This window comes from Pseudomonas sp. HY7a-MNA-CIBAN-0227 (assembly GCF_040310325.1).
In the GTDB taxonomy this organism is placed as follows: domain Bacteria; phylum Pseudomonadota; class Gammaproteobacteria; order Pseudomonadales; family Pseudomonadaceae; genus Aquipseudomonas.
Map to the genome: position 1 here is coordinate 1 of NZ_JBEOPT010000002.1, position 52,515 is coordinate 52,515.

Here is a 52,515-nt window from a genome sequence, read left to right on the forward strand (position 1 = left end):
CGATGGCGGCGGCAGCGCCGGCACCGTCGAGGCGGTCCATGTTGGCTTCGGTGGCGTGGCCGGCGTTGGCGCCTTTGATGACTACGTCGTGGGTGTCTTCTTTATCGACTTCATCCCAACTCAGCATTGAAAATACTCCTTCCTGGTCCGTTCTGACGGCGTGGGTGACTGCTGTTCACCGCGTTCAAAAATGTTCTACTTGCAGGCTTCAAGGCATTGAAATACTGCACGCAGTGTGGTCTGTCTTTGACGGCGACGCACACTATGTAGTGGTGATTAGTTGGTGTTGGCACACTATATGGTGTTTGCCTAGGGTGGTCAACGCGTAGAAAGTACGGTCTTGAGCGGCTGGCAAACCCTTTGTTGGGTATAAAGCCGGGTGTCGATCGAGATCATCAAGATGGAACGGGCGTTTTAGCCCGCTTGTTGCCACTGGCCAACCGTCTCGGCACTGATGCTTACACCGCCGCAGACGATGATCACCACGTCCTGTGCCTCGGCAATCGCCGGGTGATCCAGATAAGCCACCGCCAGCGACACCCCACACGCGGGCTCCACCAACTGGCGCAGGTCATCGGCGTAACGAGCAACGCCCATCATCGCCTCGGAATCGCTCAGCACCACGCATTGATGGGGGAAACCCTGGATATGCTCGACCGGCCACCCCGCAACCTGCGTGGCGGCGAGGGACTTGGCGATGGTGTCGATTTTCGCCAGTCGCACAGGATGCCCGGCGTCCACGGCGGCGGCAAACGACGCGGCGCCCTGGGTCTCGCAAGCGATGACCTTGCAGTCATAACGCTCGTGGCGTTCTAGCCCCACCAACACACCTGCCAGCAACCCGCCGCCGCCCACGGAAGTGACAATGGCATCAACCTGGGGGCAATCCTCAAGAATCTCGTCGACCATGCTGCTATGGCCTTCCCACAGCAGCGGGTGATCGAAGGCCGGCACATACAGCGCATCCGGCGCTTCGGCCAGTTGCAGCGCCAGCTGATTGGACTCATCCCAAAGATCACCGTGCACCACCACTTCAGCGCCGGCCCGCTGGATACGTGCGCGGGTCGCCTGCGGTGTCGTCGTTGGCACCACGATTCGCGCGTGTAAACCCAACCCTCGTGCCGCCACCGCCGTCGCCAACCCGGCATTGCCGCCGGACGGGCAGACCACTGTCGTCTTGCCCTGGCTGGCGGCGTAGGCACAGAGGGTGTTCATCCCCCGCAACTTGAACGAGCCGCAGGGTTGCAGGTTTTCCAGCTTGAGCCAGATCCGCCGGCTGGGTGTGGAGAGGCCTGGGTGCAGAATCAATGGGGTACGAATCGGCAGCATTGCGCAATTTCCTTATTGGTAGGCCGACTATCATAAGGTCGGCCGCCCGCAGCGTACATCAGGTCGCGTGCTGAACCAGCGGCCTGGGCCGCGTTACATGGCTGATGCCCATGATGATCAGCGGTGTAAACAGCGCAATGTAGGCGTTGTCTATACCCCACGGATTCCCTGCGAGAAACCAACCCACCGTCGCCAACAGGGAGGCGATGATGCTAAGAAATGCGCCTGTTGCCGTACCGAATTTAGGCGCATAAAACACCATCAGTACCAGCACCGCCAGGGATGCACGCAGGGCCTTGCCGAGGAACGCGATCATCAGCACCTTGTCCGACGTCAGTGCCAGAGCAATCGGCAGCAGGCCGACGGCAATGGTCGCCAGGCGCACGAAACGCAGGGATTTGGCGTCGTTTTTTCCGGATTGAACCACGGTTCATAGAAGTCCCGCAGCAACAGGGTGGCCGAACCCATGCTCACCGCCGAGATAGTGCCAAACAGCGAACCGGCCAGGCCGGCGACCACCAGTCCGGCGGTCAACTGATCCATGCTGGCGATTAGGCTGGGGAACGCTTGCAGGGAATCCACGTGAGGGAACAGTACCGCGCTGCACATGCCGATCAAGGCGGCTCCGATGCCGAACGGCACCATCAGCACTGCCACATAGAAACAGGCACGCTGGGCCTTGCCGGCATGGCTGACGGTATTCACCGCCTGGATCACGTACTGGGTGGAGAAGATTGAACCGATACCGGCAATCATCCAGGCAATGATCTGGCCCCAGCCGATGGTGGTCCAGTCGAACATGCTGGCGGGCAATTGCGCTTGCAGTTGGCCAATGCCGCCGACCTGTTTAAGGCCGAACCACAACGCCAGGCCCACGCCTAGGTATTTCAGGGCGGCATGGACGAAGTTGGTGTAAATCACCGAACGCATGCCGCCGATGCTCACGTACATCACCGAGACCACGCCGACTATGACAATAGCCAGGGTTCGGTCCACCTGCATCACGCTGGCCAGCACCGCGCCGCCGCTGGCGTAGATCGATACCGCGACGATCTCCAAGGCGAAGATGGTGATAATCGACGTGGCAAAGCGGGTGCGCTGACCATAGTTGCGCGCCAGCACACCGGAAATGGTGTTGTCGCCCAAGTCCTTGTACTTGCGCGCCAGCAGCCAGGCAAACAGCACAAAGCCCAGGGCCAGGGCGAATAGGTTCCAGGCCGCCGAGATGCCCACCTTGAAGCCGGTCTGAGCCGTACCGATGCTCACCGCGGTGCCGATAAATTCCGATAGCATCAAAAAGCCAATCAAAAACGCCGGGAAATGCCCGCCGCCGGTGGTGTAGTTGTTGGCACTGCGCGAATGACGACGAACGCCGTAGCTGATCAGCGCCAGGCTGAGCATGTAGACGCCGGTGATGGACAGGACGATCCAAGAAGAAGTGTGCATCTTTATACTCTTTAGGTATTTTTGTAATTGGCGCTAGTTTCCTCTCTAGGTTTTGCTTTCGTCTAATATCAACCAAGTATGGTTTGATACTTGGTTGGTATTTAATGAATTGGCGGCCGGAGGCCGTGCTCAAATCTGCTCGCATTTGGCCCGTATCGCCCACTGGCTGATGGGGAAGCTGTTCCACACGCCGTTCCAGTTGCCTTCCTGGGAGCCGCACAGGGTCACGTTCTGGAACTCGCAGGGGAACTGGTCGAAGTCTTCGCCGTGGCCGAAGCGGCCGAGTTTCAGGGCGAACTTGCGGTCGAAGAATTTTTGCTCGTACCAGAACTGCGACAGCCGCCAGGCATTGCCGCCGCCGAACACTTCCATGGTCGAGGTCAGGCCGGTGGCGTCGGGGTGATGCACGCGGTCGTTGGTGATGTCCTTGCCATGGCGTTCGCCGATGCCAATGCGAAAGGTCGCGTCCTGCCAGCCGAGGAGTTTTTGCAGGTCCATGGTCACGCCGAGGATCAGTTGATCGCTCCAGCGCGCGGTCATGTGGGAGTCGTAGCCGCCGCCCAGGTTGGAGCCGACTTCGCCGACGTACTTGAGGGTGAAGTCGTAGCCTTTTTCCGCCAGTTTCGGGCGCAGGCCGTTCCAGTCGCCGAGCATGGCGGGTGAGTTGGAATCGAGAAAGCCGGCGCTCACGGCGCTGGTGGAAAAGGCGCCGCATAACAGGGCCTGAGGGAGGGTGTTGCGCATGGAGTGCTCCTTGGTTTTGTTTTTTATTAGGGGTGTTGCTCAAATTCGGGACGCACGAATCCCTTGTAGGAGCCGGGCTTGCTCGCGATTGCGGCGTGTCAGCCAATACATCTGGCGACTGTCATACCGTCATCGCGGGCAAGTGCTGCTTCCACACTGGATCGAGTTGTTCAGGGGGGAGGGGGCGGCCATCCCCTGGCCGTGGATCCTGCAACCGGAAACCAGCCCGGCGCGCATCGGCTTCGACCAGGTCTTACAGCATCTGGCCTTGCCGCTACCGGCGGACATCATCGAATGCAGTTCGGTGTACTCGATGCAGCAGCTGATTCAACTTACCGACGCAATCATGGTCCTCTCGGAAAGTGCCCTGCGTGACTACCTGAAAATGGGCCTGGTGGTGGCGCTGCCGGTGGAACTGGAGGTGCAGCTTGAGCCATTTGGGCTACTGCTGCGCAAGGGGGAGCCGGTGAGTCGGGAGTTGGGGCTGTTTATTGATTTGCTCAGGCAAAAGGCGGCGCTGCTCGATACCCGCCTTTTGTAGGCGCGAGGGGTTTGGCAAAAAGAGCTTGGTGCGTCGCAGGGATATTAATTAGAATGAATCTCATTTGAGATCAACTCGCGCCGCGCAGGTTTGTTTGCCATGAATGATGCCGTAATGCCAATGCCCGTCGCAGAGCCCAGCCTTCACAGTTTGTACCGCGACCACCGCAGTTGGCTGGAAAGCTGGTTGCGGCGCCGGCTGGGCAATGCCTGGGATGCGGCCGACCTCAGTCAGGACACGTTCCTGCGGGTGCTGGCCAGCGCCCAGCCGATTGCGCAACTTCAGGAGCCTCGGGCCTATCTGGTCACGGTGGGCAAGCGCCTGCTGGTCAATTTCCATCAGCGCCGCAGCCTGGAACAGGCCTACTTGAATGCCCTGGCGCGCTTGCCGGAAGACTGTGTGCCGTCGCCCGAACAGCGCTGGCTGCTGCTGGAAACCCTGCACGCCCTGGATGAGTTGCTCGACGGCTTACCCCCGGCTGTGCGTCGGGCGTTTCTCTGGAGCCAACTAGAAGGCCTGGGTTATCGCGAGATTGCCGAGCGGCTCAAGGTCTCGGAACGCACGGTCAAGCGCTATATGGCCCAGGCGTATGAGCATTGCCTGTTGGTGGAACTGTGAGTCGCAGCGGGCCGTCGCCCGAAGCGCGCCAGGTCGCCCGGGCTGCCGCGCAGTGGCTGGCGTTGCTGGAGTCGGGCAGCGCCACCGAGCGTGATCATGCCGGGCTGCAACAATGGCGAGACAACCACACCCGCCATGAACAGGCCTGGCAAAAGGCGCAGTTGCTGCGCCAACGCTTTGCCCAATTACCCCAGGCGCTGGCCATGGCCAGCCTGGATCGACTGCAACCGGGCCGGCGCGCGGTGCTCAAGCGTGCCTTGGGCGTGGCGGCACTGGTGCCGGCGGTGTGGTTGCTCAGCCGGCAATTGCCCATCGACGTCTGGCGTGCCGACCTGTACACCGCCACGGGCGAGCGCAAACAAGTTCCGCTGGCCGACGGCAGCAGTCTGCAACTCAATACCGCCAGCGCAGTGGACGTGGACCTGGCCCAGCGCCGCCTGACACTGGTGGATGGCGAGTTGGCGCTGACGGTACCGGGCAAAGCGCCGTTGACCGTGCAGACTCGCTACGGCCAGGTCATCGTCAGTCAGGCCGAGGTCTGTGTGCGGCAGTTGCCTGATGGATGCCAGGTGTCGGTGCTCAAGGGCGCGGTTCAGGTGCGCGATGGTCGCGGGCAAGTCGCAACCTTGCAAGGCGGCCAACAAGCGCGACTGCAAAGCACCGGCCTTGGCCCGATGAGTCCGTTCGACGCCCTGCAACTGGGCTGGCGCGACGGAGTGCTGACTGCGCAGAACCAGCCGTTGGGCGACTTCCTGCGCGAACTCGAACGTTATCGACCCGGCGTGCTGCGCTGGGCCCCGAGCCTGGAAACCCTGCGAGTCACCGGCAGCTTTCGCCTGGAAGACACCGATCGCATTCTTAGCCTGCTGGCCTCGACCCTGGCTCTGGAGGTTCATTCGCGCACGCGTTATTGGGTCACATTGACGCCCCGCAAAAAACTGGCCTGAGGTGTTTGTTGTGGCGAGCGGGCTTGCCACAACCGTGTTCGGCTTAATTAATTGAAAAGACCGTGTCCCCTTTTTTCGCGTCGCTTGTCATCCAAGGCAAGTGAACGAAAACAGAGAGCCTTTTAAATGCCCGTCGTCCCGCCATCGCTGTTGCGCCTGAGTCTTGTGCTGAGCCTGAGTGCCAGCCCGTTGTTTGTTCCTGTGAGCTGGGCCGAGGACGCGGCCCGGCGCAGTTATGAGGTGCCGGCCGGCAGCCTGGGCACGGCGCTGACCCGCTTCGCCGGGCTGGCTGGGGTCAACCTGTCGGTGGACCCGGCCCTGGTGAGCGGTCGCAACAGCGCCGGGATCTCCGGTGAATTTGCCGTTGAGGAAGGCTTCGCCCGCTTGCTCCAGGGTTCCGGCCTGCAATTGCAGGCGGTGGGTGATCGCTCCTACACCTTGATCCCTGCGCCGCAAAGCGGCAGCTACCAACTGCCCGCTACTTCAATTCTTGGTATCGCTGCCACGCCAGTGGCTGAAACCTATGCCGGTGACCAAGTCACCCGCAAAGGTGCCCAAGGTATGTTGGGGGAGGCTGACTTTTTGGACACGCCTTTCAACCTCACTTCCTACACCGCCAAAGCTGTGAAAAACCTGCAGGCGCGCACCCTTGGCGAGATGGTTGCCAGCGACCCGTCGGTGCGCATCACTAACCCGGCGGGCGGGCGCTTTGAGCAGTTTTCGGTACGCGGTTTTAGCCTGTTCAACAGTGATGTGTCCTACGGTGGCCTGTACGGCGTGCTGCCGACCTACGCCATCGACATGGAAATGGTCGAGCGCGTCGACATCCTCAAAGGCCCCGGTGCCTTGCTCGGCGGCATCGCCCCGCGGGGCAGCGTTGGCGGCAATATCAATATTGAACCTAAGCGCGCGACCGACGCACCGATCACCGAATTTACCGGTAGCTATGCCTCGGCCGGGCAGTTCGGCGGCGCAGTGGATATCGGCCGGCGCTTCGGTGAAGAGCAGCAATTTGGCGTGCGTTTCAACGGCGTGAAGCAATCCGGTGATACCGAGTGGGATCACCAGAGCGTGGATCGGGAAATGGCCGTGATCGGCCTGGACTTTCGCAAGGAGCGGGTGCGCTTGTCCCTCGACCTGGGCCGCCAGGAACGCACCGCCGACGCACCGCAGGAGCGGGTCGAAATCGCCAAGGGCAGCGTGATGCCCAAGGCCGAGGACATCCGCCGCAACTTCGCCCAGTCCTGGACCTGGTCCCACACCAAGGACACCTTTGGCGCGGTACGCGGTGAGTTTGACGTGAATGATTCGCTGATGGTCTACGCCTCGGCGGGGGCGCGTAAAGGCAACTACGACTTCCTGCGCCATGGGGTGCAGAGTACCCAGAGCAACGGCGATTTTACCGTCGTGCCGCGCAGTTTTCGCCGCGATGAAGACGTCAAGACCGTCACCGTCGGCGCCCGCAGCTGGTTCAATACGGGGGCTGTGGGACACACCATCAACGTCAGCCTGAACCGCTTCAACATGGACTTCGACAATGCCGGCGAGCGCTATACCCCCGGCAAGAGCAACCTCTACAACCCGGTTGTATTGCCCAAGCCCGGCAAGGCCGTGCGCTGGGACACCAGCACCCACACCGAAGACCGTTTCACCAGCCTGGCCCTGGCCGATACCCTCAGCTTTCTCGATGACCGTGTACTGCTGACGCTGGGCGCACGCTTGCAAAAGGTCGAGGTGACGTCCTGGAGCAACGGGGTGAAGGACCAACCGGAATATGACGAGCAAGCGCTGTCGCCAGCCCTCGGGCTGGTGGTGAAAATCACTGATCAGTTCTCGCTTTACAGCAATTACATGGAAGGTTTGAGCCAGGGCGAAACGGCACCGTCAAGCGGGGTGAACAACGAAAACGCGATCTTCGCGCCCACTAAAAGCAAACAGGTGGAAGTCGGCGCCAAGTACGATATGGGCAGCTTCGGGATGACCGCCAGCGTGTTCCGCATCAATCAACCGGCGTACGGTATCGACGAGCAAAACAACTTCAAGCCTAACGGCGAGTTGCGCAACCAAGGCGTTGAGTTGACGGTGTTTGGCGAACCCATTGAGCATGTCCGATTACTGGGTGGTGTGATGCTGCTGGACAGCGAGCAAACCAAAACCGCCAAGGGCCTGACCGACGGCAAGCGCGGCACCGGCTCCCCGGTGGCCAACGTCAACCTTGGCGCCGAATGGGACATCCAACACCTGCAAGGCCTGACCCTGACTGCACGCGCCATCCACACCGGCTCGCAATACCTGGACGCGGCCAACCAGCAAAAAATCCACAGCTGGGAACGCTACGACCTTGGAGCGCGCTACACCTTCAAAGTCGACGACAAACCGATCACCGTGCGCGCCACGGTCGAGAACGTATTGAACACTACTTACTGGGCCTCGGCCGCCACCTCATCCGACAGCGCCCCTGGCTTGACCCTGTCAACGCCGCGTACCTGGCTGGTGTCGGCAACGGTAGGGTTCTGATCGCTGCTACGAGACGTGCGCATTCTTTAGATCACATGCGCCCGCTGCAACTCGGTCAGGGACAACACCTTGAGCCGAGCCAGCAGCGGGTCCCGCCGATCCCTCGGATGAGCCAACTCCACCGCCAACTCCTGGCGAATGCTGCTGGGCCGGTTGTCCATCACCAGCACCCGATCACTCAGGTACAGCGCCTCGTCCACATCGTGAGTCACCAGCAGCAGGGCGATGGCGTGGTGTTTGGCCAGTTGCAATAACAGGTCCTGCAATTTCATGCGGGTGAAGGCATCCACCGCGCTGAACGGCTCGTCCAGCAACAGCACCTGCGGGCGTGAATACAGGCCGCGGGCGATGGCAACCCGCTGGGCCATGCCGCCGGACAACGCCTTGGGCAAGGCTTGCGCAAAGCCATTAAGGCCCACCTCATCGATTAACTGAGCAACCCAGGCCTTGTCGTAATGACCGTCATCGCTAAAGCCAATGTTTTGTTCCACCGTCAGCCACGGCATCAACCGTGGCTCCTGGAATACAAACGCCACTTCGCCGCCGCTGCTACGCAGTTCGCCCTGGAAGTCCTTTTCCAGGCCGGCGACTATCCGCAGTAAGGTGCTTTTGCCACAGCCGCTGGGGCCCAGCAGGCTCACGGTTTCCCGAGGCTGCAAGGTCAGGTGGACGTTGGTCAGCACAGTGGTGGCGCCGAAGGTTTTACGCTCGACGCGAATATCCAATAACGCTTCACTCATGGCTTAATCCCCTGGGCCTTGGCCGTTGAAGGTGTCGCGCCAGGCCAGGCAGCGTTTTTCCAGGGCGGCCAGCAGGCCGTCACTGATCTTGCCCAGCAACGCCAGGACTATGATCGCCGCCAGCACAATATCTGGCCGTGACGTTTCCCGCCCATCACTGAGCAGGTAACCCAAGCCCTTGGTTGCCGCGATCAATTCAGCCGCCACCAGAAACATCCAGGCCAGGCTCAGGCCGCTGCGCAAGCCAGTGAACAGGCCGGGCAGGGCGGCCGGCAACAGCACTTGCCGCACCAGGCGTCGGCGGCTGAAGCCATACATCTGCCCGACTTCCACCAGCTTGCGGTCGATATCGCGAATCGCCGCGACGCCGTTCAGGTACACCGGGAAGAACGCGCCGATGGCGATCAGTACGATCTTCGAGGTCTCGTCGATGCCCAGCCACAGTAACAACAGCGGCACCCAGGCCAGGCTCGGAATCGAGCGCAGGCCGGCGAAAGTAGGCTCCAGATAGGCTTCGGCTTCGCGGCTCAAACCGACCCAGGCGGCAAACACCAGGGCCAGACTGGCGCCGATGGCGAACCCCAGCAATACCCGAAGCAGGCTGGCACTGATGTGTTTCCACAAGGCGCCTTCGGCCAGGTCCGTCAGGGTCACGGCGATTTCACTGGGCGCCGGCATCTGGTAAGACGGCAGCCAGCCAATGCGCACGATCACCTCCAGCAACGCGATGATCAGCACCGGCAACGCCAGGCCCTTGAGCCGCCGTGGCCAGGCGCTGCGGTTGAGTGGTTGCGCTGTGGCCAGGGCCAGGCCGACAGGCAGGGATTTGCTTTTGCTGGTCATCACGCCACCTTTATGGACGAGGCAGGGCCTGGCCGAATGAGGTGTCGATCAACTGGTCGATGACCTGATCGACATTCACCCCACGGCGCACCAGTTCCTCGGACACCAGGATCGGCGCGGCGGCCTTGGATGAAACGACGTCCTGGGCGGTGAGCAGCGGGCTGCTCAAGTCTGTGCGCGACAGTTGCAGCTTGGCTACTTCCAGGGGGAGGCCGGATTCGGTCGCCAGCAGTTTCGCCAGCTCCTCGGGGTTTTTTACCGCCCATTCCCGGGCCTTTTCATAGGCGCCGAGCACGGTGGCGATGGTGTGTGGATGCTCCGTGGCATAACGCTCGGTGACGCTGACCACGCCATAGCTGTTGAAATTCTTGTTGCGATATAGCAGGCGTGAGCCGGCCTGGATCTCGCTGGCAGCCATGTGCGGATCAAGGCCTGCCCAGGCGTCGACATCGCCTTTTTCTAGAGCGGTGCGGCCGTCCGGGTGTTGCAGGTGTACCAGTTCCACGTCGTCCTTGGTCAGGCCGGCCTGTTGCAAGCTGCGCAGGGTAAACAGATACGGGTCGGTGCCTTTGGTGGCAGCGATTTTCTTGCCCTTGAGGTCGGTGACGGTCTTGTACGGCGAATCCTTGCGCACCACCAACGCGGTCCATTCGGCGCGGCTGTAGACGTACACCGATTTGATCGGGCTGCCATTGGCTCGGCTCAACACCGCTGAAAGACTGGCCGAAGAGGCAAAGTCGACGCCGCCGCTGTTGAGGTATTCCAGGGAGCGGTTGCTGCCCTGGCTCAATACCCAGCCGACCTTGGTTTGTGGCAAGGCTTTTTCAAGCCAGCCGAAATGCTTGAGCACCAGGCTCACGGGCGAGTAATAGGCGTAGTCCAGATGGACTTCGGCGGGTGCGCTTTCGGCGGCCTGAGCCACAGGTTGCAGACTAAGGGCAAGGGCGCAGGCGCCCAAGAGGACTTTGGCGAAGGATTTCATGGAACAGCTCCGGGCAAGGCGGGAAAGAGAAGGCTTTCTTATATTCAGAAAATATCAGTCGGCATGTTTCATCATGCGTTTGAGGAATATGCAGTCTCTGTGCCATCTGGCGCGGGGCGAGAGTTAAGGCGTTTCTGGCGGATAACGGCGGGAAAATGCTGTGAAGTGACAGGGCACTTTGTTGATTAGCTGTTGGTTGGGCAACAGTAGTGTTTTTATTGCATATGTTTTTATGGAATAAATAAAGAGTTATATATTCCTTTTGTTGTTCTTTCGAATGGCGCATTTTGAGGGCCTGCGCATTCGTGCGGATTGACCCAACAGCTAAAGGAAAGCCGACATGACCATCAAAGCGATCAACGTGCGCAACCAGTTCAAAGGTGTGATCAAGGAAATCCTGATTGGCGAAGTGGTGTCCGAGATTGACGTGCAAACCGCATCCGGCGTCGTGACGTCAGTGATCACCACCCGTTCGGTACGTGACCTGGAATTGAAGGTGGGCAGCGAGGTGATTGCTTTCGTCAAATCGACAGAAGTTTCCATCGCCAAGCTGTGAAGCTGATGATCGTTCCCTCGCCCGGGAACGATTAGCACATATCAACCAATGGCCTCAGCGCAGACGCAAACTGCGCTCCATGCGCTGGAGACCTTCTTCGAGCAACGCCCTTGGGCAGCCGAAGTTCAAACGCACAAATTGTTGGCTGTCATCGCCGAACTCCAGACCGGCGCTGAGACCGACTTTCGCCTGTTCCAGGAAAAATCGCTGCGGATCTTCCTGGCCCAATGCGCTGCAATCGAGCCACGCCAGGTAAGTACCTTGTGGTGCATGCATCAGCACGCCCGGCAAACGGGTACGCACAGCATCTACCAGGTAATCGCGATTGCCTTGCAGGTAGTTGACCAGCGCCTCCAGCCATTCGCCGCACTGGCTGTAAGCTGCCCATGTCGCTTCCAGGCCCAGGGGGCTGACGCTGTCGACCATGCCGCAGCGCGCGCGGTTGAAGCGCTCGCGTATCACCGGGTCCTGAACCACGGCAAAGCAGGTTTTCAAGCCAGCGATGTTGTAGGCCTTGCTGGCCGACATCAGCGTGATGGTGCGCTGGGCAATCTCTGGGCTCAGGCTCGCCGTGGGGATGTGCCGACGCCCGTCGAAGCACAGGTCTGCATGGATTTCATCGGAAATGATCAGCGCGCCTTGCTCCAGGCAGGCAGTGGCCACCGCCAGCAACTCTTCGCGGGGGAACACTTTGCCCAGCGGGTTATGCGGGTTGCTCAGCAGCAGGGCGCCGGCACCGGTCAGCGCTTGGCGCAAGGCGGGCAGCGGGGTGAGGTATTCGCCTGCTTCGCTCAGTTCAAACGGTACTTCGATCTTTGGCAGGTTCCAGTTGCCCGGTGCGTTGCGCAGCGGGCAATAGTTGGGGGTCTGCAACACCACCGGTTGCCCCGGTTGGACGAAAGCATGCAGCGCCATGTTGAACCCTGGCTCTACACCGGGCAGGAACAGCAGTTCATCGGGCTGCACGCGCCACGCATACTTGTTCCACAAATCGGCGACGATTGCCTCGCGAACTTGCGGGCGGGCGACGCTATAGCCGAGCATCTGTTGGTCCAGGCGCTGGTGCAGCGCCTCCAGAATGGCCTCTGGCGCGGCGATGTCCATGTCGGCAATCCACATCGGCAGAACGTCTTGCGGGTAGCGACTCCACTTGGTGCTGCCGGTGCCGAGGCGGGAGTGGATCGTGTCGAAATCAAAGCTCATGGGGGGCTCGTGTCTGTGGGGCTGGCGTGCAATGGCGCTGATTCTAACGCCATAAAACCTACACGCCAGAGCTGATTGCCCGTTTGCCCCCATTTGATTTGACGCGCGTCATCGCCAGGGTACGTGAGGCGTGTTTAGCGATTCACTATTTTCGCCGGCAGGGCGATCACCAGGAAGCTGCTGATAATCAGGCAGCCTGCGAAAAACCACAGGGGCCCGGCGCTGCTGCCTGTGACGTCGATCGCAACCCCCATCAACGAGTTGCTCACCAGCCCTGCTATGTTTGCCAGCGAGCAGGCCAGGGCAAAACCGGTGGCCGCTGCGGTGCCTTTAAGAAAGGTCGCCGGCAGGCTGAAGAACACCGGCACGGCGCCGATGATCGCCGCCGAGGCAATGGCAAACAGGGCCACGGTGGCGACCACGTTATGGGTGAAAAAGGTGCTGCTGGCCATGGCCACGGCGCCCACCAAAAACGGCACTATGATGTGCCAGCGGCGTTCGCGGTGTTTATCGGAGCTGGCGCCGATCAGCAGCATGCCCAACAGCGCGGCGACGCTTGGCAGGGCCGTGAGGATGCCAATGTGGAAGGTGTCGGTAACCCCGGCGTTGCGGATAAAGGTAGGCATCCAGAAACCCATGGCATAGGCGCTGAGCAGGATCGAGAAGTCGATACCGCCGAGCATCCACACTTTGAGGTTGAAGAAACCGTCGCGCAAGCTGTGCTTGCTGCTGGCACTGTCGGCATCGTCTTTGCGCAACTCGCTTTCCAGCAGGGATTTTTCTTCCGGTGACAGCCATTTGGCTTGCTGATAGGTGTTAGGCAGAGCCCAGAAAGTCAGCACGCCGAGTAATACGCTGGGCACCGCTTCGATCAGGAACAGCCACTGCCAGCCGCGCAGGCCGCCCACGTGGTCGAAGTGGCCCATGATCCAGCCAGACAACGGCCCGCCAATCACGCTGGACAGCGGCAGGCCGATCATGAACAGGGCAATGACCCGCCCGCGGCGATAGGTGGGAAACCAGGTGGTCAGGTAGTACAGAACCCCCGGCAGGAACCCGGCTTCGGCGGCGCCGAGCAAAAAACGCAGGATATAGAACTGGGTGGTGGAGGTGACCAGCATGGTGCAGGCTGAGAGCAGGCCCCAAGTGATCATGATCCGTGCTATCCAGATCTTCGCGCCGACCTTTTCCAGCACCAGGTTGCTGGGCACTTCAAAGATGATATAGCCAACAAAGAACAGGCCGGCGCCCAGGCCGAAGGCGGTTTCGCTGAACTGCAACTGGTCGAGCATTTGCAGTTTGGCGAAGCCTATATTAATCCGGTCCAGGTAGGCGGCCAGATAGCAGAAGCACAGGAAGGGAATCAGCTTCCAGGTGATCTTGTGGTAAAGCGCGTGGATCGGGTCGGCCATTGGGTGTTTCCTGGCGGTGACTTATGGTTTTTATAACACCGCTTTTTTCAGCACTTCGGGGTGCTGTAGACGCGACGTCCAAAGGCAGTGTCAGAAGACTGAGATGCTGCAGGTATTTGGCAGTCATTTGTGGCGAGGGAGCTTGCTCCCGTTGGGTCGCGAAGTAACCCCGGAAGGCCTGCCACGTTCTGGAATTAGAGCACGAGCCTGATCGGCTTGCTGGGTACGGATGCCGGTCTTCTTGCTCACCATCAATGGCGTCTGCTGCTCGGCGTGAAGGCCCGGAATATAGCATGGGCATTATTCCGTCACCGACAGGCTCTGTCATAAAAACGCCATGGCACTGGGGGTTGGATTCGAAAGAGACTACTTTGATGGCTTCCAATAAATAGAGTATCCATGGATGAAATACCAACCCTTTACCCGAGTATTGATAGCGACTTCCCTGGTCCTGACGTTCAGCGGTGTACACGCGGCGTCCCAGGCCCCGGTGGGCGGCGAAAATGGCATGGTGGTCACGGCCCAGCACCTGGCCACCCACGTCGGCGTCGACGTACTAAAGGACGGTGGCAACGCAGTGGATGCAGCGGTCGCCGTGGGTTACGCGCTGGCGGTGGTCTACCCGGCGGCCGGTAACCTGGGCGGTGGCGGTTTCATGACCGTGCAACTGGCGGACGGGCGCAAGACCTTCCTCGACTTCCGCGAAAAAGCGCCGCTGGCGGCCACGGCGGATATGTACCTGGATAAAGACGGTAACGTTGTCCCCAACCTGAGTTCCAAGGGCCACCTGGCGGTCGGTGTGCCTGGCACCGTGTCAGGCATGGAGTTGGCACTAAGCAAGTACGGCACGATGAAGCGCGCCCAGGTCATTGCTCCGGCCATCACCCTGGCGGAAAACGGCTTTGCCCTGGAGCAGGGTGATATCGACCTGCTGCACACGGCCACCGATGAGTTCAAGAAAGACCAGGACATGCGCGGGATCTTCCTGCACGGCGGCGAGCCAATGCAGGTTGGCCAGAAACTGGTGCAAAAAGACCTGGCGAAAACCCTGCGGGAAATCTCCGCCAACGGCGCCGACGGCTTCTACAAAGGCTGGGTGGCCAAGGCGCTTGTCGATTCCAGCCAATCCGGCAAAGGCATTATCACCCAAGCCGATCTGGACAAGTACAAGACCCGCGAACTGGCGCCCATCGAGTGTGACTACCGTGGTTATCACGTGGTCTCGGCACCGCCTCCGAGCTCCGGTGGCGTGGTGATCTGCGAGATCATGAACATTCTCGAAGGCTATCCGATGGCGGAGCTGGGCTACCACTCGGCCCAGGGTCTGCATTACCAGATCGAAGCGATGCGTCACGCCTACGTCGACCGCAACAGCTACCTGGGCGACCCGGACTTCGTCGAAAACCCTGTCGCCCATCTGCTGGACAAAAACTACGCTGCCAAACTGCGTGCCGCCATCGACCCGCAAAAGGCCGGCATCTCCCAAGACATCAAGCCTGGGGTTTCTCCCCATGAAGGCAACAACACCACGCACTACTCCATCGTCGACCAGTGGGGTAACGCAGTGTCGGTGACCTACACCCTCAACGACTGGTTCGGCGCCGGCGTCATGGCCAGCAAGACCGGGGTGATCCTCAACGACGAAATGGACGACTTCACCTCCAAGATAGGGGTGCCGAACATGTACGGCCTGGTCCAGGGCGAAGCCAATGCCATCGCGCCGGGCAAGACGCCGTTGTCGTCCATGAGCCCGACCATCGTCACCAAGGATGGCAAGGCCGTCATGGTGGTCGGCACCCCCGGTGGCAGTCGCATCATCACTGCAACGTTACTGACCATCCTCAACGTCATCGACTACAAGATGAACATCCAGGAAGCCGTCGATGCACCGCGCTTCCACCAGCAGTGGTTGCCCGAGGAAACCAACATCGAGACGTTCGCCTTGAGCCCCGACACCCAGAAGATTCTCGAAAGCTGGGGCCACAAGTTTGCCGGCCCTCAGGATGCCAACCATTTGGCGGCGATCTTGGTGGGCGCACCGTCCCTGGGTGGCAAGCCGGTGGGCAAAAACCGCTTCTACGGGGCTAATGACCCACGGCGTAACACCGGGCTGTCCCTGGGTTATTAAGGCCTTCTTGTGGAGCGGGTAAGCTCGCTCCACAGCGGCTACACTTTGCCCGGAACAAGAATATTTTTTGAAATCAAGGGGTTGCAAGCCCCAGCAAATGAGTACATAATTGCGCCCATCGAATGCACTGACGAATAAAAAACGTCAATGTTTTCAATGATATAGAGTAGAGGCAAGCTTCACATAGCCCACTCAAGTTTGTATGCGGTGAGTGCCAGCGGTTTTGGCATTGATCGTTTGAGGCCGAGTAGCAAAATGGTTATGCAGTGGATTGCAAATCCACCTACGCCGGTTCGATTCCGACCTCGGCCTCCACTCTTAGAAACCCCGTAGATCAATGATCTACGGGGTTTTTTATTACCTGCGATTTGGGAGGTGTTCCGCAACTAACCGTCACTTTGTCGGCTTTACAATCTCGCCGACACGGCGATAAACCTTCTTCGTCATCTCCTGAGTCGAGTGGCCCAGCAGGCGACTATCATCAATTTCGCTGGCAGCCTTCGGTCGTATATCGCGGAACTGGAATTGCCTGATGGTTGCCGAGAGAGTTGTGTGGCCTTCATTCGCAGCCTTCGCCGCCGCTTTCTCCCTGGCTTCATCCCAGCGATTGCGCAGCATCGGATAGCTCATTTTCAGTCCAGCCTGATTAGTGATCAGGCTCGAGCTTTTGATTCCCGCCATCGCCTTGCGCTCCAGCAGCGCGTCAAGGAAGGCACTGAGTGCGGACGCATCAACCCCATGTCCGAAACGGATGACCTCGACATCACGCTCGATGACGACGGTGCGGTCACCGTTAGGTGGAAGGCCCAGGCAGGCGAGGACTCGCCCATAGGAGTCGCTGATTTTGAGGAAGAGGCAGAGCCTGCGCCTTTCTGATGAGCAACAAAAAGCCCGCTCAGTGACGAGCTACGGATTCAGATCGGGAAGGGCGGATACAAAAAGCCCGGCGCTGGGCCGGGCTCTCTCTTTCAATGGTGCTCAGTTCATCAGCGGTGCTTGTTCTTGTGTTTGTGCTTGTTTTTGCCATTGTAGTTCTTGCCACCAGACCGGTGCTTGCTGTCGTCGTCGGCAAGGTTATTACCTACTGCACCGCCAGCCGCGCCGCCAAGACCGGCGCCTATAGTAGATCCCGTAGTGCCTCCGAGACGATTCCCGATGAGTGAGCCGCCAGCTGACCCGATCCCGCCACCGATCGCTGCTTCAGTTTTGTTGCCTCTTGGCGCTCCAACCGCGCTACCAGCAGCACCGCCTACGCCAGCCCCCACGGCAGCACCAGTGGACCCGCCTAACTGTTGACCAACAATGTTGCCCAGCGCGCCACCAACACCACCTCCGAGAGCGGCGGTTCCATCTCCAGCAGCCATTGCTCCCTGCGTAATCAAGATACCCAAGGCAAGGGCGGGCAGTGTCATTCTCATTTCATGAACCTCAACAGGTCGTTAACGGGGCATTCACGGGTGAAACTACGCCCAGTAATTTAGATCAAGCGTGATTATTAAAGTTCTGTGGTGGCAACTGATGTCGGATGACTAGTTGTAACAAGCTATTTTACATGAGTCGCCCTAATTCGGCGTTTTTACTCATGGCGAATCGCGCCGAAGGAAGAAGGGCCCGCTCAGGTTCGGCGGGCTACGGATTCAGATCGAGGAGGGCAGAAACAAGGAGTCAATTGGCGGCGAAGGTCCTCAATGATCCTGTCCTTTGCGCGGATATCACTTGAAGATCGCGCACCGCTATATACATCACTGACAGCGCGCCGGATCTCTCACGTAGACTTTTCATCGTTTCGTCACGCTGCGCGAAAGCTTCGCCGTACATCTGCACCAGACCGAGTATGTCCTCTCTGGCTTTACGCAGTTGACCACCCAGTAGACTCATGAAAGTATCCGCCACTATTGAGCCACTACCCACCGCCAAGGAACGGAAATCCAGGAATGAAAACCGCCACCCTTACTTGGACCCTGGTCGCAATCACTCTGAGCGCCGTCCTGCAAACCGCCCAAGCGGCATCGGAGCTGATTGGCAAGCGCGTCGTGAACACCTATGACGTCACACTCTATCTGGATCCGGAAAAGGGCCTGGCCTACGCGATGAAGGATTGGAAGTTCCTGCGCTACAGCTACAACGATCGCAAGCCGAAAATCAGCTATGCGATGGACCGCGTAGAAGCCGACCCTCAGTCAACGCCCGAGGAACCAGTGGTGATTCAGATGGAAAGCAAAACCTACCCCGCCGAACTGAGTGAGGAGGAGCACTGCTACGCGGCCTTCACCGAAGTCCTGGGCCGACTGCTCTACTATGCTGCGTCGGCCAAAAATCTGGATGACAAGCAGTATTTCCACCTGGCCAACGTGATCACCCTGGACAAACACAAGAAGCCTGGCCCACCCGGCGTGATTACCTGCACGATCCCCGACCACGGCTCGACCTCAATGTACGCACGGGGCCAAGTCAGCGTTAAGTAACTGAGTCCCGAAAGGCGATGTGCGATTAGGCTTGAACGATGTGGAAGGTGCCGTGCATTGGGATGGGTTGTGTTCGGTCGGCATGGACGCCGAGGGAGGGGTAAAAACAGTTCCGCAATCAAGAGCTCCCACGGCCCGCTTGGGCTGTACGCTCATTAAAGTTAGCTAGTTGCGGAGCGGTAGTGGTGATGACCTATTGAAATAGCTTGTTTTGTTGGTGAATTGCAAATCTGCCTACGCCGGTTCGATACCGACCTCGGCCTCCACTCTTAAAGCTCCGTAGATCAATGATCTACGGGGTTTTTTATTACCTGCGATTTGGCTGGCTGGCGCTTCGTGTCGATGGTGCAGGAAGATGGCGAGCAAATCGGGCGGCGCAAAGACTGTGCCGGCCTTCTCGCTGATTAGCTTAGCTTTGCATTCTCGTGCGCAGTTCTGCCAAGTCTTTGGCCGGGATCACATAAGTCTTCGCAAGCATGTCTCCAACCCGCTGGCATCGTGCAGACTGGGCGTAAATGAAGACTGTGATGATTCCCAGAGGGGCCTCTATGTGCCGAGCGATGCCTCTGATGAATGCCTGAACAAAAGTAGGTGGACCGCCTGCACCGTTGATGACTATCAGCCCAAAGACGTATTTTCCCGGTGTCCGGCCCTGAAAGGCCCATTCACATAACGGGTAGAGGAATACATAGACAAAAATTAGCTCGAAGCCGACGAAGGGCAGATTGTCCTGGGTGTAAAGCCACAGTCCTATCAGGACGATTGCACCATAGTCGATAACGTAAGCGCCGATACGCCATACCAGTAAAGAAGTTCTGGAGACCTCCATTTGTCGCTCCGTGCGTTTTGGCTTGTCGGTTGGCAAGCATACCGTGCAGTGAAGGCAAGCCGCGTACAAAACGCGCAAGTGTATCTCTCTATCTCGCACCAGCTGTATGGGGCGCACATCCGTGGAACACACTACTGTCATGGCTACAATAATTTGTCCGGGTCACGTTCTCATGCTCATGTCCTCAAGCCTGCTCTCGGCATTCGCGCTGTTCGCCTTTGTGTCTTCGATTACGCCGGGCCCCAATAACACCATGCTGCTGGCATCCGGGGTGAACTTTGGCTTCCGCCGCTCGATCCCCCATGCGCTGGGGATCAGTATCGGGTTTATGGTGTTGGTGATATCGGTCGGGTTGGGGCTTGGCGAGGTGTTCAAGGCGCTGCCCTGGGCTTACAGGCTGTTGCGCTATGTAGGGGCTGCGTACTTGCTGTACCTGGCCTGGAAAATTGCGACTTCCAGCCCGCTATCCGATGACACCGATAACGGCCGTAAACCCATGACGTTTCTCGGTGCGGCGGTGTTCCAGTGGGTCAATCCCAAGGCCTGGGTCATGGCGTTGGGTGCAATCACCACCTATACGCCCGCTGAAGGCTACGTCACTAACGTCTTGGTCATCGCTCTTGTATTTGCCGTGGTCAACCTGCCCAGTGTCTGCGTTTGGGCCGGGTGCGGCAGTGGGTTGCGCAACGTGTTACGCAACCCGCGCTGGTTAAGGGTGTTCAACTTTTCGATGGCAGGATTGTTGGTGCTTTCTTTGTATCCGATGTTTTTTGCGGGTTAAAAAGTTAGAGACCGGAATATAAAATTTCGAACTACTTGTTGTTGGGCCGCGATGCGGTCAAACAGGTCATGGACAAGTAGACGCAGAAGACCACGGACATCGACGCATGGAGTCTGTCAGCGTTTCCACTGACGATTGAAGGCTGTGGATTCAGATTGGTGAAATGGTGGCGAGTAGGCCAATGCCGACGGTCAACGCTAAAAAACCCAATAGAAAAAATGCCATCTTAGCCATGAGGCCTCCGAAAAGAAGGGGCGGCAGGACGATTCCTGCCGGGCTCCACGGGCGTGTCGGGAGCGACCCATTGTGGGCGTAGGGCGCGTTTCGGTACAGATGCAGATGATGAAGAAAAAAGCGTATCAGAGGGCGGTATCGAGATGAATGCCCAGGGCTGTCATTTTCGGCAGCCGGCATGGCCCTCGGCCTAGACACAAAGGTGCTGTGCGATCTGCTCCACCGGATCACGGAGAAGAGGTAGATCACTGATCTGTTGAGCTTTTTTTCTGCGATAGCCCATTCGAGTGGTCTGAAAAAGACAGCGCCAGAACTTGCGTCAAGGGGGCTGGATCTATATATTCCCTAGCCTGCTGCAGGGCTCAAGTGCCACTTTGATAGTTCAGAGCTTCTTGAGTCGCTTCACCGCGCTACCGCCCGAATGGCGAAACTGGTAGACGCATGGGACTTAAAATCCCCCGCCTGTAAAGGCGTCCCGGTTCGATTCCGGGTTCGGGCACCATTTTCGATTCTCAAGGGTTCTCAATCCTTCTCAAAAAGCCCCGCAGGCTCTGGCCTAGCGGGGCTTTTTCGACCTCGCTTCATGGCGATTTCGTGGCTTTGTCAGCCGGGCATCACTGCTAGCTCTCCGATCTGTCAGTCAGATGTTTTTTGGGGAGGGAGGGGATCGATGAGAAAAAGCGACCGCCGCAGCTCTGGGGAGGTTATGCAGCGGTCGTAAAGGCGAATCAAAGGAGCACTTAATGTGCGCGAGCGAATGTAATGAAATATTAGATAGCTTGCTACCTATTCTTTGGTCTGGGTTGCCTGTACCCGGAAAGCCAAAAAGCAAAGCCCCGAAGGTTCGCGACTTCGGGGCTTCTATATTCGGCGCCAGCAGGTCTGGAGCCTTGCTAACTGCTACTACGATGGCCGCTCAAGTTTTCTTCGCAGTCCTGAGCCTCTGCAAAGCCTTCGTTGTCAATGCAATACATTTTGCTTGATCGCTATCGTCCTTGGCGTCTTGGGCATCCATTCGTAAACTCTGTACTTCCCCGAGCAACGGTTGAGGCATAACGGATATGGATGCTTTGAGGTCGCGAAGTTTTTGCAAGTTTGCATCGCAAAGATTCATGCTTTCGGCTGAGACAGCGGATCCTGCTATCAACGCTGTGCAGGCGAATACGAGTACTTTTCTCATTGGGCGATTCTCCTAAAGGAACTAAAATACACGCTTAACAATTTTCAATATCAGCCTAGACCATCGTTGACGGGGCGCCATTTTAATTGGCGGTCGGCAGGACCCCGGGGAGTTAGGGATAGCTGTTTTCGTTGTCAGGTCCAAGCACGGAGCGGATTGCCCGCCCGTGCCTTTTGCCTCACTGATTACGCGTTACCCGCCACACCGTGTTTGCGAGGTCGTCCGCGATGATAAGGGCGCCGCGTGGGTCGACGGTTACACCGACCGGCCGGCCGCGGGTTTTGCCGTCTTCGCCACGGAAGCCGGTTGCGAAGTCGATCGCCTCACCGGCCGGACGCCCGTTGCTGAACGGCACGAAGATCACCTTGTAGCCCACCGGATCAGGGCGGTTCCAGCTACCGTGCTCACCCACGAAGACGCCCTCGGCAAACTTCGCTCCCATGGCCGGGACGGAGAAGTCGACGCCAAGCGCCGCTACGTGCGCGCCCAGGCTGTAATCCGGCTTGATTGCAGCGGCCACTTTCTCCGGTTTCTGCGGCTGCGCGCGCGAGTCGACGTTTTGCCCCCAATAGCTATAGGGCCAGCCGTAGAACCCGCCTTCGCGAACCGAGGTCAGGTAGTCTGGCACCAGGTCTGGCCCCAGCTCGTCGCGCTCGTTGACTACCGCCCACAACTGCCCGGAATCAGGCTGAATCGTCAACGCTGTCGGATTCCGCAGGCCGGTTGCGTACGGCTTGTGGGCGCCTGTCCGGGCATCGACCTGCCACACCTGAGCCCGATCAACCTCAGCGTCCATGCCGCGCTCGGTGATATTGCTGTTGGAACCGATGGCAACATACAGCTGACGACCATCGGGGCTGATGGCCAGGGCCTTGGTCCAGTGGTGGTTTATCTGCGAAGGCAAATCGAGGATTTTTACCGGTGCGGCGCTGGCCTTGGTTTGGCCGTTTTCGTACGCGAAGCGCACGATTGCATCCTGGTTGGCCACGTACAAATTGCCATCCGCGTAGGCCAGGCCGTAAGGCGCGTTAAGGTTTTCGGCAAACACCGTCTGCAGCTCGTAGATGCCATCACCGTTGGCATCACGCAGCAACGTTAGGCGGTTGCCACCTTTGACCTTGGTGTTGCCCTGCGCCTTGATGTAACCGGCGATCACATCTTTGGGTTTGAGCTTGGCGGCGCTGCCACCACGCCCTTCTGCGACGAGAATGTCGCCATTGGGTAGTACTAGGGTCTGACGCGGAATCCCCAGATCGGTGGCAATCGCCGTGATGCTGAAGCCCTGCGGCACAGTTGGCTTTCGATCACCCCATTCCGCAGGCTCGGCAATCTTCATCGTGGGCACGAGACCGCGATGCTGTTCCGGCAGTTTAGGATTGGGGCCGAGAGATAGATCGCCGTTTCTTTCGCTGTCGCAGGCACTCAACAGCAATGCCAGGCTAATGGTCGTCAATGCGCTGGAATACTTCACTTCACATCTCCTGAACGCAGATTGGTAAGACCTACCCAGGCTGCAACGATAGCGAGCAAGGTGACAATGACTGAAAGAACCAAGCCTGTGGGCATGACTGCAAAGGCATCTTTGGCATGCTCAAAAGCATTTATTAGGCCTAGCACCCAGCTCACTAACAACAGAAGAAAATACACCAAAGGCCGGCCACTCTTGTGCTTGGCCTGGAACAGATTGGCCAGTGCGAACAGTAGAGCAAACCCAAAGAACACCAAGCCCCCAGCGATTAGCCAGGCCGCGAAATTGCTCCACTGAATCTGGAAGGTCTCGAAATAGGCGATGTCACTCAGCAAGGCTCCGAGGAATAGAGGGATAGCCCCAGCAAGAAAAATTGCATGTAGAGGGGTTGGCGTACATCGATAGGCGGAGGGAGTGGTAACGGTCACGGCAGGCTCCTTATGGGTCGGCGACCTTACACTGTAGCATCAGCGCGGATGCAAAGAGCCATCAGACTTGCGCTTAAAGGATTGTGAGGCTAGGGATGCCATGAAGAAGACTTCCAAGTCTGGAGAAGTACCTGTCCGATACTAACGCGGCGGCTGAGGTCCGATGAAGCAGATGCCCTTTGCTGATGCCGAATATGCCGGTAAACGTCAGCAGCCCCGCCGCGAGCGCCCCTTGATCAAGATGGATTAGGTCGTGTTCTGGAAGGGTTTGCCATGCCCTGACACCGGGGGGTCATCACAACGGTTGTGTGCCCAAGCTGATCTCTGGCTTGCAGAATATCTCCGCTTGATTCCGCCTTATCGGTACCAGCCTTTGCGCGCAGGTCCCGCATCTGAAAATCTGCCTTTTTTACGCCGGCAGCTTCCCTCGCAGCATCTGTCCTTGTGGTTCATCTGTATTCGTCAATACTCATGCCTCCCGCTGATTGCGCGACGGGCGCGGGGTGAGTGTTGGCGGATAGATGCTGGGGAAGGGGACGGTCTTCATTCTGGCTTTGGATTTGGCTTTTTAGCCTTTTGGCTTGCTGTATTTCACATACGAATCATTGAGCCGATTCATGGTCTTACTTAGGGTGAACGCTCTCCGAATCAAATTCTCGGGCAGTGACAACCATTGTATTGGCTGTGACCCTTGCTTTAAGGATGACAAATGAAGCGTGCAGTAATGATTTTCTTGGCGGTATCAAGCTTTATCCTGCTTGGCGGCTGCGGGCATCACCGTGACGGAGGAGAAAGGTACGATCGAGGCCATAATCAGGATCGTGGATATGACCGAGGGCATGATGATCGCGGGAATGACCGTGGATACGATCGTCGTGACAATGATCAGCGCGATGATCGCAATCGCAATCGCGGCCGGGATCGTGACGATAGAGACAACTGACCCTTCTGGCTTGCCCTTCAGGGCGGGTTAATGCCTGCTCTGATCTCGCCTTCAGCTTCTGCGCAAACTACAGGCGCGGCAGAACGGCCTGCGAGTGCCAGGCGGCGTGCTCCATGCCTCACCACTCAGTCAGGCAACTCAACCTTGGTCCTTGTTATACGCCCGACCTTGACCTCATCCGCAAACGTCGCAAGCCGATCTGCATCCTCGTAGAGTTTCGCAATCAGCTTCAGGGCGGCTATTACCTCATCCCCCTCGCAACCCTTGGTGAGGTTGAGCACTTCGCTTGCAGCTTGCTCAAGGCTAAATCCTATCTCTTTGAGTTCGCGGCGCAGGTCTTGGTTTTTTTTGGTGAGGGGCATAGGGGACTCCTACAGTTTTCGAGTGTTCCAGACCAGCAATACTCGAGCTTGGATATGCACCCGCTCAAGCAGATCGCCTTCGATCAAGATCGCTGGGTATACGGGTTGTCTGAGATCATTCGCAATGAGCCGCCGGTCATGCGCTCATGCAGTCGCCATCACCAACAATGATCGCGATGTTCTCAATTTTTAAGTACGACAGCCCCTGCATTTTCAGACAATCAAGGTGGACAGTTATGCCTCTGATCACCTCGACATAGTCGGCTGGCGGCGTCGAATCGTATTCCCATAGGTAATACAGCTACAAGTGCCAATGGCATTTACTTTTAAAAATGCCATAGGTGATATTTCTGTATGAAGAACCACGCAGATCGCTCCTATGAATATGCCCGCCGCAGTGCTTCACCCGCATTGATGCAGGGTGTTCAAACGCTGCGGCATCAGTGATTAACCGTCGTTCAATCCAGATCGCTGGCTTGATGCCGTTCCGCTACCTGGCTCGTTTCTTCGCCCCAGGTCCGGTTGACTCGCTGTCCACGGATGACGGCCGGTCGATTGGCGATCTCCTCGGCCCAGCGTTGCACATGGGTGTATTGATCCACGCAAAGAAATTCGCCGGCCCCATACAGGTCGCCCCGTACCAGCAGGCCGTACCAAGGCCAGATTGCTATGTCGGCGATGGTGTAGCTGTCGCCGGCAATGTATGGACTCTCGCTGAGACGCTGGTCGAGAACATCCAGCTGGCGTTTCGTCTCCATGGTGAACCGATTGATCGGGTATTCGAGCTTCTCCGGTGCGTAGGCATAGAAATGCCCGAACCCGCCGCCCAGGTAGGGCGCTGAGCCCATTTGCCAGAAAAGCCAGTTCAGCGTTTGCGTGCGCCCGGCTGGATCAGCGGGCAGGAATTGGCCGAATTTTTCCGCCAGGTAAAGCAGGATTGAGCCGGATTCAAACACCCGAATCGCGGGTTCCACGCTACGGTCCAGCAGCGCCGGGATTTTCGAGTTGGGGTTGATCTCGACGAAGCCACTGGAAAACTGGTCCCCTTCGTTGATGCGTATGAGCCACGCGTCGTACTCGGCGTCGAGATGCCCCAATAACAGCAACTCCTCAAGCAATATCGTTACCTTCGCGCCATTGGGTGTGCCCAAGGAATAGAGCTGCAACGGGTGCTTGCCGATGGGCAGTGCTTTTTCGTGGGTTGCTCCCGCTGTTGGCCGATTGATGTTGGCAAACTGGCCTCCCGACGGCACGGCGTGCTGCCAGACCTTGGGGGGCACGTAAGATGTTTTGTTCATAGGGTGAAATCTCCTGGTTCAGGCGCTGTGATCACAACGCTCTGCGCGCCGCCGATGATGGCGTGATTGTATTCGCCAGTGATGGCAGCTCAGGCTTGGGCGAGGCTGCAAGCCATGAGCACCGTCGGGATCGCGGCGAGGTCGGTACTGAAAGGTATCTCTGCCTGGGCTTCAAAGCCCCGGCGCTCATAGAGACGCTGGGCGCTGATATTGGTCTTGAGCACTTCAAGCCACAGCAGTCGCTCTTGACGGTTTTGCGCAAGCTGCCAAATGAACTGCAGAAGGTGCTTGCCGTAGCCCTTGCCGGCCTGGGATTGAGCAAAGTAGATTTTTTGCAGTTCGGCGCCGATCTTGTCGCTGCCAGGCATCGTTTTGGCCCAGTTCACTTTGGCAAAACCTACGGCGCTGTCGTGTTCGTCGAAGGCCAGAAACCAGCCATGCCGGTCAGGTGACTCAAGGGTTTGTCGCAGGGCCTGAATGGCGAAGTCTTTGTCCAGAAACGCCTGCATGCCCGCCGGACTCCAGATCGTCGAGAAGTGCTCTGTATAGGTCTGGATGCCGATATCGCGCAGTAGGGGAATATCGTTGATAGTCGCTTCTTTAATCCAGATCATCTTGCTATCTCCATGAGTGAGCTGCGCGACGTTAAGAAAAGTTAACCGGTGCGACGTTCGGTAGGTTGCATCACCTCACCCAGGTGTATGGTCGTTCAGGCAACGCCTGGATTATCTCGGATTGAGGGAGGTGACTATGAGCGCTCCAATGCTGAACAAGATGCATCTTAACGGCTATGAAATCGTCCGGGTCAATAGTGGCCCCTGGCGGGTGTGTACCAGGGATGACCGTTTGGCGTCCTTTGGCTCCCGCGAGCAGGCGCTGGCTTATGCGGCGGCGCTGCCGGGGTACAAGGCGCGTCCAAGGCCTGCGTCAGGCAACGATTAAACCACAGTAAAACCCATCATCAGCCTCGGCACTCCCGGGGCTTTTTTGTGCGAGTTGATCCTGGACTAGGCGACGAGAAGATTTTTGGCGGATCATTCGCGCACTGTTAGCTCCTTTTTGATAGGAAACCCCGATGTCCCTGGCTACGTTGTTTGTCTTCGTCATGATGAGCGCGGCAATTATCGCGATTCCTGGCCCGACGGTGTTGTTGGCGCTGCAGAACGGGTCGCGCCATGGTTTGAAGGCGGCAATCTGGGGCATGGCGGGCGCGGTGCTTGCCGATGCGCTGCTGGTCACGGCGGTGGCGTGTGGGCTGGGGTTGCTGCTGGCGGCCAGCGAAGGGTTGTTTCAAACACTGAAATGGATGGGGTCGGCGTATCTGATCTGGCTGGGCTGGCAGATGCTGCGCGCCCCGCAATCGGCGTTGCCGGTGGTGGGCGAGGGCGATGAGCCGGGCGCTCACTCGGCAATCATTTTCACCCGCAGTTTCCTGGTGGCGATTTCCAATCCCAAGGCCCTGTTGTTCATGTCGGCCTTCCTGCCGCAGTTTGTCGACAGCGCTCAGCCCCAATTGCCGCAGTACGCCTGCCTATTGCTGGTGCTGTGTGTGCTGAACGTTAGCACCATGACGTTTTATGCCGTGTGCGGGGCGCGCCTGTTGAGTCGCTTGCGGCCCGCGCACTTGCAGCGTTTCAATCGGGGCGCCGGTGGCTTGTTGATGACGATGGGCGTGTTGCTGGCAGCCTATCGTCGTGCCCCTGCGCCATGATCTACACGAATGGCTGCCCGCGGAAACCCCGCGGTAGGCGTTGTAGCCCTGGCAGATCCGTCAAGCGTTGAGTCCAGGCGCTGCGCCAGTCATTTGCGGCCGGGTTGGCCCTGGATTTGCGCGCGACACGGCGAGCGGCGTTGCGTTGGGTGCGGCGGGCTTCCTTGTAGGCTTCGGTGTTGCGGCAGGTGCGGCATTTAACCCGGTTCAGCTCGATGCTGGACGTGAGATTGTTACCGTGATGGCCGCAAGCCAGATGCCCAGCGACCTTGAAGTGAGTGACCATGAAAGCGTCTCCTTCTTTGAGGGTACGCGGCATCTGCAATCTGTTGATGCACGCGGTCAGGGTGCGGCATTGATAAACACTGCACTCTTGTTTTTTCGACCGCTGGCGCGGCGTGACGTTCGCCCTTGACCCCAAATGTGCCTGGCGCGGTCTTCCGGCGACCTGTTCAAGGCCCCGACGTAGACGCTACCCTGCGCGCAACCCAATCATAAAAAGGAATGCGTGATGAGCGTCGATACGATCTCTTGGGAAGGCGGCTGTCGCTGCGGGCAGGTACGTTTTACCGTCAGCTTGAAGCCGGTTATTACCATGGCTTGCCATTGCACCAGCTGCCAGAAAATGTCCTCCAGCGCGTTTTCCCTGAGCGCCCTCGTTCCTGCTGACGGTTTTTCGCTCACCCAGGGCGAGCCCGTGATCGGTGGACTCCATGGCGAAGCCCGCCACTATTTCTGCCCGCACTGCATGAGCTGGTTATTCACCCGTCCCCAGGGGATAGATGACTTGATCAACCTGCGGGCGACCATGCTGGATGACGCCAGCGGCTACGTGCCCTTCATGGAAACCTGGACCAGCGAGAAGTTGCCGTGGGCGTCCACCCCAGCGGTCCGAAGCTTTGCGCAGCTTCCCGAGCCTGATGAGTTTCCTCGCCTGCTACAGGCCTACGCAGAGCACTGTGCAGCCTGATCCTAATCGAGGAGGCCTACCAGGTCGGTATCGCCGATGTCCTGGCCGGCTTGTGAGAGCAGGGTGCTTACCTGGCCTCGGTGATGGGTCTGGTGGTTGAAGAAGTGGCTGATCAGGCTGTAGAAATTCTTTTCGGCCGTAATGCCCGCCATGTTGCGGTAGTGCAGGTGCTGGTCCAGATCTGGTTCGCTGATGGCGTTCGCCCAATCAATAATGATCCCGTCGAGCCAGGCGCGATGGGCCGACAGTTCGCGGATATTGGCAAATGTCACCTGATCCAGTCGTTGCGGGACATCCAGTGTGTTCAGCGGCGCCAGGGCGGTGTAGTCGGCCGGGTGCAGGGCAAAGCGCTTGAGCCAGACGGTATCCCCCAGCGCCAAGTGGTTCAGCGTGCCGAAGATGGAGCCGAAGAAGGCACCTCGGTCAGCCAGCAGATCGTCGTCGCTCAGGCGGCTGGCCGCCTCGTAGACCTTGCGGTTCATCCACTGGTTATAGGTCGCCATCAGGGCAACATGTTGGGTGCGAGTCATGCAGGTTTTCCTGGGTGGCGTGCGCTGAATGTGGCGAGGCCATGATAAGGCGGCCGAGGGGATGGGCGCTACAGAACAGGGCCTGCCGGGCGGTCATGGCATTATGTCCAAGGCGGGCTATTGTTGCTTGTCTGGAATATAGCCCGAAGGAGGGCATCACCATGAACACCGGCAATCTACTGGAACAGCTGTTGCGAGCAGGCCAAGCCTCGATGCCCCAGCAGGGCAGTTCGGCGGCACCCCAGGGCGGTGCTGGCGGCCTCGGCGGGTTGGGTGGTTTGCTCGGCGGTTTGCTGCGTGGAACCGGTTCTGGCGGTGGCGGTGGCGTTGGCGGTGCCGCGTCGGGCGGCGGCCTGGGGGATTTGCTTGGCGGCCTGGGTGGAATGCTCGGTGGCGCACGGGCTGGCGGTGCGACTCAGGGGCGTTCCGGCGGCACCAACTATACGGCCCTGGCCTCGCTGGGGATGATGGCTTTTCAGGCGTATCAGACCTGGCAACGGCAGCAGGCGTCTGCGCCGCAGCAGGCGTTGCAGACCGTTGATCAACTGTCCGAGTCCCAGGTCGAGGAGCACAGTCACGCGGTCCTGCGGGCCCTGATCGCGGCGGCCAAGGCCGACGGCCGGATCGATGATCAGGAGAAACAGAGGATTTTAGCCGAAGTCGGTCTCCATACCGATGACCCGCAATTGCAGCAATGGCTGGATGCCGAGGTCGCCCGGCCATTGGATGCGGCAGATTTTGCCGAGTTTGCCCAGGACCCTGCCGTGGCTGCCGAGGTTTACCTGGCCAGTGTCCTGCTGGTGGACGACCAGCAGGACGCGGAGCGCAGCTACCTGGACGAACTGGCGAGCCAACTGCAGATTGACCCCGCGTTGCAGGTGCACCTGGAGCAGCAGGCCAAGGGACAGGTTTAACGGTGTGTGGGGCGGCGAGGGCGTACGGTTTCAAAACCGCACCGTAGCCCCCGTCGTTAGCCACTGGTCTCGATCCCCAATCAGGCTGCGCCCAACCACCAGGTCCACATCGACATCCCTCCCGATATGCACCCGAGGCCCGGCTTGCCAAGCCTGCTCGCCGCGCTGCTGGCCATAACGCTCGCCGATCAGGGTCAGCGAGTCTGCCAAGCTGTATTCAAACCCTGTGCCCCAGGTCAGACGATGATTCTGCTCACCCTCATCATGGGCGTGGGCCCAGCCGGCATTGACGTTCAGTCGCAAGGCGCCCAGCAGTTGCCAGGTAAGCGGGAGGCTCAAGTCAGCACCGTCGAAGGTATGTCGGCGATCCACGGCAAAATGCGCCGCAGCGGACAACGCGACCTCAATGCCCAGCTCTTGCCGTGACCACAGCTGCGCCTTGAGCTGCGGGCTGACCTGGGTTTGCGTATTGCTATCGTCGACGGCCGCGCCCCATTGCAGCCACGGCACCGCACCGGACGTGCAGGCAGCAGACAGGGTTGCGTTGTGAGTCGATGAATCATGGCGATGGCGGGTAAACCAGCCATCAACGTTGCATTCGCCGGGGGCATTGATCGCGCCATCGTCGACCTTATAGGCACCGCCGGCGGCGAAGGCCTTGGCGAACAGGCTCACCACCAGAAGGCTGCCCAGGGTCGTGCCGACAAAAATCAGGTTGCGCCGCAAGGCCCATTGTCGGGAGGGCGGCAGGTGCTGGAAGGTGGCGTTGGCTTGTTGGCGTTGCCTGGTTCGGTATTTGGCAAAACCATCAGGGCGCAGCGGCGTGTTTTTGTGCATGGGTTCATGCTCCAGATAGGTAACTCAGTTTTCAACGGTAAGCACATGAATGCCGCAGTCCTTGGCCCGACTGACCAGCTCAGACGTGTCTTCGCCACCAGGCAGGGCGATGACGACATCGGGCCGGCTGTCCGCCAGCATGAACTGGTTGCGATGGCGCTCTGCCTGCTTGCCGTGCCGTTGCCAGTTAGGCGGATAACGCACCACATCGACGCTCGTTTCCCGAGCCCAGTCTTCCACTTCGCTGCCCAAATACTGGCTGCCTCCGTGGATCAAAACGTGCACAGGGTGCAGGCGGTGATAGGCGTCCAGCACTTGGCGAGACATTTTTGTATCGGCGTAATGACGACCTGCACAGATCAAGACGCGCATGGTGATGTTCCTTGTGTAGAGCCTGCGCAGGCGGTGGTCATCCAGGGATAACCACCGCGTCCAGGGCAGGTTTTGATCAGTACCACTGCTTGAAGCGGCGGATGTAGATCGTCTTCATCAGTTGCGCCACGCAGCAGTAGCTGAGCAAGGTGCCCACCAGCCATGGGAAGTACGACAGCGGCAACGGCTCCAAGCCCACCAGGGTGCCCAGGGGTGAGAACGGCACATAGATCCCCAGCGCAATGACGATGCAGGTCATCATGATCACCGGCCAGGCGGCGGTGCTTTGGAAGAACGGGATTTTGCGGGTGCGCAACATGTGCACCACGAGGGTTTGCGACAGCAGCCCTTCGATAAACCAGCCGGACTGGAACAGCGTCTGCATTTCCACGCTGTTGGCCGAGAACACGTACCACATCAGGGCAAAGGTGGTGATGTCGAAGATCGACGAGGTCGGCCCGATCCAGATCATGAAGCGCCCGATGTTTTTCGCATCCCACTTGCGTGGTTTGGCCAGGTATTCCTTGTCCATCTTGTCCCAGGGCAGGGCCAACTGGGAGATGTCGTACATCAGGTTTTGCAGCAGCAAGTGGATCGCCAGCATCGGCATGAACGGAATGAACGCACTGGCCACCAGCACCGAGAACACGTTGCCGAAGTTGGAGCTGGCCGTCATGTTCAGGTACTTCATGATATTGCCGAAGGTCTCACGGCCCGTGAGCACGCCTTCTTCCAGCACCATCAGACTCTTTTCCAGAAGGATGATGTCGGCCGATTCCTTGGCAATGTCGGTGCCGCTGTCCACCGAGATACCGACGTCGGCATCGCGCAGCGCTGGTGCATCGTTGATGCCGTCGCCGAGAAAGCCCACAGTGTGGCCGTTGGACTGCAAGGCCTTGAGCACCCGGGATTTCTGCAGCGGGGTCAGTTTGGCGAAAATCGTACGCTCCTCGACCCGCAGCTTGAGAGTGGCGTCATCCATGGCCTCGATTTCCACGCCCAGCAGCGGTTCGCCTGGCTCCAGCCCCACCTGGCGGCAGATGGTGCGAGTGACTACGGGGTTGTCGCCGGTGAGCACTTTCACCGCCACGCCGATTTCCCGTAGCGCGGCGATGGCCGGGCCGGCGGTTTCTTTCGGTGGATCGAGGAACGTCAGGAAGCCACGCATCACCAGGTTGCGTTCATCGGTGGTGGTGTATTGGTTGCGTGCCAGGGCCTTGGGGATGTTGCGGGTTGCGACTACAAGCACCCGGAAACCATCCTCGTTGTAGTCGTTGGCGATGGCCAGCAACTCTTCGCGGCGGCGGTCATCCAGGACGACGGCAGCGTCACCTTCCATCACATGGGTAGAGATGCTAAGCATCTCCTCGACAGCGCCCTTGCACACCAACAGGTGGTCGTCGTGGCTGTCCTTGACCACGATGGACAGGCGCCGGCGCACGAAGTCGAAGGGCAGTTCGTCGACCTTGCTGTAGGCAAACGGCACCTGGAACTTGGGATTGTGCTCCGAGAATTGCACCACCGCCTGGTCCATCAGGTTCTTCATGCCGCTTTGGTGATGGCTGTTGAGCCAGGCCAGGGACAGCACCGCATCATCACGCTGGCCGCTGGCGTTGACGTGGTGCTCGAGGATGATTTTGTCCTGGGTCAGGGTGCCGGTCTTGTCGGTGCACAGCACGTCCATCGAGCCGAAGTTCTGGATCGCGTTCAGGCGCTTGACCACCACTTTACGCTTGGCCATGGCGTTGGCGCCCTTGGCCAGGTTGGCGCTGACGATCATCGGCAGCATTTCCGGGGTCAGGCCCACCGCAACGGCCAGGGCAAACATGAAGGCATCGCCCCAGTCGCCCTTGGAGAAGCCGTTGAGGAAGAACACGATGGGCACCATCACCAGCATGAAGCGAATCAACAGCCAGCTGACGCTGTTCACCCCCCGGTCAAACGCGGTCTGTGCCCTGGAGCCGACAATCGCCTTGGCCAACGAGCCGAAATAGGTGCGTGGCCCGGTCGCTACCACCACCGCCCGCGCTCGGCCGCTGACCACGTTGGTGCCCATGAAGCAGATGTTCGGCAAGTCCAGCAGGTTGCTCTGGTCTGCCACCTTGGAGGTGGCGGATTTTTGCGTGACATCTCCCAGGGTGTCGTATTTTTCCACCGGCAAGGCTTCGCCGGTCAGCACTGCCTGGCTGATAAACAGGTCACGGGATTCAATCAGGCGGATGTCCGCCGGGATCATGTCGCCGGCCGACAGTTGCACGATATCGCCGGCCACCAGGTCGCGCATCGGCACTTCCCGCAGGGTTGGTTGGGCGCCGACTTGCTCACGCCGCAGCACGGTGGCGGTGGTGCGGACCATGGCCTTCAAGGCCTCGGCGGATTTTGCCGAGCGGTGTTCCTGCCAGAAACGCAGCAGGCTGCTGAGCATGACCATCGTCATGATAATGATGACCTTGGTCAGGTCGACTTCTTCACCAGCCTGCAGCGGGAGCCAGTAATCGGTGACGAAGCTGATGCCGGCCAAGGTCAACAGGACGTAGATGAACGGGTTGTTCAGTGCCTGGAGAAACTGCACGAAGGCGTGAGGTGGCTTGTCATGGGCTACCTCGTTGTAGCCTTCCCGTTGCAGGCGAGCGCTGGCGTCCAGTTCGGTCAGGCCGTCCTTGGTCGCCCTGACGTTGGCGAGGGTGGTCGAGAGGCCGTTTTGAGCTTCACGGGCAGCACGCATCGACAGTTTGGTGTCGTTACCCGTGCTGTTTTTGTTCGGCAATGGTGTGTTTTTTATTGCGCTCATTGGATGTACTCCTGTCGCCAATTTTTCGACAAAACATACCCGGTACTTACCTGATGACAGGCGAGCGAAAGCATGCCGAGTCGCTGACTTCGCGATCGGTTTAAATAAAGTGTTGGGCAACTTTCTACAGGCCCGCTATAAGGTCGTTAGTTAACTAACGCGCAGCGGGCTACTACTGGCTTCGTCCATAGAGAACTCCAGCGAATCAATTAGCGAATAATCAGAAAACAGCCTGTATCGCGACGGCTGACGTTTCCAGCCGGCTTACGCCGCGCGAGCGCCCACGTAGAGGCTCAGCATCAGGCTCGCTTGGACGAGCAGGCTGGAAAAGTATCGACTCTGAGGGTCTTGAGGGTCGGCGTGATCCCATTGCTGGACTCGTTGGCCAGTCGTTGGGCAGATACGCCAGTGGGCCTGGGGATGGGCCGAGCTTACACGAGAGGAAGGGGTGACACAGGCCTTGCGGGTAGGGGAAAAGCCTACCGGCTCACGGCACAGCTTGGCACGCAGGGCCGAAGCCAGCGTGCGCAGATCAGGCAAAACAAGGAGTTGAAAGTTCATAACATGCCTCGGGACCGGACTGGCGCCGGATGAGGCAGTTACGTTGGAGCTTCAAGCTCTAGCGCAGCTTACCCGACCTGAAAGGCGAGTCCCGTCATTAACTGGGTTTAGCGCCCGACTCGCCGCATTCACGGTGATCGGACAGTAACTAGAGTTTGTGTCCATTGGCTTCTTTTGTGAGATTTAAAAAATGGCCCGGGTTGCAGGCACGGGCAATTTACTTAGGCGGTTACCGATTGTCAACATTAAAATAGTTAATGTGTTGCTGGTTCAGAATTCATTCAGATAAGAGGCGTGCAGAAGTTGCAGTACATATAAGCCGATCATATGCGCGCGTAGCGCCAATAGTGTCAGATCGACCGTTGATTGACCCGTTGCGACAGTTCGTCGGCGCTTTCCTTGCGTTCCGAGTAGCGGTCCACCAGGTCGGGTCGATCACGCAGTAGCAAAGTGAACTTTACCAACTCCTCCATCACGTCCACCACCCGGTCATACAGCGCCGAGGGCTTCATGCGGTCCTGGTCGTCGAACTCCATAAACGCCTTGGGCACCGACGACTGATTGGGGATGGTGAACATGCGCATCCAGCGCCCGAGTACCCGCAACTGGTTGACCGTATTGAAAGATTGCGAGCCTCCTGACACCTGCATCACCGCCAGTGTCTTGCCCTGGGTCGGGCGTACCGCGCCGAGGGCCAGGGGCACCCAGTCGATTTGTGCCTTGAACACCGCCGACATTGAGCCGTGGCGCTCCGGAGAGCACCAGACCTGGCCTTCGGACCATTGCATTAGTTCCAGCAGCTCCTGGACCTTAGGGTGGTCGCTGGGAGCATCGTCCGGCAGGGGCAGGCCCGATGGGTTGAAGATGCGTGTGTCGGCGCCCAGGTGTTGCAGCAACCTGGCGGCTTCTTCCACCAGCAGGCGGCTGAAGGAGCGTGGACGGGTGGAGCCGTACAGCAACAGGATGCGCGGGCGGTTGTCGAGATCGCTGTTCAGGTGGCCAGACAACGTGGCGTTGAGATTGGGCAGGGTGCTCATGATGGACTCCGGTTACAGCACGGCGATATGGTCGAGTTCGGCCTTCAGCTCAGTGGGGCTGAGGCTGGAGAAAGGCAACGCGAAAAAGGCCCGGCAGCGGGTTTCGATGGTTTCCAGGGTGGCGTGGAAGGCCGCATCGATGTGCGCTTCATCGCTGTTGAGGTCCGAAGGATCTTCCAGGCCCCAATGGGCCTTGATCGCTGGGCCGAAATACACCGGGCAGGTTTCACCGGCGGCCTTGTCACAGACAGTGATCACAATATTCGGCGGGCTGCCTTCGAAGGCCTCGTTGCCTTTGCTGTACAGGCCTTCGGTGCTGATCCCTGCGGCCTCTAGGGTACTGAGGCTGCGGGGCAGCACCTGCCCCTTGGGGAAACTGCCGGAACTGATGGCGTGAAAACCTTCCGGAGCCAGATGGTTAAACAGCGCTTCAGACAGGATGCTGCGGCAGCTGTTGGCGGTGCACATGAACAGCACTTTCATGACGGTTCTCCGTTAGATACTGAGGCGTAGAGCCAGGGCGGCAAGGGTGATCAACAGCACCGGCAGGGTCAGGACGATGCCGACCTTGAAGTAATAACCCCACGTGATATTGATACCTTTGCGTGCCAGGATATGCAGCCAGAGCAGGGTGGCGAGGCTGCCGATGGGGGTGATCTTCGGACCCAGGTCGCTGCCGATCACATTGGCGTAAATCATCGCTTCCTTGACCACGCCGACGGCGTGACTGGCCTCGATGGACAGCGCGCCGATCAGCACCGTCGGCAGGTTGTTCATCGCCGATGACAGCAGTGCCGTCAGTAGCCCGGTGCCCAGTGCTGCGCCCCAGATGCCGTAGTGGGCGAAGGTGTCGAGCCAGGTCGCCAGGTAGTCGGTCAGCCCCGCGTTGCGCAAGCCGTAGACCACTAGGTACATGCCCAGGGAGAAGATCACGATTTGCCATGGGGCTTCTTTCAACACCTTGCGGGTGGAGATATTGTGGCCTTTGGCGGCGATCACCAGCAGCAGTACGGCGCAGACGGCGGAGATCGCACTGATGGGAATGCCCAGGGGCTCCAGGGCGAAGCAGCCCACTAACAGAATGCCCAACACCCACCAGCCGGCGAGGAAGGTGGCGCGGTCATGGATCGCGGTTGCCGGGTCAGCAAGGTCGGCGGGGTCGTAAGCCTGGGGGATGTCTCGGCGGAAGAACCACAACAACACCGCCAGGGTCGCGGCGACGCTGACAAGGTTTACCGGCACCATCACCGCGGCATATTGGTTGAAGCCGATCTTGAAGTAGTCCGCCGAGACGATGTTCACCAGGTTCGACACCACCAACGGCAGGCTGGCGGTGTCAGCGATAAAGCCCGCGCCCATGACGAACGCCAGGGTTGCCGCTGGCGAGAAGCGCAGCGCCAGGAGCATCGACATGACGATGGGCGTGAGGATCAGCGCCGCGCCATCATTGGCGAACAGCGCCGATACCAGGGCGCCCAGCAGCACCATATAGGCAAACAGCCGACGGCCACGACCACGGCCCCAGCGGGCCACATGCAGCGCCGCCCAGGCAAAAAAGCCGGCTTCATCCAGCAACAGGCTGATGATGATCAGCGCGACGAACGTGCCGGTGGCGTTCCAGATGATGTGCCACACCACCGGGATATCCGTCAGGCTGATAGCGCCACAGGCGAGGGCCAGGATCGCGCCCATCGTGGCGCTCCAGCCGACGCCCAGGCCCTTGGGCTGCCAGATGACCAGGACGATGGTGAAGATAAAAATGGCAATTGCGACAAGCATGAAGCGCTCTCCGAGAAGTCAGCAGCAGGCACTGGCCCGTTGTGGTCTGTCGCCCATTGCGCCGAGACGTTGTGCATCCATGTGCAGCCAGGCTTCATTGGCCTGTAGCGTGGCTTCCAGAACCGTTGTCACCCATTGCGGTAACGCTGGATTGAGACGGTAATAGATCCATTGGCCCTGGCGGCGGTCCAGCAACAGCCCGCAACTGCGCAGTTGCGCCAGATGGCGGGAGATTTTGGGCTGGCTGTCGTCCAGAGCATGGATCAGCTCACAGACGCAAAGTTCGCCTTCGCGCAGGATCAGAAGCGCAACACGTGCGCGGGTGGCATCGGCCAGGCATTTGAAGACGCTGGGTGGGGGAAAGAGGTCTGACATGGACAGGGCCTTTCATATTCGATAGTTCGAATATACGGATATCCACATATATTAGTCAAAAGATGTTTCGATTGACCCACGTCAACGGCGCTGGAGTCGATGACAAGTGGTTGAAATTAAAATGAAACACAAATGTCCTAAAGTGCCTGCCCATCGGTTATTAAGGAAGAAACAGTGTGACCCGTGCGACTCGAAACCTGCGTAAAACTCTTGATTCTGTTGCGGACAACAATGAAACCGCGGCCTTTGACCTGATGCGCGCGGTGGAAAAACTCGGCGATGAAGTGTTGCGCCAGCGTCTGCTGAACACCATCCACCGCCTCAATCAGGATGCCCACGAACTGCGCGAAACGCGTGATGCGGTGGAGCGGGTGTCGGTCAAGCTTGCCTGAAGCCCACGCATCAGCCCGGCTGTTGAGCAAGATCATTCAAGACAACCCGTCTCGCCGCTGCCATGCTTGTCGACTGTCTGTCGATGAGCCTGTTGTCCATGCCTACTGCCTTGCCTCACTACGCCTTTGCCCGTGGCGCGATTGCGATCATGCCCTTATCCCTGGCCTGTGCCCCTTGGGGGCTGCTGGCCGGCTCTACGGCGATTGATGCCCAGTTCACCCCATGGGAAGCCCAGGGCCTGTCTACCATTGTGTTTGCCGGTGCCGCGCAGTTGGTGGCCATCGGTATGGTCAAGAGCGGTGCCAGCCTGATTTCTATTTTGCTGACCACCTTGCTGCTGACCTCTCAGCATCTGCTCTACGGCATGCACCTGCGTCCAACCTTGTCGCCGCTCAAGGCACGGTGGCGCATGAGCCTGGGCTTTCTCTTGACCGACGAGTTTTTCGCCCTGGTCAGCCAATATGACCGCCAGACCTTCAATCGTTGGTACGCCCTGGGCGTAGGGCTGACGTTCTACTTGATCTGGAACCTGTTTACCTTCGCCGGCATTGTACTGGGCAAAAGCATTCCCGGCCTTGATCAACTGGGCCTGGAGTTTTCCATCGCTGCCACCTTTATTGCCTTGATTACCCCCGTGGTGCGTGATGTGCCAACGGTGGTTTGCGTTGCGGTGTCATTGCTGTGTTCGGTGCTGCTGAGCTACTGGCAGTGGGAGTCGGCGGTGGTGGTGGCTGGCCTGTTGGGGATGAGCGTGGGTTATGCCTGCAAACGCCTGGGAGTAGGGCAGCAATGATCTTTGTGATGATTTTCGGCATGGGCCTGATCGTGTTCCTCAATCGCTACCTGTTCCTCGAACCGCGTCTGCCGGTGCGTCTGAACCGTGGCGCGCGGGAGTTTCTCGGTTTTGCGGTGCCTGGCATGCTGACCGCCATTTGCGGCCCGATCATTTTCTTGGCCGACCACAAGCTTAATCTGAGCCTGGGCAATCCCTACCTGCTGGCCGGAGTGTGCGCGGTGGCGCTGATGTTCTGGACCCGCAGCGTGTTGATCACGGTGCTGCTGAGCATGGCACTGTTTTACCTGTTTCGCTGGTTGCTCTGAGCGCCCACCGCAGGCAAAAAAAAGCCCGCGGGAGGGCGGGCAGAAGGGAGACTTCTAAAAATGAGCCTGCCCAATATAGAGGGCGAAGTCTCCCATTACAGTGAAACAAACTTCATCTGCAAGACAGGTTGACGATAGCTTTCCTTCGCCCGTGCAGGCGAAAAGCTGATGGTCGTCGATTAATCAGAGTCAGGAATGCCGCTCGAGCGAGCGGCAGAGTTGTATCAGTTTTTTGCGTTGAGTTTGCGCAGTTCGTCGTAAGTCGCCGACTGGACGAACCAGAAGCCGGAGATGATGCACCAAATCAGGGTACCGCCTATCAAGGCGCCCAAACCTGCCAGAAAACTCTGGCTGAACATCACCACCAGGCCTGTGATCCACAGGAACGCCAGTGCGATGTAGAGAACGGTATTGTTAACGCCGATGACGAAATCTTTCATGATGCTTCCTTTCTAGGTAGTGTCCCGCTGGCCTCATCAGTGAGGTCCAGCGTCGGTATCATAATGCCATACCTGACGTGTATGCCACCTTGGCCGCAGGTGGTGCACCCATTGCTCAACAGGAGAACCCCATGATTGTTACCACCACCCACACCATCGCCGGGCGTGAGATTGCCGAGTACCTCGACATTGTCAGCGCCGAATCGGTACAAGGCATTAATGTGGTACGAGATCTGTTTGCCGGGATGCGGGATTTTTTCGGGGGGCGCTCGCAAACGCTTGAGCGGGCGTTGAAGGAAGCGCGCATCCAGGCCACCGACGAAATAAAGCAGCGGGCGCATAGCCTGCAAGCGGATGCGGTGGTAGGTCTGGATTTTGAGATCAGCATGCCCGGCGGCGGACGCGGGGCGATGCTGGTGGTGTTTGTTACCGGGACGGCAGTGAAGCTGAAATAACCCCGGTTACTTCTTGTTGGCCTGGGCCTCGGCCGCCAGGCATTCCAAAGCGAACTGCTCGGTATAGCTCATCTGGATCGGGGTGGTTTCGCCCTTCACCGTGCGCTCGCCGTCGAGGATGTAGCGGATGCGCTTGTCGGTGACGCCGATGCGCTTGGCAATCCACGAAGGTGTCTGGCCGATGCGGCTGATCAGCTTGTCGGCATAGTCGGTGGATGGGTTGTAGAGTTCGGCGTTGGGTGTCATTGGTTTTCCGGATAAAAGCGGGTTTACAAGTAGGCGACAGGGTGACGCAATAATCACTCGGTGTCGCCTGCTATGTCCGCACCAATGGTAGAGTCGCGTTTTTTCCAAGGAAGTAATGGCATGCGGATGGTGGTAATAGGCGCTTTGGTACTGGCATCACTGGCCGGTTGCGCGGGCTCAAAGATGAAAGACGCGCGTTCTGCCGCGCCTTACAAGACCCTGGCTTCGGACAAGGCCGCCCTGGTGGTTGCCCAATGCATCCAGTTTGGCTGGCAGGATGAGTCCGTATTTGGCGTCGATGCCGGTGGGTTCATGGAACCTGCCGAAGGCGGTGGCCACACGGTCTACACCACCGGTGGCGATTACTTTGTCGACGTGCGCGGCGCGGGCAATGCCACCACCGTCAACTATTACGCAGCCGAGGACAACTGGGCCGCCAAGCGCCGCCTTGCGGCCCTGGCGACTTGTCTGTAAGACATTGCCTTAGAATTTTTCAGAAATGCCCGGCGGACACACCGCGGGCAATGCCTTAATATGCCCGCGCTCGCCCGGCGTCCTGGCTCTTTACCAGTACAAGGAAGTCGAGGCCAACGTCGGGAGGGCACCTGTTTCTTAAAGCCGCACTTAGCGCGGCATGTATCCCAGGTGCCAGCGTCGGGGAATCTTCAGCGACACCAGTCCCAGCAGCGCTGACAGAAAACCGCTGACCAACAGCGCACGAATGCCCATCTGCTGCTGCAGCAAGGCACCGATTACCGCACCCACAAACATGCCTGCCCAGGGAACCAGTTGCACTCGCCAGCCGTTCCTGCGCTCACCCAGCATCCAGCGCCCCAACCCCCGGCCGAAACGCGACAACGCGCCGGTCACATAAGTCAGACCCACCGGCAAGCCGTTGACCTCTTCCACGGCGGCATTGAGCATGCCCATGGCGATGATCGCCGCCAGCAAGGCCGGCAGTTGATTGGCAAACGGCCACGCCGCCGCCCCACACAGCAACGTGGCGATGCACAGCAACAGCGGCAAGGCGTGACGCTTGCTGACCCGGCTGAGGATCACACCCAAGGCATTGCCCGCGACAAACGTCGCCACCAGCAGCGTCAGGCGTGCGGTCAGGCCACGGTCGCCTTCACTGATTGCCACCGCCAGGCGCGTGGTGTTGCCGCTCATGAACGAGACAAAGTCGCCGCTGGCCATGAATCCGATGGCGTCGGTCATGCCCGCCAGCACCGACAGGCTGGCCACCAGCATCAGTCCGACACGGCCGCGCCATTTGTGTCGCTGCAGAAGGGCCGCGTTGGCGTAAGGTTTGAGGGCGGAGGGCAGCACAGGCTTAGGTTCCTTGATGAGATTATCCGGCCACTACCGTAGGACGCTTTGATCCAGACTGCAATGACCTAGCTCACTTCAAAGTGCCAGCCATCAGCGTGCCAACTCAAACAATGGGTCGGGTTGAGTGCAGCGAGAAACACTTCGTCGTGGGAGACCGCAACCATCGCCCCGGTAAAATCCTGCAATGCTTGTTCAAAAGCGATCACCGATTCCAGGTCCAGGTGGTTAGTGGGCTCGTCCAATAGCAGCAGTTGCGCCGGCGTCTCGCGCCACAACGCGACCGCCATGGCGGCCTTGAGTCGCTCCCCACCGCTGAGATTGCCCACCGGTTGCGTCACCCGCAAGGCGTCCAGTTGCAGCAGTGCCAGGCGCGTGCGCAACTCGCTTTCTGTCAGCGGCGTATCGAGCCGTTGCAGATGCTCGACAATCGAGAGCGTATCGTCCAGCAGCGCCAGCCGCTGATCGATATAGGCACTGGGCACATGAGCCCGGCATTCTCCGCTCAGCGGTTGCAATTGACCTGCCAGCAGCTTGAGTAAGGTGGATTTGCCGCAGCCATTGGGGCCGCTCACCGCCACGCGCATCGGGCCGATCAGGTTGACACTCAGGTAAGTGGTAGGTGCGTGGGCATCGAGCCAGGGCAACCGTGCCTGGTCCAGGGATAACACTTGGAGCCCGTATGGCAGTGTGGTCCCCGGCAGGGATAGTAACGTTGGTGTCTCGTCCACCACCCGCGCGTGAGCCTGGCGCACGCGCTCATTGAGTTCATTCTTGTGCTGCACTTGGGCGCTGCGCACAGTGCTGACGATGTCATTGGCGGCACCTTTCCAGCGTGACCGGGTGAGCGGGTCGACATTGGCGGTTTCTGCGTGTTTGCGGGCGCTGGCGGCGTGGCGCTGGACGCTGTCATGGTCTTTTTTCAGGCGTTTGCGTTCGCGGCTGCGGTCCAGGCGAGCATGTTCGAGGGCGGCCTGGGCGGCGTGCCGTTCGGTCTCGCGCTGCGCGCGAAAATCATTGTAGTTGCCACCGTATACCTGCGTGCCCAGGGGTGACAGTTCGATGATCCGCTCCAGAGTGTTGAGCAACTGCCGATCGTGGCTGACCACGATCAGGCCCCCGCGCCAGTCGCCCAAGGTCTTGAGTAGCCAGTCGCGGCCAGCGCTGTCCAGATGATTGGTGGGTTCGTCGAGAATCAGCAACTGCGGTTGGGACAAGAGCGCGCCGATCACCGCGACCCTGGCCAGTTGGCCGCCGCTGAGTTGCTCGGCCGGGTCTTCAACATCGACCTCGGATAAATCCGCCCCATCCAATGCCTTGCGCAGGCGCTCGGCCAGGTCCCAGCGGTCGTCGACCAAGTCCAGGTCCTCGGCCGTCGCTTCACCCTTGGCCAGGCGTTGAAGAGCCATGAGGACGTCGGCGCAGCGAGTCAGTTGGGCAACGGTTTGGCCGGGAAAGAGGGGAACCGTTTGTGGGACATAGGCCAGCCTGGCCGAAGACTTAAGCAGGCCGGAAGAGGGCATGAGCAACCCCGCAATCAATCGCGCCAGGATGCTTTTGCCCATGCCATTACGGCCGACAATCCCGGTGGGTGTGTGATCGAAAGTTAAGGTCAGGTCTTCCAGCAATGTTTCGCCATTGGCGAACTGGAAACCCACGCGATGCAAAGAAACAAGCACAGGCAGCCGGTTGACGTCAGTCATCAGCACCTCCAAAAAATGTGGGGCAAGCCAACAAGCGCGCCAGGCGGCTCGTTGCGATTACATTTTGGAAGGCTTAGTTGTTCACGTCGGCGGTCGTCCTGCGATCAGAAAGGACCAACAGGGTAACGCACTTGGGTTTTTTCCTACAAGGATGCAGCCAGTTGTTCGAGAAACATCGCCAGCCCCACTTCCTCGACTTTCAAGCCTTTGCGCACCCGGGGCTTGGGCAGTTTCGCCAGCTCGCCTAGGCTGAAATACTCCAGCACGGCCGGGTGGATATAGCACTTGCGGCACACCGCCGGGGTATTGCCCAATTGCCTGGCAACGTCCTTGACCATCTCCACCACATGCTTCTTCGCCTCCGATTCAGGCTGCCAGGCCAACTCCCGCAACACCGCCAACGCCAGGGCGCTGCCGGCCCAGGTGCGGTAATCCTTGGCGGTGAAGTCGGCGCCGGTGAGGCTATGCAGGTACGCGTTGACGTCTGTGGAGCTGATCGTATGGCGATCGCCATTTTCGTCCAGGTATTGAAAGAGATCCTGCCCTGGCAATTCCAGGCAGCGCTTGATGACATTGGCCAGGCGCCGGTCCTTGACGGTGATCTGGTGCTCGATGCCGCTCTTGCCGCGAAACTGGAACAGGATCGCGCTGCCGCTGATGTCCACGTGTCGGGCGCGTAGGGTGGTCAGCCCATAGGAGCGATTATCCCGAGCGTATTGGCTATTGCCGACGCGGATAAGTGTGGCATCCAACAGCAGGATCACCGTGGCCAGGACTTTTTCGCGATTAAAACCGGGCGCGGCAATCTGCGCTTCCAGGTGTTTGCGCAGTTTCGGCAGGGCGTTGCCGAACGCTTGCAGACGGGAGTATTTATCGCCGTCGCGCACTTCGCGCCAGCGCGGGTGATAGCGGTATTGCTTGCGCCCCCTGGCATCGCGGCCGGTGGCTTGCAGGTGACCGCGCGGGTCGGAGCAGACCCACACGTCGGTATAGGCCGGTGGCACCGCCAGAGCGTTGATGCGCTTGACCTCGGCCGCGTCGGTGATGCGCTGGCCACGGGCATCGAAATACTGGAACGTGCCGCGTACTTTCTTACGGCTCAGGCCCGCCTGGGTGTCGTCAACGTAATGCAGGTCGCGGGGCAGGTCGGCAAGCAACGCAGGATCGGGCATGGGGCGAAGTCCTTGGCAACAAATCAGGCCGGTATGACTGATTGACCACCGTGGTTTGCGGTCGTGCCAATGGATTCCAACTGCTCACGCCAGCACCGCCACCGCTTTGATTTGCGCCCACAACGCCTGGCCTGGATGCAGTTGCAACTGGTCTCGCGAGAAGCGGGTGATGCGCGCCAGCAACGGCGTCCCTGCCGCGTCGAGCCGCACCAATACATGGGCACTGTTATCGGCAGGGATTTCCTGGGTCACGGTCACCGGCAGTCGATTGAGGATACTGCTGTGTTCCTCAGGCTGCAGGCTGAGGCTGACATCCCGGGCCTGGACTTTAAAACGCAGGTGCTTGCCCAGCTCCAGCGGCGTATGGGCGACGCGTACCTGCAACTGGCTGTCGGGCAGTTGCAGGGTGAGCAACTGGTAGTGGGCGTCATAGGCGCTGACTGTGCCGTTGATCACCACCCCGGCATCGTCGCCAAGGGCCAGCGGCAGGTCGAGGCGAGCCAAGGTTTCGCCGATGGGGCCGCTGGCCAGGACCTTGCCGTCGCTGAGCAGGACAATGTGATCGGCCAGCCTCGCCACTTCATCCTGGGCGTGGCTGACGTACAACACCGGAATCTCCAACTGGTCATGCAAGCGTTCCAGGTAGGGCAGGATCTCGCTCTTGCGTTTGCTGTCCAGGGCCGCCAACGGCTCATCCATCAACAGCAGGCGCGGGCTGGTGAGCAGGGCGCGGGCGATGCCGACCCGCTGGCGTTCGCCGCCAGACAAATGTTGGGGATGACGGTCGAGCAGGTGGCCGATGCCCAACAGTTCTGTGGCCTGGGCCATGTCCACTCGTCGTTGTGACCGGGGGATGCGTTTGAGGCCGAACTCCAGGTTGGCCAGCACCGACAAATGCGGGAACAGGCTGGCTTCCTGGAATACATAGCCGAGGGCGCGTTTATGGGGCGGGACAAATAACCCTTTACGGCTGTCCTGCCACACCTCATCGTTGATCTGGATAAATCCATCTTCGGCCCGTTCCAGCCCGGCAATACAACGCAAACAGGTGGTTTTACCGGAGCCGGAATGCCCGTAAAGCGCGGTCACCCCACGGCCAGGCAACTGCAGATCAAGATCCAGGGCAAAATCGGAATAGCTCAGTTGCAGGCGTACTTCAATCATCGACATCAACTCCAGCCCGCTTTGGTTTTACGGCTGGAGTAGAGCGCCAGCAACACCAGGAAAGAAAACACCACCATCGCCCCGGCGAGCCAATGGGCCTGCATGTATTCCATGGCTTCGACATGATCGTAGATCTGTACTGAGACCACCCGGGTCTTGTCGGGGATATTGCCGCCGATCATCAGCACCACGCCGAACTCGCCGACGGTATGGGCAAAACCGAGAATCGAGGCGGTGATAAAGCCCGGACGGGCCAGGGGCAGGATTACGTTGAAAAAAGTGTCCCAGGGGTTGGCCCGCAAGGTCGCGGCCACTTCCAGCGGACGGGTGCCGATGGCGCTGAAGGCGTTCTGCAACGGCTGCACCACGAAAGGCATCGAGTAGATTACCGAGCCAATCACCAGGCCAGCAAAGCTGAAGGTCAAGGTGCCCAGGCCCAGCCATTGGGTGAACTGGCCGACATAGCCATTGGGGCCCATGGTCAGCAGCAGGTAGAAGCCAATCACCGTCGGCGGCAATACCAGCGGCAGGGCAACCACCGCACCAATGGGGCCGCGCCACCAGGAGCGAGTGCGCGACAGCCACAAAGCAATCGGCGTGCCGATGATCAGCAGAATGGCAGTGGTCAGCGACGCCAGTTTCAGGGTCAGCCAGATTGCGGAAAAGTCGGCACTCGATAGGGGCATTTACAGGTGGTAACCGTAGGATTTGATAACGGCAGCGGCTTTCGGCCCTTTGAGGTAGTCAACCAGTGCCTTGGCGACCGGGTTGTCCTTGCCTTTGTTGAGGATCACCGCGTCTTGTTTGATCGGGTCGTGCATGGTGTCTGGAACGATCCAGGCCGAGCCACTGCTGACTTTGCCGTCTTTATAGATCTGCGACAAGGCAACAAAGCCCACTTCGGCATTGCCGGTGGACACAAACTGATAGGCCTGGGTGATGTTCTGACCTTCGACGAGCTTGTCCTTGACCTTGTCGGTCAGGCCCAGCTTGGCCAGCACTTGGGTAGCGGCGAGACCGTAAGGCGCTGCTTTGGGGTTGGCGATGGACAGGTGCTTGTAGTCATTTTTCTTCAGTACGTCGCCCTTGGCATCGACATAACCTTCCTTGGCCGACCACAGCGCCAAGGTGCCGACCGCGTAAGTGAAGCGCGAACCCTTGACGGTAGCGCCTTCGCTTTCGAGCTTTTGCGGGGTGGTGTCGTCGGCGCTGAGGAACACCTCAAACGGCGCGCCGTTCTTGATTTGGGCGTAGAACTGGCCGGTGGCACCGTAGGCGGCGACCAGTTTGTGGCCGGTGTCTTTTTCGAAATCAGCGGCAATTGCCTGGATTGGCGCGGTGAAGTTGGCAGCCACGGCCACCTGGACTTCATCGGCCTGGGCCGAGCCGAAGGCAAAGAGGGCGATAAACGTTGCGAGGGTGGTCGGGGCCAGGCGTGAAGCGCGAATCATCATGAAGCAGCTCCTTTGGGGCCGCCTGTGGCGGCTTGTTATAGGCAGAGGGTTAAATCGCTATGTAGATGAATATATAGCGGTTAGCCATCGGCGGTACAGTGCCACGTTGCCTCAGGCCAGCGTGTTGATGATCTCCCGGTGAGGGTGATGTCAGGTTCTGCCGAGCTTCTCCAGGGTTTGGCGGGCCAGTTCCAGGGTCAGGTCGTAGGTGGAAATGTCTTTACCCAGGCGCAGCGCCTGGCCCGCCCACAGGTTGCTGAAGCCTGCTTCATCCTTGGCCCGTAGCGGCATCAGTGCGCCGCCGGACAGCGGGAAGGCCGGCGCCGTCGGGTTGATTGCCCCCAGTTCGCGCATCACTCGGTTGATGATGCCGCGCGCCGGGCGCCCGGTGAACAGGTTGGTCAGCGCCGTTTCGCTGGCCTGGGCGGTGCGCAAGGCATGGTGGTGCGATGGCGTGACATTGGCCTCGGGTGTGAACAGGTACGCTGTACCCATCTGCACCGCCGACGCACCAAGGGCGAAAGCGGCAGCAATGCCCCGGGCATCACCGATCCCGCCGGCGGCAATCACCGGCACGCTGACGGCATCGACGATCTGCGGCACCAGGGCCATGGTGCCGATCTGGCTGCTGAGGTCTGCGCTAAGGAACATCCCGCGATGACCGCCTGCCTCAAAGCCCATGGCGATGATCGCATCGCAGCCGTGCTGCTCAAGCCAGATGGCTTCTTCCACCGTGGTGGCTGATGACAGTACTTTCGCGCCGGTAGCCTTTACCCGATCCAGCAGGGCTTTTTCCGGCAGGCCAAAGTGAAAACTGACGACTTCTGGGCGGAATCCTTCCACCACTTGGCAGGCGGCATCGTCGAAGGGCGCGCGGTTGGACACGGGTGCCGGTGCCTCAAAATCGGCGCCCAGTTCGCGGTAGTAAGGTTTCAGCAGGTTTTTCCACTCAGCGTCGCGCTCGGCGTTGGGTGTGGGCGGCTTGTGGCAAAAGAAGTTGACGTTCAGCGGCGTTGAGCTGTGTTGGCGAATGGCGGTCAGCGCTTCACGCAGTTGTTCGATGCTCAGCGCTGCGGCAGGCATCGAGCCCAGCGCGCCGGCCTTGTTGGCGGCGATGACCATGGCCGGGCCAGTGGCGCCAGCCATGGGCGCCTGGATGATCGGCAGTTTGATGCCAAGCAGGTCGAGAATTCGGGTGTCTGGCCAGGTGCTCATGGATTGCTTCTCCAGCGTTGAAACACTTAGGAATGGCTACGGGTTGCTTTTAGCAGGGGTAGATAGCGCAAGGCCAGTCTGTATTACTCACTGGACGAGCCCGGCCTTTCGTGCGGGGTTGTTATGGGGCGGGGTCAGTCGTTGGCCTGCCCAAGTACCTCAAGGGCGAGTGATCCGCTTTCTGCCGTGCTTTCCCGCTCCAGCAACTGCCGCTTGCGCTCAACCCCCCAACGATATCCCGACAGGTTGCCATCGCTGCGCACCACGCGATGGCAGGGAATTGCCACCGCCAGGCTGTTGGCGCCACAGGCCTGGGCCACAGCGCGAAAGGAGGCCGGGGCGCCGATACGCTTGGCAATCTCTGCGTAGCTGGCGGTGCTGCCCACAGGGATTTCTCGCAAGGCTTGCCAGACCCGTTCCTGGAAGGCGGTGCCGCGTAAATCCAGGGGCAAGTCCAGGCCCAGCGCTGGCGCTTCGACAAAGCCCACCACTTGGGCAATCAGTTGTTCGAAGTCACGGTCCGCGCCAATGAGATACGCGCGGGGAAATTGATCCTGCAGGTCACGCAACAGCTTGTCCGGATCATCCCCGAGCAGAATTGCGCAAACCCCTCGATTGCTCTGCGCCACCACAATTGCCCCCAGCGAGCATTGGCCAACGGCGAAGCGGATATCGCTGTTAGTGCCGCCGGCCTTGTAGTCGCTGGGTTTCATGCCGAGCAACCGGTCGGCTGATTCGTAGAAGCGACTGTTGGAGTTGAAGCCCGCGTCGTACAACGCATCGGTCACTGACTGACGATCCTTGAGGCCTTCTCGCATTTTGCGTGAGCGATGGGCGCTGGCATATCCCTTGGGGGTCAGGCCGGTGACGGTCTTGAACACGCGGTGAAAGTGGAAGGGGCTCAAGCCAGCGAGGCTGGCCAGGGTTTCCAGGCTTGGGAGGTTCTCGGCCTGCTCGATATGTCGGCAGGCGGTGGCCACTAGTTGGGCGTGGCGCTGGGCAATTTGGGTTTGATCCCCTGAGGCGCGTTTACTTGGGCGATAGCCGGCGGCTTCGGCTTGTTGTGGCGTGTCGAAGAACTCGACGTTTTCCGGGCGCGGCAGGCGCGAGGCACTGCTGGGGCGGCAATAGACACCGGTGGTTTTTACGCCGTAGACAAACGCCAGGTCAGCCTTGGGGTCGCGGGCGACAATCGCGGCCCAGCGCGGGTCTTGTTCAATGGTCATGGGCGACAGCTCGGCAGGAGACAGAGGGCAGGATAGTCGTTGTGATCAACCTAGGCACTCCGGTGCTTGCGGTCAAATTTGAAGCCTTCAACCCGCTGTGCGAAACGTCAGGTTGATGCGTTGGGGGCCCATGACTGCATGCAGGCCTTCGTTGATTGGCATTACCCCGTGAAAGCGCAGGCGATCCACGCCGCCCCAGACCACCACGTCGCCATGGAACAACGAGACTTTTTGCGTCTTGTCACTGCGCTCATGGCCGCCAAACAGAAACATTGCAGGCAAACCCAGAGACACCGAGACCACGGGTGCCGTGTAGCAGCGTTCGTTCTTGTCCTGGTGCAGAGACATCTTGGCCCCCGGCACATAGCGGTTGATCAGGCAGGCGTCCGGCTTAAAACCGTCGAACCCTGCATGCGCCGCTGCCATCACCGCCAGTTCGCGTAATGTTGCTGGCAGCTGCGGCCAGGGTTGCTGGCGAGTAGGGTCGATGGTTGTGTAGCGGTAGCTTGTACGGTCAGTGGTCCAGCCCAGGGCGCCACAACTGCTGAGAGCGGCCGACATGGTAAAGCCGCCTGGAGTGACCATTTGCCGAAACGGTGACTGGGCCAACACGGCCCGGAGCTCAGGCAGCAGGCGCTCGACCCAGGGCAGGGCATAACCCCTGAGGACGTAGGATTGTTCACCTATTTGTTCGCGGCCTGCGGGTTGTTGCAAAGCTTCGTCGGTAAACAGGTCTGCGGTAGGGCCGGGAATCGGCTTACTGCGCATCGTGAAAAATCACTCCCAAGGTATGACGCTCGCCACTGTGCAGAACACTGACCCCATGACGCAAGGTCACCCGATGAAATCCCCGGGCACTGGGCATCGGCCGCTGATTGACGGCGAAGATCCCCGCGTCACCCTTGTTTAGCGGTACCGCTTGGGCGCGGGATTGCATCCGTGGGCGGATGAGGAAGGCATCGGCGAATTCCTGTGGCAGCGGTTGAGTGCAGCCAGTCTAGGAAGTCGCCAAGTGTGTGGCACTCCGATGCTTGCGCTCGAATTACAGGGCCTTGCTGACTTTTATATCGCTGATTACATCGTCGGCAGCGTGAATCTTAGCCAAGGCTTGCTTGGCCTCTTCGACACTGCCGGATGCCAATTGGGCAAATTCAAAGCGCGGTTGGCCGTCGAGCTTGTACTTGATGACGTATTTGGTGGTTTGAGTCACGGTCTTTCCTGTCGGCAATAGTTGCGCAATCAGCTCAGTTTGGAGTTGGTGCGGCGAACAATGCGAATTTTGTGGGACAAGGTCGGCACGCGGGTGACGCTGATGGCCCGACGGTTGACGGTGTCCAGGGTGATGTTCCAGAAGCCGGTGCTTGGTGCGGTGATCTTGGCCGGAAACTTATCGAATGCGCCACCATGGTAAGTATGGCGACCACCGTTCTTGAAGCTGCGAAAATTCGCATCGCTCATCAGACGGATATTACAAATCTGCGAGCATTCGATGACGACAATGTCCCCTTCGTTAAGGTGCTCGCGCTGGTGGATGAATTTCATGAGGTGTCTCCAGAAGGGCTTTTTCTGAAAAATCAGAATGATACGTAGGTTAAGATGGAGTTTATCAGCCCCAGCACGTTTATTATCGGGTCGTCGTCGGCGTCTTCGACAATTTAAAACAGTTATTTACCGAGTTATCATGGATAAATCCTATGTGGGCGGGAGAAAAATACCATCCCCGCTGTCGTAGGGTCTTTATCGGAGGTTTTCTATGAAGTGGAGTGTATTGGTTCTGGCCTTGGCGATAGGTGGGTGTGCTTCGGTTTCAGACATCAAGCAAACACCGCCAACCTTGGCGGTCATCTCCGGCAAGAAACCGCAGGAGTATGCGGCATGTGTTGTACAGAAACTGTCATCGACCCGCAGACCGTCACAGATCGAACCCCACAAGGAAGGTGTTCGGGTGATCGTGCCGCAGAAGTTTTCAGCTGATCCGTCTGCCATTTTTGAAATCGAAGACCGCTCCAGCGGCAGCAGTATCAAGCTCTACGAGAGTATGTCGAATGTCCCGATTCGTCCGGGTGATGTGAAGAAAGCTGCGGAAGAATGCATTTCCGGTTGAGCCTGCAAGGCCGCCTATACCCTATCGAATCCGATTTGAAGAGCCTGACCTGCTGATGCAGTGTCAGGTTTTTTTTGTCTGTTGTTTGTAGGTCGTTTCTACTGATTATCGATTTACGATTACTTTTCCTGCCGCTTGAGGTGTTGTGGCGGTTAGCTCATTGACCTACCATTTGTTGGCTTATGCCTTATGGGCCTAAGCATATAACTATAAAAATGGAGTCGTGATGATGTCTCTGGATAGAGTTCTGATGGGTAGCGCGTTGCTATTGATGCTGGGCAGCGCCCACGCGCTGGAAGGTAAGAAGGTCTTTGCCGAGGGCGGCGTGCAGCCTGGCGCGGCGGCTTGCATGGCCTGTCATGGTGCCGATGGGTTGGGCTTGGCGGCGGCGGGCTTTCCGCGCTTGGCGGGTTTGCCGGCGGCGTATTTGCGCAAGCAACTGGATGATTTCAGAAGTGGCGCGCGTAGCAGCCCGGTGATGCAGTCGCTGGCCAAGGCACTTACTGAAGAAGAAATTGCAGCGGTGACCCAAACGCTGGCGGCGATGCCGACGCCTGCTGTTGCCACTGCCCATCGAAGTGCCACACCTGGCAGCCCCGCAGAAAAACTCGCGCTGCAAGGCGCCTGGGATCGGCAGATTCC

At 59.1% G+C, this 52,515-nt stretch carries 59 protein-coding genes, 2 tRNA genes and 6 pseudogenes (1 of these 67 only partly in view); 22 read left to right on the plus strand and 45 right to left on the minus strand.

Going from position 1 to position 52,515, the window contains the following annotated elements; all coding sequences use genetic code 11:
• From AAEZ06_RS03035 to AAEZ06_RS03050, 4 genes and pseudogenes are all read right to left on the minus strand, one after another.
• Positions 1-127: pseudogene (locus AAEZ06_RS03035) on the minus strand (ribonucleotide-diphosphate reductase subunit beta); the annotation flags it as partial.
• A 287-nt stretch (positions 128-414) separates the two neighbouring features.
• Complete coding sequence (locus AAEZ06_RS03040) at positions 415-1,329, minus strand: pyridoxal-phosphate dependent enzyme (RefSeq protein WP_149414514.1); 915 nt, start codon at positions 1,327-1,329, stop codon at positions 415-417.
• 58 nt (positions 1,330-1,387) lie between these two features.
• A pseudogene (locus AAEZ06_RS03045) lies at positions 1,388-2,775 on the minus strand (sodium:solute symporter family protein).
• Positions 2,776-2,904: 129 nt separating this feature from the next.
• Positions 2,905-3,519 (minus strand): carbohydrate porin, encoded by a 615-nt coding sequence (locus tag AAEZ06_RS03050; RefSeq protein ID WP_502948012.1) that lies wholly within the window; start codon positions 3,517-3,519, stop codon positions 2,905-2,907.
• 196 nt (positions 3,520-3,715) lie between these two features.
• On the opposite strand from AAEZ06_RS03050, the pseudogene AAEZ06_RS03055 reads away from it, so the two are divergent.
• From AAEZ06_RS03055 to AAEZ06_RS03070, 4 genes and pseudogenes are all read left to right on the plus strand, one after another.
• Positions 3,716-4,060 (plus strand): annotated as a pseudogene (locus AAEZ06_RS03055) (LysR substrate-binding domain-containing protein); the annotation flags it as partial.
• Between the two features lie 99 nt (positions 4,061-4,159).
• Positions 4,160-4,678 (plus strand): sigma-70 family RNA polymerase sigma factor, encoded by a 519-nt coding sequence (locus tag AAEZ06_RS03060; RefSeq protein WP_350612774.1) that lies wholly within the window; start codon positions 4,160-4,162, stop codon positions 4,676-4,678.
• Entirely contained in the window at positions 4,675-5,625 is a 951-nt protein-coding gene (locus AAEZ06_RS03065; RefSeq protein WP_350612776.1) for a FecR domain-containing protein, read from the plus strand. Before AAEZ06_RS03060 ends, AAEZ06_RS03065 begins: the two co-directional genes overlap by 4 nt.
• 126 nt (positions 5,626-5,751) lie before the next feature.
• A complete protein-coding gene (locus AAEZ06_RS03070) occupies positions 5,752-8,142 on the plus strand; it encodes a TonB-dependent siderophore receptor (protein ID WP_350612778.1) in 2,391 nt (796 codons plus the stop codon).
• Between the two features lie 26 nt (positions 8,143-8,168).
• Here AAEZ06_RS03070 and AAEZ06_RS03075 read toward each other — a convergent pair whose 3' ends face one another.
• Genes AAEZ06_RS03075 through AAEZ06_RS03085 form a run of 3 tightly spaced genes read right to left on the minus strand, consistent with a single transcriptional unit; the run spans position 8,169 to position 10,707 of the window.
• Positions 8,169-8,882 (minus strand): ABC transporter ATP-binding protein, encoded by a 714-nt coding sequence (locus AAEZ06_RS03075; RefSeq protein WP_350612780.1) that lies wholly within the window; start codon positions 8,880-8,882, stop codon positions 8,169-8,171.
• 3 nt (positions 8,883-8,885) lie between these two features.
• Positions 8,886-9,725: an ABC transporter permease gene (locus AAEZ06_RS03080; protein WP_350612782.1), complete on the minus strand. Its 840-nt coding sequence runs from the start codon at positions 9,723-9,725 to the stop codon at positions 8,886-8,888.
• A 10-nt stretch (positions 9,726-9,735) separates the two neighbouring features.
• Entirely contained in the window at positions 9,736-10,707 is a 972-nt protein-coding gene (locus AAEZ06_RS03085; RefSeq protein WP_149414498.1) for an aliphatic sulfonate ABC transporter substrate-binding protein, read from the minus strand.
• Between the two features lie 340 nt (positions 10,708-11,047).
• Between AAEZ06_RS03085 and AAEZ06_RS03090 the strand changes: the two genes are divergently transcribed.
• Entirely contained in the window at positions 11,048-11,263 is a 216-nt protein-coding gene (locus AAEZ06_RS03090; protein ID WP_133102741.1) for a TOBE domain-containing protein, read from the plus strand.
• 54 nt (positions 11,264-11,317) lie between these two features.
• On the opposite strand, the gene AAEZ06_RS03095 is transcribed toward AAEZ06_RS03090, so the two are convergent.
• Positions 11,318-12,466 carry a MalY/PatB family protein gene (locus tag AAEZ06_RS03095; RefSeq protein WP_350612785.1) on the minus strand — a complete coding sequence of 383 codons (1,149 nt, stop codon included), beginning with the start codon at positions 12,464-12,466 and terminating at the stop codon, positions 11,318-11,320.
• A 134-nt stretch (positions 12,467-12,600) separates the two neighbouring features.
• On the minus strand, positions 12,601-13,878 hold the full coding sequence (locus tag AAEZ06_RS03100) for an MFS transporter (RefSeq protein WP_350612787.1): 1,278 nt from the start codon (positions 13,876-13,878) through the stop codon (positions 12,601-12,603).
• Positions 13,879-14,281: 403 nt separating this feature from the next.
• Between AAEZ06_RS03100 and ggt the strand changes: the two genes are divergently transcribed.
• Both ggt and AAEZ06_RS03110 read left to right on the plus strand, forming a co-directional pair.
• A complete protein-coding gene (gene ggt, locus AAEZ06_RS03105) occupies positions 14,282-16,006 on the plus strand; it encodes a gamma-glutamyltransferase (RefSeq protein WP_149414495.1) in 1,725 nt (574 codons plus the stop codon).
• A gap of 241 nt (positions 16,007-16,247) precedes the next feature.
• Positions 16,248-16,321, plus strand: a tRNA-Cys gene (locus AAEZ06_RS03110).
• 78 nt (positions 16,322-16,399) lie between these two features.
• On the opposite strand, the gene AAEZ06_RS03115 is transcribed toward AAEZ06_RS03110, so the two are convergent.
• The 3 genes from AAEZ06_RS03115 to AAEZ06_RS03125 form a co-directional block, all read right to left on the minus strand.
• Entirely contained in the window at positions 16,400-16,687 is a 288-nt protein-coding gene (locus tag AAEZ06_RS03115; RefSeq protein ID WP_350612789.1) for a site-specific integrase, read from the minus strand.
• Positions 16,688-16,992: 305 nt separating this feature from the next.
• Complete coding sequence (locus AAEZ06_RS03120) at positions 16,993-17,424, minus strand: glycine zipper domain-containing protein (protein ID WP_133102728.1); 432 nt, start codon at positions 17,422-17,424, stop codon at positions 16,993-16,995.
• Between the two features lie 247 nt (positions 17,425-17,671).
• Positions 17,672-17,884: a hypothetical protein gene (locus AAEZ06_RS03125; protein WP_149414493.1), complete on the minus strand. Its 213-nt coding sequence runs from the start codon at positions 17,882-17,884 to the stop codon at positions 17,672-17,674.
• A gap of 56 nt (positions 17,885-17,940) precedes the next feature.
• Here AAEZ06_RS03125 and AAEZ06_RS03130 point away from each other — a divergent pair, with 56 nt between their 5' ends.
• The gene (locus AAEZ06_RS03130) at positions 17,941-18,471 is read left to right on the plus strand and encodes a hypothetical protein (protein ID WP_149414492.1); all 531 of its coding nucleotides are present in this window, start codon (positions 17,941-17,943) and stop codon (positions 18,469-18,471) included.
• A gap of 409 nt (positions 18,472-18,880) precedes the next feature.
• On the opposite strand, the gene AAEZ06_RS03135 is transcribed toward AAEZ06_RS03130, so the two are convergent.
• Entirely contained in the window at positions 18,881-19,300 is a 420-nt protein-coding gene (locus AAEZ06_RS03135; RefSeq protein WP_178114529.1) for an RDD family protein, read from the minus strand.
• A 172-nt stretch (positions 19,301-19,472) separates the two neighbouring features.
• Here AAEZ06_RS03135 and AAEZ06_RS03140 point away from each other — a divergent pair, with 172 nt between their 5' ends.
• Entirely contained in the window at positions 19,473-20,081 is a 609-nt protein-coding gene (locus tag AAEZ06_RS03140; protein WP_149414490.1) for a LysE family translocator, read from the plus strand.
• A gap of 649 nt (positions 20,082-20,730) precedes the next feature.
• Positions 20,731-20,817: transfer RNA gene (locus AAEZ06_RS03145), tRNA-Leu, on the plus strand.
• 414 nt (positions 20,818-21,231) lie between these two features.
• On the opposite strand, the gene AAEZ06_RS03150 is transcribed toward AAEZ06_RS03145, so the two are convergent.
• The 4 genes and pseudogenes from AAEZ06_RS03150 to AAEZ06_RS03165 all read right to left on the minus strand — a co-directional run.
• Complete coding sequence (locus tag AAEZ06_RS03150; RefSeq protein WP_350612792.1) at positions 21,232-21,495, minus strand: PA2433 domain-containing protein; 264 nt, start codon at positions 21,493-21,495, stop codon at positions 21,232-21,234.
• Positions 21,496-21,673: 178 nt separating this feature from the next.
• On the minus strand, positions 21,674-22,966 hold the full coding sequence (locus AAEZ06_RS03155; protein ID WP_149414488.1) for a PQQ-dependent sugar dehydrogenase: 1,293 nt from the start codon (positions 22,964-22,966) through the stop codon (positions 21,674-21,676).
• Positions 22,963-23,391: a DUF2231 domain-containing protein gene (locus AAEZ06_RS03160; protein WP_149414487.1), complete on the minus strand. Its 429-nt coding sequence runs from the start codon at positions 23,389-23,391 to the stop codon at positions 22,963-22,965. Before AAEZ06_RS03160 ends, AAEZ06_RS03155 begins: the two co-directional genes overlap by 4 nt.
• 236 nt (positions 23,392-23,627) lie before the next feature.
• Positions 23,628-23,834, minus strand: a pseudogene (locus AAEZ06_RS03165) (integrase); the annotation flags it as partial.
• A 384-nt stretch (positions 23,835-24,218) separates the two neighbouring features.
• Here AAEZ06_RS03165 and AAEZ06_RS03170 point away from each other — a divergent pair.
• On the plus strand, positions 24,219-24,365 hold the full coding sequence (locus AAEZ06_RS03170) for a hypothetical protein (RefSeq protein WP_178114530.1): 147 nt from the start codon (positions 24,219-24,221) through the stop codon (positions 24,363-24,365).
• A 94-nt stretch (positions 24,366-24,459) separates the two neighbouring features.
• Here the strand turns inward: AAEZ06_RS03170 and AAEZ06_RS03175 are convergent, their stop codons facing one another.
• From AAEZ06_RS03175 to AAEZ06_RS03185, 4 genes and pseudogenes are all read right to left on the minus strand, one after another.
• Positions 24,460-24,696 carry a hypothetical protein gene (locus AAEZ06_RS03175; protein WP_131427900.1) on the minus strand — a complete coding sequence of 79 codons (237 nt, stop codon included), beginning with the start codon at positions 24,694-24,696 and terminating at the stop codon, positions 24,460-24,462.
• A gap of 9 nt (positions 24,697-24,705) precedes the next feature.
• A pseudogene (locus AAEZ06_RS28510) lies at positions 24,706-24,964 on the minus strand (S24 family peptidase); the annotation flags it as partial.
• Between the two features lie 190 nt (positions 24,965-25,154).
• Entirely contained in the window at positions 25,155-25,994 is an 840-nt protein-coding gene (gene yghU, locus AAEZ06_RS03180; protein ID WP_350612795.1) for a glutathione-dependent disulfide-bond oxidoreductase, read from the minus strand.
• An 89-nt stretch (positions 25,995-26,083) separates the two neighbouring features.
• The gene (locus tag AAEZ06_RS03185; protein WP_350612797.1) at positions 26,084-26,608 is read right to left on the minus strand and encodes a GNAT family N-acetyltransferase; all 525 of its coding nucleotides are present in this window, start codon (positions 26,606-26,608) and stop codon (positions 26,084-26,086) included.
• 136 nt (positions 26,609-26,744) lie between these two features.
• Here AAEZ06_RS03185 and AAEZ06_RS03190 point away from each other — a divergent pair, with 136 nt between their 5' ends.
• Positions 26,745-26,936, plus strand: a complete 192-nt coding sequence (locus AAEZ06_RS03190; RefSeq protein WP_149414484.1) for a DUF2188 domain-containing protein — start codon at positions 26,745-26,747, stop codon at positions 26,934-26,936.
• A gap of 133 nt (positions 26,937-27,069) precedes the next feature.
• Positions 27,070-27,705 carry a LysE family translocator gene (locus AAEZ06_RS03195; RefSeq protein WP_149414483.1) on the plus strand — a complete coding sequence of 212 codons (636 nt, stop codon included), beginning with the start codon at positions 27,070-27,072 and terminating at the stop codon, positions 27,703-27,705.
• A gap of 1 nt (position 27,706) precedes the next feature.
• Here the strand turns inward: AAEZ06_RS03195 and AAEZ06_RS03200 are convergent, their stop codons facing one another.
• Positions 27,707-27,991: a hypothetical protein gene (locus AAEZ06_RS03200; protein WP_149414482.1), complete on the minus strand. Its 285-nt coding sequence runs from the start codon at positions 27,989-27,991 to the stop codon at positions 27,707-27,709.
• A 225-nt stretch (positions 27,992-28,216) separates the two neighbouring features.
• On the opposite strand from AAEZ06_RS03200, the gene AAEZ06_RS03205 reads away from it, so the two are divergent.
• Positions 28,217-28,675 (plus strand): GFA family protein, encoded by a 459-nt coding sequence (locus AAEZ06_RS03205; protein ID WP_149414481.1) that lies wholly within the window; start codon positions 28,217-28,219, stop codon positions 28,673-28,675.
• Positions 28,676-28,677: 2 nt separating this feature from the next.
• On the opposite strand, the gene AAEZ06_RS03210 is transcribed toward AAEZ06_RS03205, so the two are convergent.
• Complete coding sequence (locus tag AAEZ06_RS03210; RefSeq protein WP_149414480.1) at positions 28,678-29,205, minus strand: DinB family protein; 528 nt, start codon at positions 29,203-29,205, stop codon at positions 28,678-28,680.
• Between the two features lie 161 nt (positions 29,206-29,366).
• Here AAEZ06_RS03210 and AAEZ06_RS03215 point away from each other — a divergent pair, with 161 nt between their 5' ends.
• Entirely contained in the window at positions 29,367-30,119 is a 753-nt protein-coding gene (locus tag AAEZ06_RS03215) for a tellurite resistance TerB family protein (RefSeq protein ID WP_350612801.1), read from the plus strand.
• Between the two features lie 30 nt (positions 30,120-30,149).
• On the opposite strand, the gene AAEZ06_RS03220 is transcribed toward AAEZ06_RS03215, so the two are convergent.
• The 8 genes from AAEZ06_RS03220 to AAEZ06_RS03255 form a co-directional block, all read right to left on the minus strand.
• Positions 30,150-30,956 carry a PA4824 family protein gene (locus AAEZ06_RS03220; protein WP_149414478.1) on the minus strand — a complete coding sequence of 269 codons (807 nt, stop codon included), beginning with the start codon at positions 30,954-30,956 and terminating at the stop codon, positions 30,150-30,152.
• A 24-nt stretch (positions 30,957-30,980) separates the two neighbouring features.
• Positions 30,981-31,328 carry a DUF2493 domain-containing protein gene (locus tag AAEZ06_RS03225; protein WP_149414477.1) on the minus strand — a complete coding sequence of 116 codons (348 nt, stop codon included), beginning with the start codon at positions 31,326-31,328 and terminating at the stop codon, positions 30,981-30,983.
• Between the two features lie 76 nt (positions 31,329-31,404).
• Entirely contained in the window at positions 31,405-34,119 is a 2,715-nt protein-coding gene (mgtA, locus tag AAEZ06_RS03230) for a magnesium-translocating P-type ATPase (protein WP_350612804.1), read from the minus strand.
• A gap of 264 nt (positions 34,120-34,383) precedes the next feature.
• Entirely contained in the window at positions 34,384-34,680 is a 297-nt protein-coding gene (locus AAEZ06_RS03235) for a hypothetical protein (RefSeq protein WP_149414475.1), read from the minus strand.
• Positions 34,681-35,030: 350 nt separating this feature from the next.
• On the minus strand, positions 35,031-35,720 hold the full coding sequence (gene arsH / locus AAEZ06_RS03240; RefSeq protein WP_178114533.1) for an arsenical resistance protein ArsH: 690 nt from the start codon (positions 35,718-35,720) through the stop codon (positions 35,031-35,033).
• Between the two features lie 9 nt (positions 35,721-35,729).
• The gene (locus AAEZ06_RS03245) at positions 35,730-36,200 is read right to left on the minus strand and encodes an arsenate reductase ArsC (RefSeq protein ID WP_149414473.1); all 471 of its coding nucleotides are present in this window, start codon (positions 36,198-36,200) and stop codon (positions 35,730-35,732) included.
• A gap of 12 nt (positions 36,201-36,212) precedes the next feature.
• Positions 36,213-37,496 carry an arsenic transporter gene (locus tag AAEZ06_RS03250; RefSeq protein ID WP_350612807.1) on the minus strand — a complete coding sequence of 428 codons (1,284 nt, stop codon included), beginning with the start codon at positions 37,494-37,496 and terminating at the stop codon, positions 36,213-36,215.
• An 18-nt stretch (positions 37,497-37,514) separates the two neighbouring features.
• Positions 37,515-37,871, minus strand: a complete 357-nt coding sequence (locus AAEZ06_RS03255; protein WP_149414471.1) for a metalloregulator ArsR/SmtB family transcription factor — start codon at positions 37,869-37,871, stop codon at positions 37,515-37,517.
• Positions 37,872-38,047: 176 nt separating this feature from the next.
• Between AAEZ06_RS03255 and AAEZ06_RS03260 the strand changes: the two genes are divergently transcribed.
• From AAEZ06_RS03260 to AAEZ06_RS03270, 3 genes are all read left to right on the plus strand, one after another.
• Complete coding sequence (locus AAEZ06_RS03260; protein ID WP_149414470.1) at positions 38,048-38,263, plus strand: hypothetical protein; 216 nt, start codon at positions 38,048-38,050, stop codon at positions 38,261-38,263.
• 98 nt (positions 38,264-38,361) lie between these two features.
• A complete protein-coding gene (locus tag AAEZ06_RS03265) occupies positions 38,362-39,057 on the plus strand; it encodes an AzlC family ABC transporter permease (RefSeq protein WP_149414515.1) in 696 nt (231 codons plus the stop codon).
• Positions 39,054-39,365: an AzlD domain-containing protein gene (locus tag AAEZ06_RS03270; RefSeq protein WP_133102697.1), complete on the plus strand. Its 312-nt coding sequence runs from the start codon at positions 39,054-39,056 to the stop codon at positions 39,363-39,365. The genes AAEZ06_RS03265 and AAEZ06_RS03270 overlap by 4 nt, the downstream gene beginning before the upstream one ends.
• A gap of 224 nt (positions 39,366-39,589) precedes the next feature.
• Here the strand turns inward: AAEZ06_RS03270 and AAEZ06_RS03275 are convergent, their stop codons facing one another.
• Positions 39,590-39,805: a hypothetical protein gene (locus AAEZ06_RS03275; protein ID WP_133102696.1), complete on the minus strand. Its 216-nt coding sequence runs from the start codon at positions 39,803-39,805 to the stop codon at positions 39,590-39,592.
• 131 nt (positions 39,806-39,936) lie between these two features.
• Here AAEZ06_RS03275 and AAEZ06_RS03280 point away from each other — a divergent pair, with 131 nt between their 5' ends.
• The gene (locus AAEZ06_RS03280) at positions 39,937-40,260 is read left to right on the plus strand and encodes a YbjQ family protein (protein ID WP_149414468.1); all 324 of its coding nucleotides are present in this window, start codon (positions 39,937-39,939) and stop codon (positions 40,258-40,260) included.
• Positions 40,261-40,266: 6 nt separating this feature from the next.
• On the opposite strand, the gene AAEZ06_RS03285 is transcribed toward AAEZ06_RS03280, so the two are convergent.
• Complete coding sequence (locus tag AAEZ06_RS03285; RefSeq protein ID WP_133102694.1) at positions 40,267-40,506, minus strand: hypothetical protein; 240 nt, start codon at positions 40,504-40,506, stop codon at positions 40,267-40,269.
• A 120-nt stretch (positions 40,507-40,626) separates the two neighbouring features.
• On the opposite strand from AAEZ06_RS03285, the gene AAEZ06_RS03290 reads away from it, so the two are divergent.
• Positions 40,627-40,980 carry a hypothetical protein gene (locus AAEZ06_RS03290; RefSeq protein ID WP_149414467.1) on the plus strand — a complete coding sequence of 118 codons (354 nt, stop codon included), beginning with the start codon at positions 40,627-40,629 and terminating at the stop codon, positions 40,978-40,980.
• 150 nt (positions 40,981-41,130) lie between these two features.
• Here AAEZ06_RS03290 and AAEZ06_RS03295 read toward each other — a convergent pair whose 3' ends face one another.
• The 12 genes and pseudogenes from AAEZ06_RS03295 to AAEZ06_RS03350 all read right to left on the minus strand — a co-directional run bounded on the left by AAEZ06_RS03295 (position 41,131) and on the right by AAEZ06_RS03350 (position 51,311).
• Positions 41,131-41,835 carry a YoaK family protein gene (locus AAEZ06_RS03295; RefSeq protein ID WP_149414466.1) on the minus strand — a complete coding sequence of 235 codons (705 nt, stop codon included), beginning with the start codon at positions 41,833-41,835 and terminating at the stop codon, positions 41,131-41,133.
• Positions 41,836-41,903: 68 nt separating this feature from the next.
• Positions 41,904-43,538 carry an ABC-F family ATP-binding cassette domain-containing protein gene (locus AAEZ06_RS03300; protein WP_350612812.1) on the minus strand — a complete coding sequence of 545 codons (1,635 nt, stop codon included), beginning with the start codon at positions 43,536-43,538 and terminating at the stop codon, positions 41,904-41,906.
• A 143-nt stretch (positions 43,539-43,681) separates the two neighbouring features.
• Positions 43,682-44,710, minus strand: a complete 1,029-nt coding sequence (locus AAEZ06_RS03305; RefSeq protein ID WP_149414464.1) for a DNA topoisomerase IB — start codon at positions 44,708-44,710, stop codon at positions 43,682-43,684.
• An 84-nt stretch (positions 44,711-44,794) separates the two neighbouring features.
• Positions 44,795-45,880, minus strand: coding sequence for a molybdenum ABC transporter ATP-binding protein (modC, locus tag AAEZ06_RS03310; RefSeq protein WP_502948015.1), 1,086 nt, complete (start codon positions 45,878-45,880; stop codon positions 44,795-44,797).
• Positions 45,880-46,560: a molybdate ABC transporter permease subunit gene (modB, locus tag AAEZ06_RS03315; RefSeq protein ID WP_133102688.1), complete on the minus strand. Its 681-nt coding sequence runs from the start codon at positions 46,558-46,560 to the stop codon at positions 45,880-45,882. The genes modC and modB overlap by 1 nt, the downstream gene beginning before the upstream one ends.
• Complete coding sequence (gene modA, locus AAEZ06_RS03320) at positions 46,561-47,328, minus strand: molybdate ABC transporter substrate-binding protein (protein ID WP_350612817.1); 768 nt, start codon at positions 47,326-47,328, stop codon at positions 46,561-46,563.
• Between the two features lie 150 nt (positions 47,329-47,478).
• Positions 47,479-48,543: an NAD(P)H-dependent flavin oxidoreductase gene (locus tag AAEZ06_RS03325; protein ID WP_350612819.1), complete on the minus strand. Its 1,065-nt coding sequence runs from the start codon at positions 48,541-48,543 to the stop codon at positions 47,479-47,481.
• 134 nt (positions 48,544-48,677) lie between these two features.
• Positions 48,678-49,769, minus strand: coding sequence for a bifunctional DNA-binding transcriptional regulator/O6-methylguanine-DNA methyltransferase Ada (ada, locus tag AAEZ06_RS03330; RefSeq protein ID WP_350612821.1), 1,092 nt, complete (start codon positions 49,767-49,769; stop codon positions 48,678-48,680).
• A gap of 87 nt (positions 49,770-49,856) precedes the next feature.
• Entirely contained in the window at positions 49,857-50,522 is a 666-nt protein-coding gene (alkB, locus tag AAEZ06_RS03335; RefSeq protein WP_350613416.1) for a DNA oxidative demethylase AlkB, read from the minus strand.
• A gap of 4 nt (positions 50,523-50,526) precedes the next feature.
• Positions 50,527-50,715: pseudogene (locus tag AAEZ06_RS03340) on the minus strand (2OG-Fe(II) oxygenase); the annotation flags it as partial.
• Between the two features lie 96 nt (positions 50,716-50,811).
• Positions 50,812-50,979 carry a hypothetical protein gene (locus tag AAEZ06_RS03345; protein WP_178114532.1) on the minus strand — a complete coding sequence of 56 codons (168 nt, stop codon included), beginning with the start codon at positions 50,977-50,979 and terminating at the stop codon, positions 50,812-50,814.
• 29 nt (positions 50,980-51,008) lie between these two features.
• Entirely contained in the window at positions 51,009-51,311 is a 303-nt protein-coding gene (locus tag AAEZ06_RS03350; RefSeq protein WP_133102683.1) for a DUF1883 domain-containing protein, read from the minus strand.
• Between the two features lie 211 nt (positions 51,312-51,522).
• Between AAEZ06_RS03350 and AAEZ06_RS03355 the strand changes: the two genes are divergently transcribed.
• Positions 51,523-51,873, plus strand: coding sequence for a hypothetical protein (locus AAEZ06_RS03355; RefSeq protein WP_149414659.1), 351 nt, complete (start codon positions 51,523-51,525; stop codon positions 51,871-51,873).
• Positions 51,874-52,099: 226 nt separating this feature from the next.
• A protein-coding gene (locus AAEZ06_RS03360; RefSeq protein WP_350612824.1) for a c-type cytochrome crosses the window boundary here: on the plus strand, positions 52,100-52,515 show its 5' portion. The gene runs 235 nt beyond the window's last position; 416 of the gene's 651 nt are visible here — the first part of the coding sequence; its start codon is at positions 52,100-52,102; the stop codon falls past the right edge of the window.

What these genes read in the sequence shown, in the direction of transcription:
- AAEZ06_RS03040 (WP_149414514.1), bottom strand. Translation starts at nt 1,329, where the DNA reads ATGCTGCCGATTCGTACCCCATTGATTCTGCACCCAGGCCTCTCCACA.
- AAEZ06_RS03050 (WP_502948012.1), bottom strand. Translation starts at nt 3,519, where the DNA reads ATGCGCAACACCCTCCCTCAGGCCCTGTTATGCGGCGCCTTTTCCACC.
- AAEZ06_RS03060 (WP_350612774.1), top strand. Translation starts at nt 4,160, where the DNA reads ATGAATGATGCCGTAATGCCAATGCCCGTCGCAGAGCCCAGCCTTCAC.
- AAEZ06_RS03070 (WP_350612778.1), top strand. Translation starts at nt 5,752, where the DNA reads ATGCCCGTCGTCCCGCCATCGCTGTTGCGCCTGAGTCTTGTGCTGAGC.
- AAEZ06_RS03075 (WP_350612780.1), bottom strand. Translation starts at nt 8,882, where the DNA reads ATGAGTGAAGCGTTATTGGATATTCGCGTCGAGCGTAAAACCTTCGGC.
- AAEZ06_RS03080 (WP_350612782.1), bottom strand. Translation starts at nt 9,725, where the DNA reads ATGACCAGCAAAAGCAAATCCCTGCCTGTCGGCCTGGCCCTGGCCACA.
- AAEZ06_RS03085 (WP_149414498.1), bottom strand. Translation starts at nt 10,707, where the DNA reads ATGAAATCCTTCGCCAAAGTCCTCTTGGGCGCCTGCGCCCTTGCCCTT.
- AAEZ06_RS03090 (WP_133102741.1), top strand. Translation starts at nt 11,048, where the DNA reads ATGACCATCAAAGCGATCAACGTGCGCAACCAGTTCAAAGGTGTGATC.
- AAEZ06_RS03095 (WP_350612785.1), bottom strand. Translation starts at nt 12,466, where the DNA reads ATGAGCTTTGATTTCGACACGATCCACTCCCGCCTCGGCACCGGCAGC.
- AAEZ06_RS03100 (WP_350612787.1), bottom strand. Translation starts at nt 13,878, where the DNA reads ATGGCCGACCCGATCCACGCGCTTTACCACAAGATCACCTGGAAGCTG.
- ggt (WP_149414495.1), top strand. Translation starts at nt 14,282, where the DNA reads ATGAAATACCAACCCTTTACCCGAGTATTGATAGCGACTTCCCTGGTC.
- AAEZ06_RS03115 (WP_350612789.1), bottom strand. Translation starts at nt 16,687, where the DNA reads ATGGCGGGAATCAAAAGCTCGAGCCTGATCACTAATCAGGCTGGACTG.
- AAEZ06_RS03120 (WP_133102728.1), bottom strand. Translation starts at nt 17,424, where the DNA reads ATGAGAATGACACTGCCCGCCCTTGCCTTGGGTATCTTGATTACGCAG.
- AAEZ06_RS03125 (WP_149414493.1), bottom strand. Translation starts at nt 17,884, where the DNA reads ATGAGTCTACTGGGTGGTCAACTGCGTAAAGCCAGAGAGGACATACTC.
- AAEZ06_RS03130 (WP_149414492.1), top strand. Translation starts at nt 17,941, where the DNA reads ATGAAAACCGCCACCCTTACTTGGACCCTGGTCGCAATCACTCTGAGC.
- AAEZ06_RS03135 (WP_178114529.1), bottom strand. Translation starts at nt 19,300, where the DNA reads ATGGAGGTCTCCAGAACTTCTTTACTGGTATGGCGTATCGGCGCTTAC.
- AAEZ06_RS03140 (WP_149414490.1), top strand. Translation starts at nt 19,473, where the DNA reads ATGCTCATGTCCTCAAGCCTGCTCTCGGCATTCGCGCTGTTCGCCTTT.
- AAEZ06_RS03150 (WP_350612792.1), bottom strand. Translation starts at nt 21,495, where the DNA reads ATGAGAAAAGTACTCGTATTCGCCTGCACAGCGTTGATAGCAGGATCC.
- AAEZ06_RS03170 (WP_178114530.1), top strand. Translation starts at nt 24,219, where the DNA reads ATGACCGAGGGCATGATGATCGCGGGAATGACCGTGGATACGATCGTC.
- AAEZ06_RS03175 (WP_131427900.1), bottom strand. Translation starts at nt 24,696, where the DNA reads ATGCCCCTCACCAAAAAAAACCAAGACCTGCGCCGCGAACTCAAAGAG.
- yghU (WP_350612795.1), bottom strand. Translation starts at nt 25,994, where the DNA reads ATGAACAAAACATCTTACGTGCCCCCCAAGGTCTGGCAGCACGCCGTG.
- AAEZ06_RS03185 (WP_350612797.1), bottom strand. Translation starts at nt 26,608, where the DNA reads ATGATCTGGATTAAAGAAGCGACTATCAACGATATTCCCCTACTGCGC.
- AAEZ06_RS03190 (WP_149414484.1), top strand. Translation starts at nt 26,745, where the DNA reads ATGAGCGCTCCAATGCTGAACAAGATGCATCTTAACGGCTATGAAATC.
- AAEZ06_RS03195 (WP_149414483.1), top strand. Translation starts at nt 27,070, where the DNA reads ATGTCCCTGGCTACGTTGTTTGTCTTCGTCATGATGAGCGCGGCAATT.
- AAEZ06_RS03200 (WP_149414482.1), bottom strand. Translation starts at nt 27,991, where the DNA reads ATGGTCACTCACTTCAAGGTCGCTGGGCATCTGGCTTGCGGCCATCAC.
- AAEZ06_RS03205 (WP_149414481.1), top strand. Translation starts at nt 28,217, where the DNA reads ATGAGCGTCGATACGATCTCTTGGGAAGGCGGCTGTCGCTGCGGGCAG.
- AAEZ06_RS03210 (WP_149414480.1), bottom strand. Translation starts at nt 29,205, where the DNA reads ATGACTCGCACCCAACATGTTGCCCTGATGGCGACCTATAACCAGTGG.
- AAEZ06_RS03215 (WP_350612801.1), top strand. Translation starts at nt 29,367, where the DNA reads ATGAACACCGGCAATCTACTGGAACAGCTGTTGCGAGCAGGCCAAGCC.
- AAEZ06_RS03220 (WP_149414478.1), bottom strand. Translation starts at nt 30,956, where the DNA reads ATGCACAAAAACACGCCGCTGCGCCCTGATGGTTTTGCCAAATACCGA.
- AAEZ06_RS03225 (WP_149414477.1), bottom strand. Translation starts at nt 31,328, where the DNA reads ATGCGCGTCTTGATCTGTGCAGGTCGTCATTACGCCGATACAAAAATG.
- mgtA (WP_350612804.1), bottom strand. Translation starts at nt 34,119, where the DNA reads ATGAGCGCAATAAAAAACACACCATTGCCGAACAAAAACAGCACGGGT.
- AAEZ06_RS03235 (WP_149414475.1), bottom strand. Translation starts at nt 34,680, where the DNA reads ATGAACTTTCAACTCCTTGTTTTGCCTGATCTGCGCACGCTGGCTTCG.
- AAEZ06_RS03245 (WP_149414473.1), bottom strand. Translation starts at nt 36,200, where the DNA reads ATGAAAGTGCTGTTCATGTGCACCGCCAACAGCTGCCGCAGCATCCTG.
- AAEZ06_RS03250 (WP_350612807.1), bottom strand. Translation starts at nt 37,496, where the DNA reads ATGCTTGTCGCAATTGCCATTTTTATCTTCACCATCGTCCTGGTCATC.
- AAEZ06_RS03255 (WP_149414471.1), bottom strand. Translation starts at nt 37,871, where the DNA reads ATGTCAGACCTCTTTCCCCCACCCAGCGTCTTCAAATGCCTGGCCGAT.
- AAEZ06_RS03265 (WP_149414515.1), top strand. Translation starts at nt 38,362, where the DNA reads ATGCCTACTGCCTTGCCTCACTACGCCTTTGCCCGTGGCGCGATTGCG.
- AAEZ06_RS03270 (WP_133102697.1), top strand. Translation starts at nt 39,054, where the DNA reads ATGATCTTTGTGATGATTTTCGGCATGGGCCTGATCGTGTTCCTCAAT.
- AAEZ06_RS03275 (WP_133102696.1), bottom strand. Translation starts at nt 39,805, where the DNA reads ATGAAAGATTTCGTCATCGGCGTTAACAATACCGTTCTCTACATCGCA.
- AAEZ06_RS03280 (WP_149414468.1), top strand. Translation starts at nt 39,937, where the DNA reads ATGATTGTTACCACCACCCACACCATCGCCGGGCGTGAGATTGCCGAG.
- AAEZ06_RS03285 (WP_133102694.1), bottom strand. Translation starts at nt 40,506, where the DNA reads ATGACACCCAACGCCGAACTCTACAACCCATCCACCGACTATGCCGAC.
- AAEZ06_RS03290 (WP_149414467.1), top strand. Translation starts at nt 40,627, where the DNA reads ATGCGGATGGTGGTAATAGGCGCTTTGGTACTGGCATCACTGGCCGGT.
- AAEZ06_RS03300 (WP_350612812.1), bottom strand. Translation starts at nt 43,538, where the DNA reads ATGACTGACGTCAACCGGCTGCCTGTGCTTGTTTCTTTGCATCGCGTG.
- AAEZ06_RS03305 (WP_149414464.1), bottom strand. Translation starts at nt 44,710, where the DNA reads ATGCCCGATCCTGCGTTGCTTGCCGACCTGCCCCGCGACCTGCATTAC.
- modC (WP_502948015.1), bottom strand. Translation starts at nt 45,880, where the DNA reads ATGTCGATGATTGAAGTACGCCTGCAACTGAGCTATTCCGATTTTGCC.
- modB (WP_133102688.1), bottom strand. Translation starts at nt 46,560, where the DNA reads ATGCCCCTATCGAGTGCCGACTTTTCCGCAATCTGGCTGACCCTGAAA.
- modA (WP_350612817.1), bottom strand. Translation starts at nt 47,328, where the DNA reads ATGATGATTCGCGCTTCACGCCTGGCCCCGACCACCCTCGCAACGTTT.
- AAEZ06_RS03325 (WP_350612819.1), bottom strand. Translation starts at nt 48,543, where the DNA reads ATGAGCACCTGGCCAGACACCCGAATTCTCGACCTGCTTGGCATCAAA.
- ada (WP_350612821.1), bottom strand. Translation starts at nt 49,769, where the DNA reads ATGACCATTGAACAAGACCCGCGCTGGGCCGCGATTGTCGCCCGCGAC.
- AAEZ06_RS03350 (WP_133102683.1), bottom strand. Translation starts at nt 51,311, where the DNA reads ATGAAATTCATCCACCAGCGCGAGCACCTTAACGAAGGGGACATTGTC.
- AAEZ06_RS03355 (WP_149414659.1), top strand. Translation starts at nt 51,523, where the DNA reads ATGAAGTGGAGTGTATTGGTTCTGGCCTTGGCGATAGGTGGGTGTGCT.